53 protein-coding genes, 1 other RNA gene and 1 pseudogene (1 of these 55 only partly in view) are annotated in these 57,297 nt (G+C 58.0%); 35 read left to right on the top strand and 20 right to left on the bottom strand.

All coding sequences use genetic code 11. The features are described 5' to 3' along the window. From WNZ14_RS22800 to ssrS, 3 genes are all read right to left on the bottom strand, one after another. Positions 1-565: the 5' portion of a YmdB family metallophosphoesterase gene (locus WNZ14_RS22800; protein ID WP_342870983.1), read on the bottom strand. The gene continues 260 nt to the left of window position 1, outside the view; 565 of the gene's 825 nt are visible here — the first part of the coding sequence; the start codon lies at positions 563-565; the stop codon falls past the left edge of the window. A 7-nt stretch (positions 566-572) separates the two neighbouring features. After that, positions 573-1,145: a 5-formyltetrahydrofolate cyclo-ligase gene (locus WNZ14_RS22795; protein ID WP_342870982.1), complete on the bottom strand. Its 573-nt coding sequence runs from the start codon at positions 1,143-1,145 to the stop codon at positions 573-575. Positions 1,146-1,714: 569 nt separating this feature from the next. Continuing rightward, a non-coding RNA gene (ssrS, locus tag WNZ14_RS22790) (6S RNA) lies at positions 1,715-1,871 on the bottom strand. A gap of 266 nt (positions 1,872-2,137) precedes the next feature. Between ssrS and WNZ14_RS22785 the strand changes: the two genes are divergently transcribed. The 3 genes from WNZ14_RS22785 (at position 2,138) to WNZ14_RS22775 (ending at position 6,508) form a co-directional block, all read left to right on the top strand. Further along, on the top strand, positions 2,138-3,208 hold the full coding sequence (locus WNZ14_RS22785) for a transferrin-binding protein-like solute binding protein (RefSeq protein ID WP_342870981.1): 1,071 nt from the start codon (positions 2,138-2,140) through the stop codon (positions 3,206-3,208). A gap of 108 nt (positions 3,209-3,316) precedes the next feature. Then, a complete protein-coding gene (locus WNZ14_RS22780) occupies positions 3,317-4,585 on the top strand; it encodes a surface lipoprotein assembly modifier (protein ID WP_342870980.1) in 1,269 nt (422 codons plus the stop codon). Positions 4,586-4,720: 135 nt separating this feature from the next. Next, a complete protein-coding gene (locus tag WNZ14_RS22775; RefSeq protein ID WP_342870979.1) occupies positions 4,721-6,508 on the top strand; it encodes an alpha/beta fold hydrolase in 1,788 nt (595 codons plus the stop codon). A 26-nt stretch (positions 6,509-6,534) separates the two neighbouring features. Here WNZ14_RS22775 and WNZ14_RS22770 read toward each other — a convergent pair whose 3' ends face one another. Together WNZ14_RS22770 and WNZ14_RS22765 are read right to left on the bottom strand one after the other, a co-directional pair. Further along, a complete protein-coding gene (locus WNZ14_RS22770; RefSeq protein ID WP_342870978.1) occupies positions 6,535-6,897 on the bottom strand; it encodes a cell division protein ZapA in 363 nt (120 codons plus the stop codon). 66 nt (positions 6,898-6,963) lie between these two features. Beyond that, positions 6,964-7,236: a DUF4164 domain-containing protein gene (locus WNZ14_RS22765; RefSeq protein ID WP_342870977.1), complete on the bottom strand. Its 273-nt coding sequence runs from the start codon at positions 7,234-7,236 to the stop codon at positions 6,964-6,966. A gap of 234 nt (positions 7,237-7,470) precedes the next feature. On the opposite strand from WNZ14_RS22765, the gene tkt reads away from it, so the two are divergent. From tkt to WNZ14_RS22730, 7 genes are all read left to right on the top strand, one after another. Beyond that, positions 7,471-9,462, top strand: a complete 1,992-nt coding sequence (gene tkt / locus WNZ14_RS22760; protein WP_342870976.1) for a transketolase — start codon at positions 7,471-7,473, stop codon at positions 9,460-9,462. A gap of 46 nt (positions 9,463-9,508) precedes the next feature. Continuing rightward, on the top strand, positions 9,509-10,519 hold the full coding sequence (gene gap, locus WNZ14_RS22755) for a type I glyceraldehyde-3-phosphate dehydrogenase (protein ID WP_342870975.1): 1,011 nt from the start codon (positions 9,509-9,511) through the stop codon (positions 10,517-10,519). A gap of 283 nt (positions 10,520-10,802) precedes the next feature. After that, positions 10,803-12,602, top strand: coding sequence for a potassium/proton antiporter (locus WNZ14_RS22750; RefSeq protein WP_342870974.1), 1,800 nt, complete (start codon positions 10,803-10,805; stop codon positions 12,600-12,602). A 111-nt stretch (positions 12,603-12,713) separates the two neighbouring features. Then, on the top strand, positions 12,714-13,910 hold the full coding sequence (locus WNZ14_RS22745; protein ID WP_342870973.1) for a phosphoglycerate kinase: 1,197 nt from the start codon (positions 12,714-12,716) through the stop codon (positions 13,908-13,910). A gap of 177 nt (positions 13,911-14,087) precedes the next feature. Then, positions 14,088-14,981, top strand: a complete 894-nt coding sequence (locus WNZ14_RS22740) for a fructose bisphosphate aldolase (protein ID WP_342870972.1) — start codon at positions 14,088-14,090, stop codon at positions 14,979-14,981. 121 nt (positions 14,982-15,102) lie between these two features. Further along, positions 15,103-15,852 (top strand): SGNH/GDSL hydrolase family protein, encoded by a 750-nt coding sequence (locus WNZ14_RS22735; protein WP_342870971.1) that lies wholly within the window; start codon positions 15,103-15,105, stop codon positions 15,850-15,852. A 240-nt stretch (positions 15,853-16,092) separates the two neighbouring features. Continuing rightward, on the top strand, positions 16,093-17,331 hold the full coding sequence (locus WNZ14_RS22730) for an MFS transporter (protein ID WP_342870970.1): 1,239 nt from the start codon (positions 16,093-16,095) through the stop codon (positions 17,329-17,331). A gap of 46 nt (positions 17,332-17,377) precedes the next feature. Here the strand turns inward: WNZ14_RS22730 and WNZ14_RS22725 are convergent, their stop codons facing one another. Beyond that, entirely contained in the window at positions 17,378-18,358 is a 981-nt protein-coding gene (locus tag WNZ14_RS22725; protein WP_342870969.1) for an NAD(P)H-quinone oxidoreductase, read from the bottom strand. A gap of 147 nt (positions 18,359-18,505) precedes the next feature. On the opposite strand from WNZ14_RS22725, the gene WNZ14_RS22720 reads away from it, so the two are divergent. Both WNZ14_RS22720 and WNZ14_RS22715 read left to right on the top strand, forming a co-directional pair. Next, positions 18,506-18,703, top strand: coding sequence for a DUF1192 domain-containing protein (locus WNZ14_RS22720; protein WP_342870968.1), 198 nt, complete (start codon positions 18,506-18,508; stop codon positions 18,701-18,703). Between the two features lie 455 nt (positions 18,704-19,158). Further along, the gene (locus tag WNZ14_RS22715; RefSeq protein WP_342870967.1) at positions 19,159-19,677 is read left to right on the top strand and encodes a DUF1465 family protein; all 519 of its coding nucleotides are present in this window, start codon (positions 19,159-19,161) and stop codon (positions 19,675-19,677) included. A gap of 154 nt (positions 19,678-19,831) precedes the next feature. Here the strand turns inward: WNZ14_RS22715 and rpmE are convergent, their stop codons facing one another. After that, on the bottom strand, positions 19,832-20,053 hold the full coding sequence (gene rpmE, locus WNZ14_RS22710; protein WP_152007527.1) for a 50S ribosomal protein L31: 222 nt from the start codon (positions 20,051-20,053) through the stop codon (positions 19,832-19,834). 203 nt (positions 20,054-20,256) lie between these two features. Here rpmE and WNZ14_RS22705 point away from each other — a divergent pair, with 203 nt between their 5' ends. The 3 genes from WNZ14_RS22705 (at position 20,257) to WNZ14_RS22695 (ending at position 23,943) form a co-directional block, all read left to right on the top strand. Then, on the top strand, positions 20,257-22,086 hold the full coding sequence (locus tag WNZ14_RS22705; RefSeq protein WP_342870966.1) for an ABC transporter transmembrane domain-containing protein: 1,830 nt from the start codon (positions 20,257-20,259) through the stop codon (positions 22,084-22,086). Positions 22,087-22,214: 128 nt separating this feature from the next. Then, the gene (locus WNZ14_RS22700; RefSeq protein WP_342870965.1) at positions 22,215-23,126 is read left to right on the top strand and encodes a fatty acid desaturase; all 912 of its coding nucleotides are present in this window, start codon (positions 22,215-22,217) and stop codon (positions 23,124-23,126) included. After that, positions 23,110-23,943 (top strand): PhnD/SsuA/transferrin family substrate-binding protein, encoded by an 834-nt coding sequence (locus WNZ14_RS22695; RefSeq protein ID WP_342870964.1) that lies wholly within the window; start codon positions 23,110-23,112, stop codon positions 23,941-23,943. The genes WNZ14_RS22700 and WNZ14_RS22695 overlap by 17 nt, the downstream gene beginning before the upstream one ends. A 10-nt stretch (positions 23,944-23,953) precedes the next feature. On the opposite strand, the gene WNZ14_RS22690 is transcribed toward WNZ14_RS22695, so the two are convergent. From WNZ14_RS22690 to WNZ14_RS22665, 6 genes are all read right to left on the bottom strand, one after another. Continuing rightward, positions 23,954-24,985 carry a peptidoglycan -binding protein gene (locus WNZ14_RS22690; RefSeq protein WP_342870963.1) on the bottom strand — a complete coding sequence of 344 codons (1,032 nt, stop codon included), beginning with the start codon at positions 24,983-24,985 and terminating at the stop codon, positions 23,954-23,956. A gap of 3 nt (positions 24,986-24,988) precedes the next feature. Next, positions 24,989-26,011, bottom strand: a complete 1,023-nt coding sequence (locus WNZ14_RS22685; RefSeq protein ID WP_342870962.1) for a flagellar motor protein MotA — start codon at positions 26,009-26,011, stop codon at positions 24,989-24,991. 107 nt (positions 26,012-26,118) lie between these two features. Then, on the bottom strand, positions 26,119-26,919 hold the full coding sequence (locus WNZ14_RS22680; protein WP_342870961.1) for an inositol monophosphatase family protein: 801 nt from the start codon (positions 26,917-26,919) through the stop codon (positions 26,119-26,121). A 93-nt stretch (positions 26,920-27,012) separates the two neighbouring features. Then, positions 27,013-27,576 (bottom strand): elongation factor P, encoded by a 564-nt coding sequence (gene efp / locus WNZ14_RS22675; protein ID WP_342870960.1) that lies wholly within the window; start codon positions 27,574-27,576, stop codon positions 27,013-27,015. A gap of 122 nt (positions 27,577-27,698) precedes the next feature. Further along, positions 27,699-28,691: a tetratricopeptide repeat protein gene (locus tag WNZ14_RS22670; RefSeq protein ID WP_342870959.1), complete on the bottom strand. Its 993-nt coding sequence runs from the start codon at positions 28,689-28,691 to the stop codon at positions 27,699-27,701. Between the two features lie 50 nt (positions 28,692-28,741). Beyond that, positions 28,742-29,395, bottom strand: coding sequence for a thiamine phosphate synthase (locus WNZ14_RS22665; RefSeq protein WP_342870958.1), 654 nt, complete (start codon positions 29,393-29,395; stop codon positions 28,742-28,744). Between the two features lie 92 nt (positions 29,396-29,487). Between WNZ14_RS22665 and WNZ14_RS22660 the strand changes: the two genes are divergently transcribed. The 3 genes from WNZ14_RS22660 to WNZ14_RS22650 all read left to right on the top strand — a co-directional run bounded on the left by WNZ14_RS22660 (position 29,488) and on the right by WNZ14_RS22650 (position 32,399). Beyond that, positions 29,488-30,264, top strand: a complete 777-nt coding sequence (locus WNZ14_RS22660) for a sulfite exporter TauE/SafE family protein (protein WP_342870957.1) — start codon at positions 29,488-29,490, stop codon at positions 30,262-30,264. A gap of 48 nt (positions 30,265-30,312) precedes the next feature. Continuing rightward, a complete protein-coding gene (locus WNZ14_RS22655) occupies positions 30,313-31,983 on the top strand; it encodes an acyl-CoA synthetase (protein WP_342870956.1) in 1,671 nt (556 codons plus the stop codon). Between the two features lie 158 nt (positions 31,984-32,141). Beyond that, positions 32,142-32,399 (top strand): metalloregulator ArsR/SmtB family transcription factor, encoded by a 258-nt coding sequence (locus WNZ14_RS22650; protein WP_342870955.1) that lies wholly within the window; start codon positions 32,142-32,144, stop codon positions 32,397-32,399. A gap of 139 nt (positions 32,400-32,538) precedes the next feature. Here WNZ14_RS22650 and WNZ14_RS22645 read toward each other — a convergent pair whose 3' ends face one another. Further along, a complete protein-coding gene (locus tag WNZ14_RS22645; protein ID WP_342870954.1) occupies positions 32,539-32,715 on the bottom strand; it encodes a DUF465 domain-containing protein in 177 nt (58 codons plus the stop codon). Positions 32,716-32,927: 212 nt separating this feature from the next. On the opposite strand from WNZ14_RS22645, the gene WNZ14_RS22640 reads away from it, so the two are divergent. From WNZ14_RS22640 to WNZ14_RS22615, 6 genes are all read left to right on the top strand, one after another. Beyond that, entirely contained in the window at positions 32,928-33,131 is a 204-nt protein-coding gene (locus WNZ14_RS22640; protein WP_342870953.1) for a DUF465 domain-containing protein, read from the top strand. A gap of 14 nt (positions 33,132-33,145) precedes the next feature. Beyond that, on the top strand, positions 33,146-33,646 hold the full coding sequence (gene purE, locus WNZ14_RS22635; protein ID WP_342870952.1) for a 5-(carboxyamino)imidazole ribonucleotide mutase: 501 nt from the start codon (positions 33,146-33,148) through the stop codon (positions 33,644-33,646). Then, positions 33,643-34,740: a 5-(carboxyamino)imidazole ribonucleotide synthase gene (locus WNZ14_RS22630; protein WP_342870951.1), complete on the top strand. Its 1,098-nt coding sequence runs from the start codon at positions 33,643-33,645 to the stop codon at positions 34,738-34,740. The genes purE and WNZ14_RS22630 overlap by 4 nt, the downstream gene beginning before the upstream one ends. Positions 34,741-34,890: 150 nt before the next feature. Next, positions 34,891-35,016, top strand: a complete 126-nt coding sequence (gene ykgO, locus WNZ14_RS22625; protein WP_007607121.1) for a type B 50S ribosomal protein L36 — start codon at positions 34,891-34,893, stop codon at positions 35,014-35,016. A 70-nt stretch (positions 35,017-35,086) separates the two neighbouring features. After that, the gene (locus tag WNZ14_RS22620) at positions 35,087-35,695 is read left to right on the top strand and encodes a hypothetical protein (RefSeq protein WP_342870950.1); all 609 of its coding nucleotides are present in this window, start codon (positions 35,087-35,089) and stop codon (positions 35,693-35,695) included. Positions 35,696-35,771: 76 nt separating this feature from the next. Beyond that, complete coding sequence (locus WNZ14_RS22615; protein WP_342870949.1) at positions 35,772-36,812, top strand: alpha/beta hydrolase; 1,041 nt, start codon at positions 35,772-35,774, stop codon at positions 36,810-36,812. 25 nt (positions 36,813-36,837) lie between these two features. Here WNZ14_RS22615 and pyk read toward each other — a convergent pair whose 3' ends face one another. Next, entirely contained in the window at positions 36,838-38,277 is a 1,440-nt protein-coding gene (pyk, locus tag WNZ14_RS22610; protein ID WP_342870948.1) for a pyruvate kinase, read from the bottom strand. Continuing rightward, entirely contained in the window at positions 38,277-38,669 is a 393-nt protein-coding gene (locus WNZ14_RS22605; protein WP_342871033.1) for a DUF1036 domain-containing protein, read from the bottom strand. Before WNZ14_RS22605 ends, pyk begins: the two co-directional genes overlap by 1 nt. A 304-nt stretch (positions 38,670-38,973) precedes the next feature. Between WNZ14_RS22605 and WNZ14_RS22600 the strand changes: the two genes are divergently transcribed. Then, positions 38,974-39,756 (top strand): N-formylglutamate amidohydrolase, encoded by a 783-nt coding sequence (locus WNZ14_RS22600; protein ID WP_342870947.1) that lies wholly within the window; start codon positions 38,974-38,976, stop codon positions 39,754-39,756. A gap of 159 nt (positions 39,757-39,915) precedes the next feature. Then, complete coding sequence (locus WNZ14_RS22595) at positions 39,916-40,182, top strand: DUF2312 domain-containing protein (RefSeq protein WP_342870946.1); 267 nt, start codon at positions 39,916-39,918, stop codon at positions 40,180-40,182. A 223-nt stretch (positions 40,183-40,405) separates the two neighbouring features. On the opposite strand, the gene WNZ14_RS22590 is transcribed toward WNZ14_RS22595, so the two are convergent. Continuing rightward, positions 40,406-42,241 (bottom strand): DUF882 domain-containing protein, encoded by a 1,836-nt coding sequence (locus tag WNZ14_RS22590; RefSeq protein WP_342870945.1) that lies wholly within the window; start codon positions 42,239-42,241, stop codon positions 40,406-40,408. A 188-nt stretch (positions 42,242-42,429) separates the two neighbouring features. Then, a complete protein-coding gene (locus WNZ14_RS22585; protein ID WP_342870944.1) occupies positions 42,430-44,016 on the bottom strand; it encodes a sigma-54 dependent transcriptional regulator in 1,587 nt (528 codons plus the stop codon). 122 nt (positions 44,017-44,138) lie between these two features. Here WNZ14_RS22585 and WNZ14_RS22580 point away from each other — a divergent pair, with 122 nt between their 5' ends. From WNZ14_RS22580 to WNZ14_RS22545, 8 genes are all read left to right on the top strand, one after another. Further along, a complete protein-coding gene (locus WNZ14_RS22580; protein ID WP_342870943.1) occupies positions 44,139-45,986 on the top strand; it encodes a M3 family oligoendopeptidase in 1,848 nt (615 codons plus the stop codon). Between the two features lie 94 nt (positions 45,987-46,080). After that, positions 46,081-47,532 carry a homospermidine synthase gene (locus WNZ14_RS22575; protein ID WP_342870942.1) on the top strand — a complete coding sequence of 484 codons (1,452 nt, stop codon included), beginning with the start codon at positions 46,081-46,083 and terminating at the stop codon, positions 47,530-47,532. Positions 47,533-47,666: 134 nt separating this feature from the next. Next, a complete protein-coding gene (omp10, locus tag WNZ14_RS22570; RefSeq protein WP_342870941.1) occupies positions 47,667-48,029 on the top strand; it encodes an outer membrane lipoprotein Omp10 in 363 nt (120 codons plus the stop codon). An 18-nt stretch (positions 48,030-48,047) separates the two neighbouring features. Further along, positions 48,048-49,301: an AMP-binding protein gene (locus WNZ14_RS22565; protein WP_342870940.1), complete on the top strand. Its 1,254-nt coding sequence runs from the start codon at positions 48,048-48,050 to the stop codon at positions 49,299-49,301. A gap of 139 nt (positions 49,302-49,440) precedes the next feature. Next, positions 49,441-51,363, top strand: coding sequence for a 5'-nucleotidase C-terminal domain-containing protein (locus tag WNZ14_RS22560; RefSeq protein ID WP_342870939.1), 1,923 nt, complete (start codon positions 49,441-49,443; stop codon positions 51,361-51,363). A gap of 181 nt (positions 51,364-51,544) precedes the next feature. Further along, a complete protein-coding gene (gene hemH, locus WNZ14_RS22555) occupies positions 51,545-52,591 on the top strand; it encodes a ferrochelatase (protein ID WP_342871032.1) in 1,047 nt (348 codons plus the stop codon). A gap of 151 nt (positions 52,592-52,742) precedes the next feature. Further along, complete coding sequence (locus tag WNZ14_RS22550; protein WP_342870938.1) at positions 52,743-53,771, top strand: SPFH domain-containing protein; 1,029 nt, start codon at positions 52,743-52,745, stop codon at positions 53,769-53,771. Next, complete coding sequence (locus WNZ14_RS22545; RefSeq protein ID WP_342870937.1) at positions 53,768-54,223, top strand: NfeD family protein; 456 nt, start codon at positions 53,768-53,770, stop codon at positions 54,221-54,223. Before WNZ14_RS22550 ends, WNZ14_RS22545 begins: the two co-directional genes overlap by 4 nt. 2 nt (positions 54,224-54,225) lie before the next feature. Here the strand turns inward: WNZ14_RS22545 and WNZ14_RS22540 are convergent, their stop codons facing one another. After that, positions 54,226-55,221, bottom strand: coding sequence for a KpsF/GutQ family sugar-phosphate isomerase (locus tag WNZ14_RS22540; RefSeq protein ID WP_342870936.1), 996 nt, complete (start codon positions 55,219-55,221; stop codon positions 54,226-54,228). A 136-nt stretch (positions 55,222-55,357) separates the two neighbouring features. Here WNZ14_RS22540 and WNZ14_RS22535 point away from each other — a divergent pair, with 136 nt between their 5' ends. Then, positions 55,358-56,959 (top strand): outer membrane beta-barrel protein, encoded by a 1,602-nt coding sequence (locus WNZ14_RS22535; RefSeq protein WP_342870935.1) that lies wholly within the window; start codon positions 55,358-55,360, stop codon positions 56,957-56,959. A gap of 50 nt (positions 56,960-57,009) precedes the next feature. Here the strand turns inward: WNZ14_RS22535 and WNZ14_RS22530 are convergent. Further along, positions 57,010-57,297 (bottom strand): annotated as a pseudogene (locus WNZ14_RS22530) (UTP--glucose-1-phosphate uridylyltransferase); the annotation flags it as partial.

Below are 57,297 nucleotides of genomic sequence, written 5' to 3'. Positions count from 1 at the left end.
TCTGTGCGTCAGCGGTCGGCACATGGGTGTGGGTCCCCACGACGAAGCTCGCCCGACCATCTACAAAATGGGCAAAACAAAGCTTCTCGCTTGTGGCTTCTGCATGGAAGTCGAAAACCACCGCATCTGCCACTTCGCCCAGCGGGCAAGCGGCGAGGATAGCTTCACCTGCGGCGAACGGATCGTCGAGGTCGGGGTGCATGAACACCCGGCCCATGATGTTGGCGACCAGCACCCGTGCGCCATTGCGGGCGATGTAGAGGTTGGAACCTCGCCCGGGAGTGCCGGCGGGATAATTGGCGGGCCTCAGGAAACGGTCTTGCCGGTCGGCATAGACAAGCGCTTCGCGCTGATCCCAGACGTGGTTGCCGGTGGTCACCACATCGGCGCCGGCATTGAGCGTTTCGAGAAAAATCTCTTCGGTTATGCCAAAGCCGCCCGCCGCGTTCTCGCCATTGACGATGACGAAATCCAGCTTGAAATCGCGGATCAAGCCGGGAAGGCGGTTCCAGACCGCGGTGCGGCCGGATCGTCCGACCAGATCTCCAAGAAACAAAAGGCGCATCAGCTCTCTATAGAGATTGCGAAAGCGAGCGCAAGCCTTGCTCTGTCAGGATCATGTCGAGCGGCACGTCGTGAGCTTCCGCCGGCAAACTGTCGGTTTCCTGAGCGGAGAAAGCAGTTCCGACCAACAACGGCGACTTGCCCTTGCCGCGCAGCCTTGCAATGGCCCGGTCGTAATGTCCTGCGCCATAGCCCAGGCGGTTGCCAAAGGCATCGAACGACGACAGCGGCATGACCAGAATATCCGGATCAAGCACCTCGGCGTCAGGCCCCGGCCCCGATGTCCCGAACCCGGTCTTGACCAGATCCACACCCCGGACAAAGTCCCGAAAGACGATCGTCTCGCGGTCGAGCACCACCGGCAGGCAAAGTCGGGCGCCGCGCTCGCGCAGACGCGCAAGCAGTGGCCTGAGATCCGGTTCTGATCGAATGGGCAGATATCCGGCGATTACCGCACCCGGATCAAAGGACAAGGCTTCCGATGCCTCTGCCATCGCAAGACTCATTTCGATCCGGTGGTCGGGAGCGAGTGCATCTCGCCGAGCCAACATCGCCGAGCGGATGCTTGCCTTGCTGTCCATCTGTCTCTCCATACTGATTGCCTGGCCGTCCTGATTGCCTGACCGTCCCGGTTTTCTGCACGGGCGTAATGCTGTTAGCGGCCAAACGTCAATGGCTTCCGCTCCCCCACCAAAGCCCGACACTGTTCTATTTCAGCACAGCCGGTCAGAAACTGTAAACGACGTCTACCAATTCGGATTGCTGCTCATTGGCTGCTTCGCTTATCACCGCGATGGCAGCCGCACTTATTGAAGCGGCATGCTGACAAATTTTCAAACAAGCACATAAGCGGATATTCATGACAGACGAAACGGAACGCGATACGCGGCGATTGACGCATTCCGAGAGAGCCTGCCTGCAATCAGTGGCAAGAGGGCTTTTACCAAACGCTGTTGTCGAACCTTCGGGGACGGGCGGGCAAACCAGCAGCGATCACCTTGCATCCGCACGCAGAAAGCTGATGGCGAGAACCACCGTAGAGGCCGTGGCCAGAGCACTGAAACTAGGCCTGATCGAATAAGTCCACTACAAACCGCTCAATCAAAGCCTACAAGCGTTGGGCTGACCAATCAAAAAACTGATCTGAAAAGTGCGATCCACGGCAGCCGATGGATTTATTGATCCTGGGAACCTACAACGTAGGTGGGCGCCATATGTCCGGACCCACGGGTCCGGTCAGGGACAGCTCCCTTTGGATCAATTAAGGCCCCAGGGATTGTGTATCCTGTCGAGAAGCGCAGATCGCACCTCTCATATAGGTCATTATTCGGATTCCGCCAATCGGCAAATCACCGGACAGCGTTTTCACCCGTTCAGGTGATTGAGACTCCCTCCATTCCCCCGATATCTCAACATCAGGAACGGCCCGTCGTTCCTTTAGTCACCGCTTGGAACCGTGCGCCTTATAAAGCTGCGCGCGCATAGCAAGGCTGCCGATACTCCGCCTGCGGAGGCGGACAGGCCGTTTCGTGTGGACCGTCTTTTTGAGCTTAGGTTGATTGAGGAGTATAAAATGACCAGATTTGCTTTCGTTTCCGGCACAGTGGTGCTTGCCGTCCTTCCGGGCATCAGCGGATGCACATCCTCGACAGCTGCTGGAGGCGCCACACCGGTTGCCGTGACCAGCAACACTCTTCCGATCAAGTCATCGGGGAAGGCGTTGGCCTTCCGCACCAATTCAAAAAACACCGCTTCAATCAATTCCTACACCACCCTGCCCTCTTCGACCCACTCGATCACACAAGCCAAAATTCTCAACAAATCAGCGGCCGGCGGCATCACCATCAATGGCTCGGCTGACCAGGACAAGAACCCGACAACCAATCAGGGGACCAATGCGGCACTGATTTCCGCGAACTCTCCGGACGCGCTCCAGGGTGGAGCCTCGCTTAACGGAATGAAGGACGTCAAGGGCAACGTCTACTTCGAGAACGGCAATTTTGGCGACGCCCAGGCCTCCAATGAGAGCTCCAATCTGTCCTCGGTTGGCGTCTACAATGTCTATGATTCCAGCAACAAGTTCGTCGAACAGATCGTCATGAAGCATGGCACCACCATCCGCTATCAGGAAGGGACCGCCGGTGATGGAAGCGCGATCTACGCCGTTGGATATATCGGCAACAACACCACCAACATGCCAACCTCCGGACAGGCGACTTACAAGGGCTTCCACGAGGGTGGCACATCTGTCTATGACGACAATGGCACAATACGTAACCTGAGCCTGAGCGGCGGCACCGTTGAGCTGACCGCAGATTTCGGCGCAGGCACCGTAACAGGCGGCATAAAAGGCGCAGAACTCTCAACCTACAAGAACAGCAACAAGGTTGTTCTCAACCCGAATGCGACCGGCCTCAACATCAGCGCAAACATAACCGGCTCCGAATATGCCGGGACGGCCAAGCTGGTCGACGCCAGCAACAACGCAGTTGGAACCGCACTCTACAATGAGGCGATCGGAGCGTTCTTTGGTGACGCCGCAGCCGAAACCGCCGCAGCCTATGTGATTGAAGGCAACGCACCACTCGATGGCGAGAATCGCGATTTCATTATGTCCGGCGCGTTCGGAGGCGTGAAGAAATAAGTGATGATGTGTACACATCCCGCGTTTTTTCCGGTGAGGGAAATGGGAGAACGTCCCGATCGCAAAGGTCTGGGACGGAAATGCAAAGGGTACCTGCTCATCTCCTGCATGACAGCCCTTCTGCTTCTCAGTCCTTTCAACCGGCATGCTGAGGCGGAAACGACGTTCCGTTCCGCGGAAGCCCTGGTTACCCAAGGCAATTATGGCGAAGCACAAACCCTGCTCGAAACCACACGTTTTCAAGGCACTGAAGCCATCCCCGCCGCCTATCTCCTTGCGGTGGTCTATGCACGTACCGGGCATCCCGAAAAGGCAGAAAAACTGCTCAGGGACATCCTCTCCCGTGAACCCGATATCGATGCTGTCCGGATCGAACTGGTCAAGATACTGGCCACCCAGGGTAAGCGGCAGGGTGCGAGCTATCAGCTGAGCCGGCTGACTGACACTGCGGATCTGGCCCGCGACAAGGATCAGCTCGAGCAACTCGCACGCCAGATCGGGACGAAAGAGGGCTTCTCCCTGTCAGGGTATGTCTCGCTGGCCCCCTCCACCAATGTCAATGACGGCACATCGCAGTCAATCATCATGATCGGTGGCCTGCCTTTCCTCATTGCCAACGGTGCGCGTCAGAAGTCGGGACTAGGTCTGAAAGCGGGAGCGGTGGCCGGCTACTCCCATTCGCTCAGCGAAAACCTCTCTGCCTATGCCGCGCTGTCCGGCGGAATATCGGACTATTCGAATGACCAGTTTGACAAGCAGCAAGCAGAACTGCGGGCAGGTTTGAGGCGCGACGAACTCAGCTATTCGCTGCAGGCGGAGGCGATCGTCGATCGTCAATGGCTGAACAGAAAGGCGAACAGTCTGGGAATCGGTGGCCGCCTGTCCGGAAAATGGAATTTCTCGCAGAGCTGGTGGCTGTCCGGCGAGATCATTCACATGCACCGGCGCTTTGACGCAACCGGTTCAGCAGCCGCACGCACCACGCGGGCAAGCACATCGCTGCGGCACGCGTTCTCAAAACGGTTTGCGATGTCGGTCACTGGAAGCTTTGAAACAGAAACAATTACAGGCAGGCCGTGGAGTTCCTATGCCAGCCCCTCTGTCACCCTCGGCGCGGAAATGCCGCTTGTTCACGGCATCTGGATGAATGCCTCTGTCTCGGTCGGCAAACGCAAGTTCAAGGACCTCTTTCCCGGACTGCGCATTTTACGGCAGGACACATTCTGGGAAGTCAGGGGCTCGTTCCGCAAGGACAATTTCGAGATCGCGGGCCTATCCCCGATCATCGGCGTATTCCGCAAAAGCCAGAACAGCAACGTCGTATTTTATGACTATGCGACCACTGGTATGGACATCACTTTCACCAAAGCCTTCTAGCGTTGACCGCCAACGTGGCCACCCCAATTTGGAAGTATAATCGACGCACTCAATTCCGTCATGCAGACTTGTGAGACGATTGCTCTCGTGTAAGATCAAGTGTCTGCAAGATTTCAAAACAATGAGTTCTGGTCCATGAATTCAGTCGGTGGTCCGACCCCGCTCACCATGGCAATCGAAGCCATTTACTCCTATTTCAAGGGTGACCAGGAATTCACCGAGTTCATGAAGGACCTCGAAGACTTCCTGGCGGTCGGAGAGACAGGGCAACCTGTCTTCTCGGGGGAAATCGGCAAGCATTTTGAAATTGCCGCGGAACTGGCACAGGTCATGTCACCTGCCCCGGAAGCCAAATATCGATCATTGGTTGAAGGCCCTGCGGTCAAGATCGTCATTGATCGTGCACTGCGAATAATCGCTCAATCGCAGGAAGCTCACAAGGTATTCGGCTACCTAGACGGATTTTCGCTCGCGCTGGACCGTAACCACAGAACAGTCATCAACGCAGGCTCGTCTACCCATTCAAGCCCTCAGATACGGCTGTTGCAAACAAGTCTGACAGGCGCTGTCCTGGCCAGTATCGCAGCACTGTTTGGCCAAGAGGAACAAGCAGAGACCGGCAACCGCCGTTTTGTTCGCAGCGAAGGTGAAGGAGCCTTCGTTTCCTTGAGCCGCGACAAAGCGCTCGATGTCGTCATCGTCACTCTGCCCGGCGCAAACTGGAGCCGCAGCGTGCCGGTGGTCCTCAGTGGCAGCCTTGGTTTGTCGTCTTCTGAAATCGAAGTCCTCGAACTCATGGCCAACGGCAAGTCGAATGTCGAAATTGCCAAGGAACGCTTTCGCTCCGTCGAGACAGTCAAAAGCCAGACCCAGGCAATCTTCCGCAAACTTGGTGTGACATCGAGGCTGGAAGCCGTGCAGGTCGTCAACGATCTTGTCAGCCTGGCAGCCCTGTCCGGCGGAGCAGTCCTCGAAGCCGCAACCCCGATTGGCAATTTCCCGTTTGCCTATGACGTGTCGACCTGGAGAAAGGCCGAGCGGAACGGGCGGCAGATCAGCTATGTCCATTACCCGATGACATCCACCCCCGCCAGGCTCCGCGGTCATGTCCTCATGTTTCACGGGCTCTTGCAAAGCCCCGAGCTTACCGCCGATGCGCGCCAGCGGCTGCAACGCGCTGGCTTCGAGCTTCTCGGCTTATCCAAACCTGGATACGGAGGCACGGACGATCAGCCTCAAGGCAAATCACTGATGATGACTTGCCTCGATGATGCCCGGAAGGTCTGCGACGATCACCATGTTGGACGCAGCCTCGTGCTCGGGCATCTCTTTGGCGCCCATGCGGCGATCGAATACTGTCTGCGCCATCCGGAACGGGTCAGTGGACTGGTCTTGTGTTCAGGCTATTTCCCGCTGCAGATGGCCGATCATCTGGTGCCGCTGGGCGTCCTTCAGAAACTGGCAATGTCAAGCGGCATTGCGTCCGCCAAAGCCCACCAGTTCATCGCTCTCACTGCCGTATCCTATCTTCGCTACGGCGGCTCTGACCGCTATCTGTCAGCTCTCGCAGAAAACAGTCCTGGAGACCGCGAGGCGATTTCAGACCCGGAAATCTATGATTTGCTCCGCGCGGGCATTCGTCATGTCACGACACGTGGTGCCTCGGCCTTTCTTGCCGACACCTCATCCAGCAATTCGGACTGGAGCGGCCTGCTTTCGTCATTGAACGTGCCTACCGTGGTTCTTCATGGCGCCACCGACCCGGCGGTCAATCCGCGTCTCGCCCGGATTGCCGCCAGCCGGATAACCAATTGCCGTTACGAGGAATTTGAGCGGATTGGACAGCATATTATCCACGCCATGCCCGAAAAAGTGATCGCAGCCCTCGAAGAGCTCGCGGAGCAACCGGCGATATCAGAGTGACAAGTCCCGGCAAGCCTTGATCGGCTCTAAGCCCGCCCGGAGAGCTTGCCAGCAATCTTCTCGATCTGGTCGGTAACCTCGGACAAGGCTTCCGCCAGATCATGGTCGGTCTTGTCGACCTGGTTCAGCGCATTGTCCCGGGTCTTCTTCAAGGTATCCACCTCGGCTTCCAGCCCCCGCATCCGGCGCTGAAGCTCGTGCAGTTCGTCCATCACCATGATCCCCGCCATCACCGTGATCCGCAGATCGCCGATTTCGCCGAACTGGGTCTTCAGGTGGCCTACATAACGGTCGAAACGCCCGGCGAGGTCTGTCAGATGCTCTTCCTGGCCTTCTTCGCAAGCCATCCGATAGGTCTTGCTGTCAATGGTAACGGTAACCTGCGCCATTCAACACATCCTGTTTTGCACGACCTCGGGTGATCGAAGGCAAATGCGATTGTCCAAATACAATTCTCAGCGGTCCAGAACGGCCCTGATGGTTTCCATCGCCGTTACCAGTCGACGCGAAACCTCGCGGTTGGCCTCTTCCAGCCGGTTGGCCCGGTCTTGCGATTGGTCAAGTTCCAGTGCAATTCCTGAGCGGTCCTCGATCATCCGGTCCAGTTCTGCGGCCGCTTCAGTTGAGTTGCGGCTCGCCTCGACCTGCCTGTCGACCTCATTATCGAGCTGATTCAAGGCTTTTTTCAAAGCCTCAAGTGCGGATTGTACAGTTCTTTCAACCGGCATCATCAGCTTCCCTGGATCTGGTCTACAAGCCGAATCGCTTGAATTCCGGATACTTGTGAGCACGAGTTTACGCATCAGCCGAACGGGGCGTCAACAAAACCACCTTTTGCATCCCCAGACGTTTGGGCCAAGCCATTTGTTGACTCCCGCCAAGCAACTGCTATGTGTGCGCGGCCTTCGATCCGGTCTATATCAAGCCCGGACATGACATGAACGCGACCAGGCGGAACCATCATGATTTCACGCGAAAAACACGACCGGATGGCGAATGCAATCCGGTTTCTGTCCATGGATGCTGTAGAGAAAGCAAAATCCGGGCATCCCGGCCTGCCTATGGGCGCGGCCGATGTCGCCACGGTGCTTTTTTCTCGCTACCTGACCTTTGATCCCAAAAAGCCCAATTGGCCCGACCGCGACCGTTTCGTGCTGTCTGCTGGCCATGGCTCGATGCTGATCTATTCCCTGCTCTATCTGCTCGGATATGACGACATCTCGCTTGATGACATCAAGAATTTCCGCCAGCTGGGCTCTCCCACTGCCGGCCACCCTGAGTATGGTCATGCAGCTGGCATAGAGACCACCACCGGCCCACTTGGTCAGGGCATCGGCAATGCGGTCGGTATGGCCATGGCAGAGCGCAAGCTCGCCACCGAGTTCGGCTCCGATCTTGTCGAGCACTATACCTATGTTCTGGCAGGCGACGGCTGCCTGATGGAAGGGATTAGCCAGGAAGCGATTTCGCTGGCCGGCCACCTCAAGCTCAACAAGCTCATCCTGTTCTGGGACAACAATTCGATTTCGATCGACGGCGCTGTTTCGCTGACTGATTCCACCGACCAGCTTGCACGCTTTGCAGCCTCCGGCTGGAACACGCTCGACATCGACGGGCATGACCCCGACGCCATTGCGCAGGCCATCGAAGCCGCGCAGAAATCGGACCGGCCGACACTGATTGCCGCAAAGACCGTCATTGGTTTTGGTGCGCCCAACAAGGCCGGCACCAGCGGCGCCCATGGCTCACCGCTTGGCGACAAGGAAATAGCCGGCACGCGCAAGGCACTCGGCTGGGACGAAGAACCATTCGTCGTACCATCCGATATCCTCGACGCCTGGCGTCTGGCCGGGCTTCGCTCGGTCAAGGACCGGAAAGCCTGGGAAGCGCGTCTGGCAGACGCCAACAACGACGTCCGCATGGCATTCGACCGCCGCATGAGCGGAGAACTGCCTGGTGAACTTCAGCCAGCCATCACCGCCTACAAGAAGAAGCTGGCCGAAGATCTGCCGAATGTTGCCACTCGCAAGGCGTCTGAAATGGCGCTCGAAGTGATCAACGGCGTTGTCCCCGAAACCATCGGCGGATCGGCCGACCTGACCGGCTCCAACAACACCCGCACCAGCCAGACCAAGGCGATCACCCCCGACGATTTCGCGGGCCGCTACATTCACTATGGTATTCGTGAACATGGCATGGCCGCGATCATGAACGGTATTGCGCTGCATGGCGGGCTGATCCCCTATTCCGGGGGCTTCCTGATTTTCTCGGATTACTGCCGTCCTTCAATCCGCCTCGCAGCGTTGATGGGCATTCGTGTCATCCACGTTCTGACCCATGATTCCATCGGCCTTGGCGAAGACGGACCGACCCACCAGCCGGTTGAACAGATGGCCGCTCTGCGCGCGATCCCCAATCTGTTGATATTCCGCCCGGCCGACGTTGTCGAAACAGCAGAATGCTGGGAAATCGCGCTCGAGCAGGGCAAGCGCCCCAGCGGCATTGCGCTGACCCGCCAGAACCTGCCAACTGTCCGTACCGATTTCACCGAGGAAAATCTCTGCGCCTATGGTGCCTATGATCTGGTTTCGGCGAGCGATGCTGAGGTCACCATTTTCGCCACCGGTTCGGAAATCGAAATTGCGCTGGAAGCGCGCCAGATGCTTGAGGCGAATGGTCACACCACCCGTGTGGTATCCGTGCCCTGCTTTGAGTTATTCGAAGAACAAAGCGTGCAGTATAAAAAGGCTGTAATCGGGGATTCCAAGGTCAAGATCGCAATCGAGGCGGGCATCCGCCAGGGTTGGGACCACTTTATCGGCGCCGACGGTATATTCATCGGCATGACCGGGTTCGGCGCATCCGGACCTTACAAGGAACTCTACGAGCATTTCGGCATCACTGCCCAGGCCGCTGTGGCAGCGGTCGAAGCCCGCTTACATGACGAAGCCTGATCTCTGACAGAAACAGGCGCACTCGGACCCTAGACGGAGAAGTAACATGAAGACCAAGATTGCCATTAACGGATTTGGCCGCATCGGACGCAATGTTGTGCGAGCGATTTATGAATCCGGCCGCACGGACATCGACATCGTGGCGATCAACGATCTCGGTCCGGTTGAAACCAACGCCCATCTGCTGCGCTGGGATTCCGTGCACGGAAAGTTCCCCAAGACAGTTGAAGTTGACGGTGACACCATCCGCATTGAAGGTGGTGATTCATTCAAGGTCTTCGCAGAACGTGACCCGAAGAACCTGCCTTGGGCAGATCTCGGCATCGACATCGTTCTTGAATGCACCGGCATCTTCACTGCCCGCGAAAAGGCAGCCATTCACCTCGAAGCCGGCGCCAAGCGGGTTCTCGTGTCCGCACCGTCCGCCGGCGCTGACAAGACCATCGTCTACGGCGTCAACCACGACGTGCTGACCAAGGACGACCTCGTGGTTTCCAACGCATCGTGCACAACCAACTGCCTGGCACCCGTCGCCTATGTCCTCAACAATGCCATCGGCGTTGAAAAGGGCATGATGACAACCATCCATTCCTACACTGGTGACCAGCCAACGCTCGACACCATGCACAAGGACCTCTACCGCGCACGTGCTGCCGCAATGTCGATGATTCCGACGTCGACCGGCGCCGCCAAGGCTGTTGGCCTCGTCCTGCCCGAACTCAACGGCAAGCTCGATGGCATGTCCATCCGCGTCCCAACCCCGAATGTCTCGGTTGTGGACCTGAAGTTCATTGCCAGCCGCGCGACCTCTGTCGAGGAAATCAACAAGGCCATCCGCGAAGCCGCCAATGGCCCGCTGAAGGGCGTTCTCGGCTTCACCGATGAGCCGAATGTCTCGATCGACTTCAACCACAACCCGCATTCCTCCGTGTTCCATATGGACCAGACCAAGGTTATGGACGGCACTTTCTGCTCGATCCTGACCTGGTATGACAATGAATGGGGTTTCTCCAACCGGATGGGTGACACCGCTGTCGCGATGGCAAAACTGATCTAGCAGTCAGTGACCGGCTTGCTTGACTGCAACCACCGGAAAAACATCTGAACACAAGCACCGCCACCGCTCGAAAGACCGGTGGCGGTGCCGATTCCGGCAACCGGCAAATGCCGACGGCCGGATCTTTCACCCGGGACTGAAATATCAGTCCAAATCTGACCTTGTTTTGAGGTAAGTGTGGTTTTGGGCTTCGGAATCATTGATCCGGATGCAACCTCCACCCATACTTGCTCCTCAAGCAAAACCTGCTGCGCATGGCAACAACCTGGACAAGGGAAGTCGGTTGGACACATTCTACCTCGTGACGCTGGCTTCGATGTCACTCATTCTCATCGCAGCCTTCTCTAGCCTTCTGGCTGAGCGCTTCGGGGCGCCGTTGTTGCTGTTGTTTCTGATGATCGGACTGCTGGCAGGCGTCGATGGCCTGGGCATCGATTTCTCCAACAACGCCGCGGCCTACATGCTGGGATCCATCGCGCTTGCCATCATCCTGTTTGATTCGGGCTACGGCACCTCGCTTCAGTCGTTCAGACAGGCGGCGGTGCCGGCGCTGACGCTCGCCACCATCGGCGTGCTGTTGACGGCAGTTCTGTTTGGTATCGCCGCGCGCTACCTGCTTGGCTTTTCATGGCTCGAGGGCCTGCTCCTGGGTTCGATCGTTGCCTCAACCGATGCCGCGGCCGTGTTCTTTCTGTTGCGCACCGGCGGCATCAACATCCGCGACAGGGTCCGCTCCACGCTGGAAGTCGAATCCGGGACCAACGACCCGATGGCAATCTTCCTGACCACCGCGCTTGTGGGCATCATGGCCAGCGGCGAGGATTTGAACGGCGCCAGCGTCGATCTCCTGGTTTTGTTCGCCAAGCAAATCGGCCTTGGCCTGGTCATGGGTCTTCTGGGCGGCGTTCTGATCGTGCAGATCATTCGCAGGATTCCGGTCGAACGCGGTCTCGCTCCGATTTTCGTGCTGGCACTCGCGCTGCTGGTCTTCGCCTACACATCGGCGATCGGCGGCAGCGGTTTTCTGGCGGTCTATGTCGCCGGTATCTATGCGGGCAACAAGAAGATCCAGCCCAAAGCGTCAATCATGCGCTTTCAGGAAGGCATGACATGGCTGGCGCAGATCATCATGTTTTTGGTCCTCGGCCTCCTCGCTACGCCGTCGCAGTTTCCGCAGATCATCCTGCCTGCGGTCGGCCTCGCCATCTTTCTGGTCTTCATTGCCCGTCCGCTGGCTGTCTGGCTCTGCCTGCTGCCATTCGACTACACGCAGCGCGAAACCGGCTTTGTCGCCTGGGTCGGCTTGCGCGGCGCGGTTTCCATCCTGCTGGCGATTCTGCCCATTCTCGGCAATCTCGAAAACGGCCAGCTCTACTTCAACACAACCTTCATCGTGGTGATGGTTTCACTCGCGATTCAGGGCTGGACGGTCAAGCCGATCGCACGCAGGCTGGGTTTGATCGTACCTCCGCAAATCGGCGCCATTTACAAGCACGAGCTCGACCTTCCCGGTACCGCCAATCATGAACTGCTGACCTACCGGGTTGTCGCTGACAGCCCGGTCCTGCGCGGCGAGAGAATTCCACGCTGGGCGCGGCCCTCACTGGTCATTCGCGACGGCAAATCAATGCGCTACCAATATGCCGGACGGTTGCGCGAAAATGACCAGGTCTATCTGTTCATCGCGCCCGGATTTTCCCGTCTTCTCGACCGGTTGTTCGCCTCCAAGGTTGCCGTGAGCGAAGATGACAACGAGTTTTTCGGCACCTTCACGATCGATCCGTCAAGAAGCGGGGAGGAACTCGACAATGCCTATGGACCGGGTTTGCTCAATGCTGCCGAGAAGGCGCTTACCATTTCCGAACTTATGGAGCAGCGTCTGGGTGGCAAGCCGGACTACGCTGATCGCGTCAAGCTTGGACGTATCGTACTGATCGTGCGCCAGACCGACGAAAATGGCCTCATAAAGATGGTCGGCATTTCGCTTGAACCTGTCGTGCCTGCGACCCGGCTGCCACTTTTCCTGAACTTTCGCGAGATCATTCAGTTGGCGCGGGATTTTGCCCGCAAACGACGTGCATGAGGCGGGAAGCAGCAAACAGAATTTCCCTTCCTCGCCTTGCGTCGCTGCATATGCGATGTAATCTCCGCGCCGGAAGCCCGCAGGACACCAACTTGACGAACGGAACATGCAATGACGACATTCAAAACCATCGATGATTTGGCCGATCTTTCCGGCAAGCGTGTTCTTCTCCGCGTCGATCTCAATGTTCCCGTCAAGGATGGCAAGGTAACCGACACCACCCGCATCGAACGAGTTGCCCCAACCATCATGGAACTGTCCGGGAAAGGCGCGCGGGTGATCCTGCTGGCGCATTTCGGCCGCCCTAAGGGCGAGGCCGTGCCTTCAATGTCGCTCGACCCGATTGCCGGCATCGTCGAAAGCGTTCTCGATCACCGGGTCCATTTTGCAGCCGATTGCATTGGCGAAACCGCCCGGAAGGCCGTTGACGCCATGGTCGACGGTGATGTGCTGCTTTTGGAAAACACACGCTTTCATGCTGGCGAAGAAAAGAACGATCCCGCATTCGCCAAGGCACTGGCTGAGAACGGCGACATCTTCGTCAATGACGCTTTCTCGGCGGCCCATCGCGCTCATGCCTCGACCGAAGGACTGGCTCATCTCCTGCCGTCCTATGCCGGGCGCACCATGCAGGCAGAGCTCATCGCGCTCGAAAAGGGTCTTGGCAACCCTGCGCGACCGGTCGTCGCCATTGTTGGCGGCGCGAAGGTATCAACCAAGATCGACCTGTTGCAGAACCTGGTGAAGAAGGTCGATGCACTGGTCATCGGTGGCGGTATGGCAAACACCTTTCTGGCTGCCCGCGGCATCAATGTCGGCAAGTCCCTGTGCGAGCATGATCTTGCTGACACCGCCAAGGCAATCGAGGCTGAGGCCTCGGCATCAGGATGCGCAATCGTTCTGCCTGTTGATGGCGTTGTCGCCCGCGAATTCAAGGCTGGAGCAGACAATGAAACAGTAGATGTCGCAGCCATTCCCGCCGATGCGATGATGCTCGACGTCGGACCAAAATCCGTCGAAGCCATCAATGCCTGGATCACCAAGGCAGATACGCTGGTGTGGAATGGCCCGCTTGGCGCCTTTGAAATCCCGCCATTTGAAGCGTCCACCGTGTCTGCCGCTCAACATGCTGCTCGCCGCACCCGAGAAGGTCTTCTGGTCTCAGTCGCTGGCGGCGGTGACACAGTCTCAGCACTCAATCACGCAGGTGTGGCGGAAGATTTCACCTATGTGTCCACGGCAGGCGGCGCCTTTCTGGAATGGATGGAAGGTAAGCCCTTGCCCGGAGTTGATGTTCTCAAGGTCTGAAACTGGCGACCGGTCCGCTCTGCGAGCATACGACCGTTAAGGATGACCCCAAAAAGCCATGTATATTCAATCGATTAAAAGACATTCAATCGATTCAAGCCACCTGAAGCCTATTTTCTCCCGGTCGCAGCATCTGTTAAAGCAGCACCCAACAAGCTGATAAACGGGGATTAAGGCATGATGAACGTAACCATGGCGCAACAGATGGCGAAGAAGGACGGCTTCATCGCTGCGCTCGACCAGTCAGGCGGATCCACGCCCAAGGCTCTCAAACTCTATGGCGTGGAAGAAGACGCCTATTCCGGCGATACAGAGATGTTCGCACAGATCCACGCCATGCGCGCCCGCATCATCAAGTCGCCTGCCTTCACCGGCGAAAAGGTGATTGGCGCTATCCTGTTCGAGCGCACCATGGATGGCGAGATTGATGGTATTCCCACAGCCGACTATCTTTGGGACAAGCGCGGCATCGTGCCTTTTCTGAAAGTAGACAAGGGACTGATGGATGAAAAGAACGGCGTGCAGCTGATGAAGCCGATGGGCGATCTCGATGCGCTTTTGGAGCGCGCTGTCGCCAAGAACATCTTTGGCACCAAGATGCGCTCGGTCGTCAATGCCGCCAACAAGGACGGGATCGAAGAGATCGTTGCCCAGCAATTCGAAATCGGCCAGCAGATCCTGGCTCATGGATTGATGCCTATTCTCGAGCCCGAGGTGAATATCAAGATTGCGGACAAAGCCGAAGCCGAAGCACTGCTGCTTGATGCGATCCAGCGGCACCTCGATAGCGCTCCCGCCGCTCAGCAGGTCATGCTGAAACTGTCGCTTCCGACCGTCGCCAATCTCTACAAGCCGCTGGTCGATAATCCACGTGTCATGCGCGTCGTCGCACTCTCGGGCGGCTATTCCCGTGACGAGGCCAACCAGTTGCTCAGCGCCAATGACGGGGTAATTGCCTCGTTCTCGCGCGCTTTGACCGAGGGACTGTCACACGGCCAGACGGATGCCGACTTCGATGCGACGCTGGCTGCCACGATCGACAGCATCTTTCAGGCCTCTCGCGCCGCCTGATCAGGCACTCCCGAAACGGATTTGTTTCAACCCGCCGTGGCAACTCGGCGGGTTGTCTTTTATGCTGGCCAGGCATCCAAGCCATGATGGTCAGTCCTGACAGGGAGATACGATAGCGTCCATGAACAGTTTTCTTGTCGGCCTCCTAAGTTGGCTTCTGATCCCGCTCGCCCTCGTCAAAGGACTGGGCGTCAGGAAGATTGTGCCTCGTCTTCCGCCGCCACGTGGTCGACCAAAGGGCCAGGTTGGCAATGGCACCGCCGAGATCCGTCTTCTGATCATTGGCGATTCGTCTGCCGCGGGCGTTGGCGCCGACCGGATTGAAGACACTCTCGGACCGCAACTCGCATCGGCGCTGAATGAAGCTACCGGCAATCCGGTTGCCTGGCGCAATGCCGGCGCCAATTCCGCCATTGCCGCGCAAGTGCGTGACCATGTGATCCCTCATATCGAAGAGCGCGACTTCACCCATGTGATCGTGACCGTCGGCACCAATGATGCCAAGAATTTTGTCACCCGCTCGACTTTCAAGAAGGGTTTCGGCGGCCTGCTGTATGCAGTCCACGCCCGCTGGCCCGAAGCAAAAGTCTTCTGGTCGCCGGTGGTCGATATGCCCGATGTTCCCGCACTACCGGCTTCACTGGGCTTCATCCTCGGCCTGCGCGCGCAGATCATCAATAAAATGGGTGCTCAGCTCTGCCGCGAACGCAATGCGATTGCCATGGCGCCACTTCCTGTCGAAGGGCCCGAGGGCTTCGCCATCGATGGATTCCATGCCAATGCGCTCGGCTACAGGCACTGGGCTCAGCATATCGCCCGGATCATTCAGGCCGAAGCACCAGCGACATCATCATCGCAAAAATCAGAATAAGCGCGATTTTCCAGACGTCACCCCGCCGTCTCAGTCCTGGAAGACCAAAAGGTTTGATCAAATGCAGTCCCATGGCTACCAGAACCAGGACAAGCAGTATTTTTGTCGACATGCGTCACGCCTTTTTCACTTTAGCCATACACCTGTCATGATCCTGGTCAATCAGCTAGGCTTTACGAAATCTGGGCGATGATTCCCGGTTCGCCAAAATCCTGAAACACTTTTACACACCGGTCCATCATGCGCAGAAATCTCCTTCCCGTATTGTCATTGCTTCTCGGCACGGCTTTCCTGCTGGCTGGCAATGGCCTTCACGGCTTGTTGCTGCCCATGCGTGGCTCCGCGGAAAACTTCTCCCCGACTTCGCTTGGTCTACTTGGTACCAGCTGGGCCACCGGTTTTGTTCTCGGGTGCATATTCTCGCAAAGGCTGGTCCGGCGAATTGGCCACGTTCGCGCCTTCTCGGCATTTTCCGCAACGATTGCCATTATCGCGCTGCTCACCGGCCTGCTGGTCGATCCGATCAGCTGGATCCTGCTTCGCGTGGTCACCGGTTTCTCGCTGGCTGCTGCCTTCATGATCATCGAAAGCTGGCTCAATGAGCGCGCCACCAACGAGACCCGCGGCCTGATTTTCTCGCTCTATATGACCGTCACCTATGTTGCCATTGTCGCCGGTCAGATGAGTGTCGCCTTCGGTGATGTGACACAAACAACGCTGTTTGTAATCGCGGGCATTCTTTATTGCCTGGCTCTTCTGCCCACGGCCGTATCGACCGCATCCAGCCCGGCGCCGTTGAAGGAGATCAAGCTTGATCTCGGGATGATATACCGGAATTCGCCGGTCTCCTTCATATCCATCCTCTTGATCGGCGTCGCGAATGGCGCGTTCGGCACCCTGGCGCCGGTTTTTGGTGCCACTGTCGGCCTGAGCACGATCACCATCGCCACCATGATGTCGATCACCATCTTTTCCGGCGCCGTCATGCAGGTTCCCGCCGGACGCATGTCAGACCGCATGGACCGGCGCTATGTCCTTGCTGGCCTCGCCGTGATCGCAGGCTTGTCGGGGCTGGCCATCGCATTGGTCAAGCCATCAGGCATCGCGGTTCTGTTCGGCTTGGTGTCGCTCTATGGTGCGATGTCCTACACCCTGTATTCCATCACTGTTGCGCATGCGAACGACTTCGCACCGAGTGACAAGTTCGTCACGGTGTCAGGCGGCTTGCTGCTGCTCTACGGTATCGGCACCATCATCGGGCCGCTCGTCGGCGGCATTACCATGGGCTACAGCCCTTACCTGCTGTTCGCGGTCACGGCAGTATCGCACTTCGGGATTGCCGCATACGCAATGGTCCGCACCCGCATACGCGCCGCCATCCCTGCCGAAGAGCGTGAGAACTTCTCTTCCACGCCATCGGCAAGGGCCGCGACACCTGAATCGATCAATCTTGATCCCCGCGCAAGCCAGGAAAACTAGGTCCGGCTGAACAGGGATATTAGGCTGGGCGGGCGTGCAAACCGCTTCAGCTCAGATCAAGCACGATCTTGCCGATGTGCTCGCCATCTTCCATCCGTCGGTGGGCTGCAGAAGCCTGATCAAGCGGAAAGATCGAGTCCATAACCGGAAGCACTGTGCGCGCGTTCAACAACGGCCAGACATGCTTGCGCAGTTCCTGAGCGATCTCCGCCTTGAACGCGATGTCGCGAGCTCTGAGCGTTGAGCCTGTGTGGGTCAATCGCTTCATCATCAGTAAGGCGAAATCTGCTTCGGCCTTGCGCCCTCTCAGAAAGGCTATCTGGACAATCCGGCCCTCAATCGCGGCCGCCTGATAATTGCGGGTGATGTAGTCTCCGCCCACCATGTCCAGAATAAGATCTGCTCCCTTGCCATCGGTCGCTTCCTTTACCGCCTCGACAAAATCCGTCTCACGGTAATTGATAGCCAGATCCGCGCCCAATTCGCGCATGGCTGTACATTTTGCTTCTGATCCCGCTGTTGCCAGCACCCGCGCGCCAAACGCCTTTGCAAGCTGAATGGCGGTCGTCCCGATACCGGAAGTGCCGCCATGAACCAGGAAAGTCTCGCCGGACCTAAGCCCGCCGCGCTGAAACACGTTATGCCAGACGGTGAAGAACGTCTCCGGGATAGCTGCCGCCTCTGTCATGGTCAGCGCCGGGGGAGCGATGAGCGCATTGGTCTCGTCAACGGTGCAGTACTCGGCATAACCGCCGCCTGCCACAAGCGCACAGACCTGGTCGCCCGGCTTGAACCCCTGCACGCCAGCCCCAACCGCTTCAACCTCACCCGCAATCTCCAGACCAGGGATATCCGATGCACCTGCGGGCGGTGGATAGGCCCCCTGCCTCTGCAGGCAGTCCGGACGATTGACCCCAGCCGCAGCAACCTTGATCAGCAGTTCGGTCTCACCCGGGACAGGCCGCTCACGCTTGGTAAGGGTCAGGACCTCGGGGCCGCCGGGTTGACGAATTTCAATGGCACGCATCTAATCATTCTCCTGCTGATACTTTTCCACAACTTAAGCAAGGGGTGGGACGACGGCAATGCCGGTTGGCCCTTGAAGCAGGTCTAAAGACGGGAAAGCCGCACGCACCGTCAAAATGCGGCATTCGAGGGGCAGGAAAGCGAGGGAATGGCCATGTTTGCAGATGATGACCGTCCAAAACCAAAGAGACTCCATGAAATCGGATGTGATCTCACATTCCTGTCTGCTGCAGAACTGGAGGAGCGAATCGCCTTGCTGCATGAAGAGATTGAACGCCTCAAAACAGAAAAATCATCAAAGACATCCAGCCGCAGCGCAGCAGAGGGTTTTTTCAAGTCAAAATAAAGCAAACAGAGCAAGGGCTTATGGGATTAGTATCTCACGTTAAGCTTCGGTTAAGCTTTACAAGTCTTTACTATACACATCCGGGCTTCCTGGATTTGACAGTTTGACCTGCGGTCAAGCTGTTTGACGCCTCCCTGTTAAACTCTTGAGAGCCGCTGATGCGGCTCTTTTTTTGGCTTGATCCTGACCGGAGAAGCCCCCTAAGATAAAACCAACACCAAAAATGTCTGCGCAGGCGGCTTTAGCCCAGCAGAAATGAGACTGGATTGACGTTCGCGATCGACAGATCGCGTCCGCTTTATCGGCTGTTTCAAAGCGGTTTTCACGTTAACCCTTTCTTAAGAATAGACTTGCCGAATACGGGTGCTCGGTTCATTCTGTCTGGGCAAGGCAGAGACACTCAATGCCTGCAAACGCCGCCTACCGAGTATTTTGTAATCAGGAATTTCCGGCCCATGTCTGAGACCAGCCTCAACACAGTAAACCTCGCAGACCGCATGGCCAACTCGGCCCAGTTTAAGGCGCTCTATGCCGAAGGAATGGGGCTGGTAGAGGAGACCGCAAACTATCTCGACGGCCCCGGACGGGCAGCCTCGAAAGGTTTGCCACGCTTGGCCGGCGTTCTCTACGCCGCAGAATCCATGCGCCTGACCACACGTCTTATGCAGATGGCATCCTGGTTGCTCTTGCAGCGTGCCGTGAACAACGGCGAGATGAACCGCGATCAGGTTCTTGCCGAGAAGAACAAGGTTCGTCTCGACAGCTTCAATTGCGACCGCACGGCCCAGGGCTGGAATGACCTGCCGGACGCCTTCCGCGATCTGGTCGAACGCTCGCTGCGGATACAGAACCGGGTGGCACTGCTTGACCGCGAAATCTACCGTCCTGCGGAAGCCGCAGCCCTGAAGCCCGACAACGAAAATTCGGTCCAGGCCCAGCAGAATCTTCTGCAGACTGTTTTCAACAAGCGCTGAAAACCAAAAATCAAAACTGTTTGTTCCAAAGCCCGCGGGTACACCCTGCGGGCTTTTTGCATTGGCAGTTTCGAGATGAATTGACCTGTGATCGAGACAACAAAAAACCCGCCTGAACCGGCGGGTCTTGAGTCTCGGCGATTTGCCGTTTGTCTTAGAGGCTGAGGCCTTCGAACCGCTTCTTGAACTTCGAAAGACGACCGCCGCGGTCCAGCATCTGCTGGTTGCCGCCGGTCCAGGCCGGGTGCGACTTAGGATCGATTTCAAGGTTCATGGTGTCGCCTTCGGCGCCCCAGGTTGACTGGGTCATATATTCAGTGCCGTCAGTCATGACCACCTTGATCATGTGGTAATCGGGATGGATGTTCGCCTTCATCTTCTTTGTCCTGCCGTTGGGAGGCCCCTGCGCAGCGATGCTTGCGGCATTTTGGCCAAACACATAAATGAAGCCGGTGTCCTTTGGAACAACGACTTCCCAATTCGATGGCGAGCCTATACATGAAGGCATTGGCGATAACAAGGGCCGCGTCCGAATTTGCAGGTCTGCCGCTACATTGAATACGCATACCGGGAGCAGACGTGGCTGAACAAACAGATACACCCAAGACGGCCCGCCAGTCGGTTCGCCCGCTTTCCAGACTTTTCCCCTATGTCCGGCGCTATCCACATCTGGTGTTTGGCGCGCTAGGGTTTCTGTTGCTGGCGGCGGTGACGACCCTGACACTGCCCATGGCAGTACGCCGGATGATCGACCATGGCTTCTCGGCCCAGGACGCCGGTTTCATCAACACCTATTTCTCGATGCTGGCGGCTATCGCCATAATCATGGCCCTTGCCTCAGCCTGCCGCTACTATTTCGTCATCACGCTCGGCGAACGAGTCGTTTCCGATATTCGACGCGATGTCTTCGACCATGTCACCACATTGTCCGCCGCCTTTTACGACGCCAACCGGTCTGGCGAGATCGTTTCGCGCCTGACCGCAGACACCACGCAGATCAAATCCACAGTCGGCGCGACCGCTTCACTTGCCCTGCGCAACACAATTTTGTGCATCGGTGCCGGTGCGATGATGTTCATAACCTCGCCCAAGCTTTCCAGCCTTGTTCTGGTTGCCATCCCGATCATCGTTTTTCCAATGGTCGGATTTAGCCGCAAGGTTCGAAAGCGCTCGCGGATTGCTCAGGACAGTCTGGCCGAGGCCATGACCTTTGCCGGCGAGGCCATCGGAGCAACCCGCACGGTGCAGGCTTTCAACACTGAAGCCCGTGCCCAGGGCCGTTTCGGCGATGCCGTCGAAACCGCCTTTACAACCGTACGCCAGTCCATTCTTGCCCGCTCCATCCTGACAGGGTTTGCCATCGCAATGGCTTTCGGATCCGTCGTGGCCGTTCTCTGGTATGGTGCGCAGTCGGTTTTGTCAGGCGAACTGTCCCCCGGCACGTTGGGTCAGTTCCTGCTGTATTCTGTCTTTGCCGCAGGAAGTCTTGGTGCCCTGTCCGAAGTATGGGGTGAACTTTCCCAGGCTGCCGGTGCCGCAGAACGACTGAGCGAACTGCTCGATGAAGTGCCCGATATTCGTGCACCGCAATCCCCCAAGGCTCTGCCTTCCCCGGCAGTCGGGGACATACGCTTTGAAGATGTCCGGTTTGCCTACCCTGCCCGGCCCGAAACATTGGCCCTGTCTGGCACCAGCTTTCACGTGCGGCCTGGAGAAACCGTCGCGGTCGTTGGCGCGTCAGGTGCTGGCAAGTCGACGCTTTTCTCCCTGATCCTGAGGTTCTACGACACGACAAGCGGATCTGTGTTTGTCGATAACGTCGATGTCCGCGACGCCGACCCAGCCGATATTCGCGCCCGCATCGCCTTGGTCCCGCAGGACGTGACAATTTTTGCAGGCAGTGTCGGCTACAATATCGCATTCGGAAGATCAGGAGCCAGTCAGGCCGAGATTGAGGCTGCAGCGAAAGCAGCTCAGGCGCACGACTTCATCATGGCGCTGGACGAGGGCTACAACACTCCGGTCGGCGAACGCGGCATAACCCTCTCTGGCGGTCAACGCCAGCGCGTGGCAATTGCCCGTGCGATCCTGCGTGACGCCCCCATCCTGCTCCTGGACGAGGCCACCTCGGCGCTTGATGCAGAAAACGAAACGCTGGTGCAGAAAGCCCTTGAAGGACTGATGCTGGACCGCACCACGATCGTCATTGCCCACCGGCTTGCAACGGTACTGCGCGCCGGTCGCATTCTGGTCATGGACAAGGGGCAGATCGTCGAAGAAGGCAGTCATGCAGAGCTTGTGGCCCGCGGTGGACTGTACGCCCGTCTTGCAAGGCTGCAGTTCGAGCACGGGGCGGAAGCGCTTTCCGCGGAAGCCGGTCTCGCTCTGGAAAAGACAGCCGGCAAATAAATTGCTGAGCGCAATATTGTGAAACAACACAAATCAGGTTAATTATCTGGCGTTCGTCTGGAAGCCACGCGGGGGGCGGGACCTCTGTCCGCGGGCTATAACAGGAACATTCAGAAGGTGTATCCACAATGCGGAATGACGCGGAGTGGCGGACCCTGCTCCTTGCAGGCGTTTGCTATGCTGTGTGGTTGTTGCTGGCGTTTGGGTGGGCTGACCTGCCGGACACGCTTCGTGTCCTTATGCTGATCCCCACGATCACGCTGCATTCCTCGCTACAACATGAATTTTTGCACGGTCATCCATTCAGGAACCAAAACATAAACGATCTCTTGATAGCCCCGCCAATTGGAGTGCTGGTGCCCTACCTGCGCTTCAAATCCTGCCACCTTACCCATCACATCAACGAAAACATCACCGATCCCTATGACGATCCGGAGAGCTATTATCTCGACCGCGATCTTTGGGCATCCATACCAGGATGGCTCAAGAGCCTGCTGGTAGCCAACAATACCCTTGTTGGCAGGATGACCATCGGACCGGCACTCTCCACCGTCGGCTTCCTCCGCAGCGAGCTCGTTCGCATCAAGGCCGGCGACCGAAACCTTGCTACGATATGGCTGCGTCATTTTCTGGCAGTAGCCTTGCTGTTCTGGCTGATCAGCAACTATGGCAGCCTCCCCGCCTGGGGCTACTTCATCGCAGCGTATTTCGGCATGGGACTTTTGATGGTGCGCTCCTTCATCGAGCATCAGGCGGTTGAAAAAGCCAACCAGCGCTCCGTGATCATAGAAACCAGCGGCCCGCTGAGCCTTTTGTTTCTCAACAACAACTTTCACTCGGTGCATCACGCCTATCCATCCCTTGCCTGGTACCGCATTCCTGAATTCTTTCGGGAGAACCGGGCCCGTTTCCTGCGCATGAATGGCGGCTACCGCTATGAAAGCTATTGGGAGGTGTTCCGCAGGTTCGGCTTCAGACCCAAGGAACCGGTGGCGTGGCCAATCGAAGGCAATCGAAAACAACATGGCGACATCAAGTGATGGCGCATCATGGTCAGACGGTGGCGCCATGATCGGCGCTGCCTCTCTGCCAATGTATGACTGGCCCGAGATCCGTGACGCCACCGATACCGTGTGGGCTTCAATTCGCCTGCAACTGGCCACCAGGGGAATTACGGCGCCTGCGGTACTTGACCGCTCAGCAGACCCCGAACCTCTCTGGAGCGCCCCTGATCTGCTCCTGTCGCAGACCTGCGGCTATCCCTACGCCAACAGGCTTTCCGGCAAGGTGGCGCTGGTCGGCACCCCTACGTATGCGGTGACCGACGCGCAGCCGGGCCATTATTTCAGCGTGCTGGTGGCGCGAAAAAACGAGAGGCCTGAAAGTTTGGGCGACTTGGCGGGCAAGCGCTTTGCCTACAACATGACCCACTCCCAGTCAGGCTTCGCCGCACCGGTCCGTCTGCTTGCCGCAGGCGGTTATGAGAGCCTTCCACAACAGCTCGAAACCGGGGCGCACCGCGCCTCCATCAGGGCCGTTGCTCAGGGCGAGGCAGATTGGGCTGCGATCGATGTCGTCACATGGCAACTGGCCAAGCGCCACGAGCCGGCAGCAGATGATCTCGTTGTCTTTGCCACGACACCGCAGACACCCGCACTGCCGCTCATCACCAGCGCCCTCTATGCAGATAAAACCGATGCAATCGCCGATGCTGTCGAGGCCGCGATCGCCGGTCTTGAGGCAGACGTGCGCGACGCTGTATTCCTAACCGGACTGGCGCGGTTCAAGCCAGCAGTCTACGCCCCGCTCGCAGATTTTCTGCCTGTCCGGCAAGCCTTCCCGCAACTGCCCGGCTGAGAAGCCGCTCTCAGCGCTCCGTAAGTTTCAGCTCGATGCGTCGGTTGGTTGCGTGATCAGCGTCTGTGTCGCCTTCTGCGATCGGCTGGAACTCGCCAAATCCGGCTGCCACCAGACGGTTTGCAGGCACGCCCTCAGAGATCAGGTATTTGACGACCGATGTCGCACGCGCGCTGGAGAGCTCCCAGTTGTCGGCATAACGCCCATTGCCCGACAACGGCACATTGTCTGTATGACCATCGACTCGCAGCACCCAGTTGATTTCATCGGGAATCTCGCGGGCAAGCTCGATGATAGCTGCTGCAAGCTTGGCCATTTGCTCCATGCCTGCAGGGTTGAGCTCGTTGCCACCCGACGGGAACAGAACCTCCGACTGGAACACGAACCTGTCACCGACAACCCGCACGTCCTCGCGGCTCGACAGGATCTCGCGCAGGCGCCCGAAAAAGTCCGACCGGTAGCGATTGAGTTCCTGCACCCGCTGCGCCAGCGCGACATTCAGGCGCCGTCCAAGATCGGCGATCTTTGCCTGGGTCTCCCGGTCCTTGCTTTCGGACACATCAAGCGCATCTTCAAGCGCACCAAGCTGCGTCCTCAGAGCGGCGATCTGCTGGTTCAGCAAATCGACCTGATTGAGCGCGCGCTGGGAGACTTGTTTCTCGGCATCAAGCGTTTCCGACAGGATACCAATCCTGGCTTCTGCTGCGGCACTGGCACCCGAACCGCTTGCCAGCAGTTCCTGCAGCCTGGACCTGTCGGATTCCGATTCTGAAAGCGACGCCTGCAGATTGGCCAGCGTATCCTCGAGATCCTGATTGCCTGATCGCTCAAGCGCCAGAAGCTGTGTCAATTCATTGATCTGGCTGTTGAGGCGGTTGAGCACCTGATCCTTGCCCGATATTTCACGCGACAGGAAGAACTGGGCCAGGACGAACACAGTGAGCAGAAACATGATTGCGAGCAGCAAAGTCGACAACGCGTCGACAAATCCCGGCCAGTAATCGACCGTCCGCTCCCGCCGCCGGTTTCGTGCCAGCGCCATGGCTTATTTGTCCCCGATCTTGTCGGCGAGCTTGTCGAGCGTCTCGCGCAACCGGCGTGATTCAACCTGCTGCGCCTCGATCCAGTCCCTGAGCATCTGCTGCTCGTTGCGCATATTCTTGACCAGACCCTGAATGCCTTCTGCCAGACTCGCCATCGCTGCCGTCGTCCGCGGGGTCATGCCGGAATCCTGTGACATCTTCTGCATCCGTTCGGACAGCATACGGATTTCCTCGGTCGTGCCAGTGGTCTCGGTCGGCATCACCACGCCCGAATCCAGATCCGTCATCGTCGACAGCCAATTTTCAAGCTCGGTGTAAAACCTGTTCTGTGCGCGCCCGGCCTGCAGATCCAGAAACCCGAGAACCAGCGATCCGGCCAGACCAAACAGTGAGGACGAGAATGCCGTTCCCATGCCGTCAAGCGGCGCCGACAGGCCGCTCTTCAGGGTCGACAGGACGTCTTCGGTCCCACCGCTTCCCGGGTCGAGCGACTGGATCACCTGATTGATCGAACCGATGGTGCCGAGCAGGCCCCAGAACGTTCCCAAGAGACCCAGAAACACCAGAAGGCCGATGAGATAGCGCGATGTGTCGCGGGATTCGTCCAGCCGGGTGGCGATCGAATCGAGGATGGAACGCAGCGAGGACGTCGACAGCGCCATTTCCTGGCGGCGTCCGATCAGCGCGCGCATCGGCGCCAGCAGCACCGGATCACGCCCGACCTTCTCGGCATCACCGGTTGCGCGCAGCGAATTGACCCAGCGGACTTCCGGGCGAAGCCTCAGGACATGCGTGAAAACCAGAAGCACACCGACAGCCAAAACCCCGACAATCAGCCCGTTAAGGCCTGGATTGGCAAGAAATGCAGTCTGTACTTGCCGATAAAGGATGGCCGCCACGAAACCGGAGAGGATGAGAAAGATCATCATGCTCCAGAAAAACACCAGCGGACTGGAAAGCTTGTGCGGATCCGCGCCGCTGCCGTCTTCGGAGATACCCCACCCAGACAATGTCAGTTTTGCCATGCGTTGTCCGTCCCGGCCTTTGTCCCAAATCATCAGATAGGTTGAGACTAACCGATATTATGGCGGAAATGAAAGCATGCTTTCAAAACAACGCTATGACGCCACCATCAGGACTTCGGTACGGGCCGCTGTACGAGTTCGAGAAGACCCTTGAGGATGTACTCATTGCCGGCTGCTACGGATTTGGTGCCGAACATGTCCGTGCCACCCTTGGCGTCGGAGACAAAGCCGCCAGCTTCCCGAATAAGAATGATACCAGCGGCCATGTCCCACGGATTGAGTGGTGCTTCCCAGAATCCGTCCAACCTGCCCGCAGCGACATAGGCCAGATCCAGCGCCGCAGCTCCCATACGGCGGATGCCAGCGCACTCGCCCATGACATGACGCAGCTCAACCAGAAATTTGCCGTGATGGCCACGGCCGAGATGCGGCACGCCTGTACCGATCACCGCATCAGACATGGCCTTGCGCCCGGCAACGCGCAGACGGCGGTCATTGAGAAAGGCGCCGCCGCCACGTTCAGCAGTGTAGAGTTCATCCGTGGAAGGATTGTAGATGACACCGGCCACGATCTCGCCATTGCGTTCAAGCGCGATCGACACAGCGAAATGCGGCATGCCGTGCAGAAAATTCGTGGTTCCATCAAGCGGATCAACAATCCAGCGGTGGGCGCCGTCAGTGCCGGTGAGCTCTTCGCTTTCCTCACCCATGAAGCCGTAGGTCGGGCGCGCGCGCAGCAGCTCGGTTTTGATGATGGTTTCTGCCTTGCGATCTGCCTGGCTGACATAATCGCCAGGCCCCTTGAGCGAGACCTGCAAGTTCTGCACTTCGCCAAAATCGCGCGCAAGCGAGCGTCCGGCCTTGAGCGCCGACTGGACCATTACGTTGAGAAGGGCTGAACGCGCCATCTGTCTTATTCCTTGGTGTCGGCGGCGCGATGGACAAACGCGCCATACGCCGGTGTCTCAGGGCTCGGAGCGGAGCATGGTCTTGCGACCGGTTTAATCGGCGCGGCGCAAATAGGTAAGTTCGTTGGTGTCCACGATCACCCGCTCGCCGGCCGAGATGAACGGAGGCACGAGAATACGCACGCCATTCTCCAGCATCGCAGGCTTGTAGGACGACGTCGCCGTCTGCCCCTTGACCACGGGATCGGCTTCTGTGATCTCAAGGGTCACGTGATCCGGCAGGGAAATGCCGATCGGACGCTCGTCATGTAGCTCGACGGTGACCATCATGCCGTCCTGCAGGAAGGCGCGGCGATCGCCAACAAAATCCTTCTGAAGTTCCAGCTGCTCGTAGGTTTCAAGGTCCATGAACACCAGAGATTCGCCCTGTTCGTAAAGGAACTGAAAGTCCTTCTGATCGAGGCGGATACGCTCAACCGTTTCGGAAGCCCGAAACCGCTCATTGAGCTTGGTGCCGTCGATGAGGTTCTTCATCTCGACCTGGTTGAAGGCGCCGCCCTTGCCGGGCTTGACCGCGTTGGTCTTGACCACTGCCCACAAGCCACCATTGTGCTCAAGCACGTTGCCGGGGCGAATTTCATTTCCGTTGATTTTCATGAGAGCATTCCGCGTCGAGCTTTGTCCGGGCCCGGTTTTCGGCCCCGCTTGGCGGCTTCAAGACCACAAATAGCGGAGCTTTTCAAGTCTGCGCCTTGCGCCAACAGTTTCAATGAGCCGAATCAACGCTTGCCGAACTTGTTTGCGGCCTCGATCGCCATTTTTTGCTCTTCTTCGGTAAGGCCCTGGTAGAAGTCATCCAGCTCCCGGTCGTCAAATCCGGCACGACGCGACAGGATATACCATTTGGCAGCTTCCACCGGATCCCCGCTGGTGCCGATCGCGTTGATCTGAAGCACCGCCATCCGGTTCTGGGCAACGACATTGCCCCGCGTGGCGGCAACCTGCATCCAGCGAAACCCGCCCTCATAGTCTTTCGGACCGCCGATTCCGTCAATCAGCCAGATAGCATAGTCAAGTTGCGCGGTGTCAAAACCGGCACGCGCCGCTTTCTCCATGTACTCACGCGCCCGTGCCCGTTTTTCATCCGGAACGCCGTCGGTATTGCGATATATCTGAGCCAGAGCATATTGCGCATCTGCAACGCCTTGCTCCGCTGCTTTCTCGAAATAGGGCAGCGCCTCAAGGATCCCTGCATCACCTGGCTTTCCGGCAACCAGAATCTGCGCGTGGTTGAACTGGGCGAAAGCATTGCCAGCATCAGCTGCTTTCTTCATCAGCTCTTCGGCCTTGGCCCGGTCGGGCTTCACATATCTGCCCTCAAGCAACATCAGGCCATACTTGAACTGCGCGGAAGCATCTCCGCTCTCGGCAGCCTGTTTGTACCAGAACGCAGCGTCATCCATGTTGCGCGCAACACCAAGTCCCGATGCAAACAGCTCCGCGAGCAGGGTCTGCGCCGCCGGATCCCCAAGTTGCGCGCGTGGCAACGCCAGTTCCATTGCGGTCAGATAATAACCACGCTGAAACGCCCCGAACGCCCGCACGGTGGCATCAGCGGGTTTCTTGGCGTCCTTGACATCTGCAGCAGGGGCTGCGTCGCCGCTGTCAGTTTGGGCAGCCTCGCCGCTGGTGCTCTGGGCAGAGGACGGCGCTGCTCCGGCAAGTACCAGCATCAATGCGAACGGCAGCAATCTGTATGATCGGCAAAGCATGGCAACCATCCTGCGAAAGGTCAAAACCTCGAGGTCCGACTTTCCATCCATTATCGGCCTAACCGTGGCGCTTTTTCGTCAAGAACAGCATTGATTTCGGCAACAATCCGCGCAGCGTCAGCGGGATCAGAGAAAACAGCTTTGCCAAAGGCAATAAACTCCGCTCTGGTTTGCGCCATTTCTTCCACAAACGCGATGCTGGTACCGCCCATCAGCAGGCAGGGAATCTCGATCATGTCGGCCCACCATTCAGCAAGCGCAATGTTCTTTGAGTGCGGCTCTGGCTTGATGTCTCCGTCAATGGATCCGAAGATCACATAGTCAGGCTGGGCTTCGCCAATCGACAAGGCCGAATGGCGCTCCCGTGCATTGCCACCACCGACGATCAATGCCGGAGCATGCTGCGCAACGATTTCCGCCATCGCTGTCGGCCCCACCTCAACATGGATCCCGTCCGGTCGCACCCGGCCGGCGACCCTGGAATCGCCCGCGACCAGCGCCGCTGCACCCGCAGCCTGAATGATGGGGACCAGAGCTTCGCATCGCTTCTGGAAGCTTTTATCATCCAGGCCGTGCTGCGGAATGATGACGGAAGCCACGTCGCCTCCGCGAAGCGCATCGCCTGTCACCTGAGCCAGTTGAGCGGCATCTGCAATATCCGGTGTTACGAGTACGAGACGGCAACGATCGTTCGGGACGGTCATGGGAATTCCTGTCAGGGCCAGCGCTGAAAGCCGATATGGCCAATTTGCTCCAAACGGGATAGACCGCCGCGACACAAGGATCAACCACCACAATGATGACTGACCCGTTCTTCTATGCTGCCGCCATTCCGGCGGTCATCATGGTTGGCCTTTCAAAAGGCGGTTTCGGCGGCGCGATGGCGCTTATGGGAGTGCCGTTGATGGCGCTGGCCATATCGCCGGTACAGGCCGCGGCTATCCTGCTGCCAATCCTCATCGTCATGGATATGGTCAGCCTGTGGACCTGGCGCAGCCAAAAGGACACCAGGACGCTGGTTATCATGGTGCCGGGCGCGCTGATCGGTATCGCCATCGGCTGGGCCACGGCAGCATGGGTCACCGTGCCGATGATCCGGCTTATCGTCGGTGCCGTCGCCCTCTGGTTCGTCTGGCGATATGTGATGCAGAAACTGGCTGCCGCCCGCAACGGGGGCACGCATGTTACGCGCGGGCATCGTCCGGTCGAAGGCATGTTTTGGGGCACCCTGTCTGGTTTCACCAGCTTTGTCTCCCACGCCGGCGGCCCGCCCTACCAGATCTATACATTGCCACTGCGCCAGGACCCCAAGACCTACACCGGTACCAGCGTTCGCTTCTTCGCCATCATCAATGCGATCAAGCTTGTGCCCTATTTCGCGCTTGGGCAGTTCGATGCCACCAATCTTTCAACCTCGCTGGTGCTGGCGCCGTTGGCGCCGGTAGCAACGCTGGCCGGCGCATTCATCGTCAGGCGCATGAAGCCGGAGATTTTCTACCCATTCATGTACGGCATGGTCTTCCTCGCCGCCCTGAAACTCATCTGGGACGGTGCCATTCATCTATTGGCTTGATGACAACTGAGCCTTCAGATGGTTTGATGTTTTACTGCCCGAGTTACAATGCACTGGAACAAGACCGTGAGCGCCAATCCCTTCGAAACCGATCTCGACCGCAATTCCGCCAACTATCAGCCTCTGACGCCCCTGGCCCATCTCGAGCGCGCGGCGCTGATCCATCCTGACCACGTGGCCATCATCCATGGTGCGATGCGGGTGAGCTATCGGCACTTTCTGGAGCGCTCAAGGCAGCTTGCCAATGCACTGTCAGCCCTCGGGATCTCCAAGGGCGATACTGTGTCGGCAATGCTGTCGAACACACCAGCCATGCTCGAAGCCCACCATGGCGTGCCAATGATCGGGGCCGTGCTGCATTCCATTAACACGCGGCTTGATGCAAAGGCGATCGCGTTCCAGCTTGATCACGCCGATTGCAAGGTCCTGATCGTTGATCGCGAATTTTCCACCGTCATGGCAGAAGCGCTTGCGCTCGCCGAGGCAGATCCGGTGGTGATCGATTATGACGACAGCGAGTACCCCGATGACGCGCCGTTTCCTAAAGGCGCCCGCATCGGCTCCCACGATTACGATGAATTTGTTGCAGCTGCTTCATCAGATTTCACCCGAACCCTGCCTGACGATGAGTGGGAATCCGTCTCGCTGAACTATACATCCGGCACCACCGGCAATCCCAAGGGTGTGGTTTATCACCACCGCGGCGCGGCCTTGATGGGCTACTCCAATGTTATCGCTTCAGGCATGGGACGCCATCCGGTCTACCTCTGGACCCTGCCGATGTTCCACTGCAACGGCTGGTGCTTTCCCTGGACCCTCAGCGTTGTCGGCGGAACTCACGTCTGCTTGCGCTGGGTCCGCGCCAAAGCGATGTATGAAGCCATCGCCGATCATGGCGTGACCCACCTGTGCGGCGCACCGATTGTCATGTCGACGCTTCTGAACGCGCCCGATCATGAAAAGCGCGAATTCTCCCACACGGTCAGCTTCAACACCGCGGCAGCCCCTCCGCCCGAGGCCGTTCTGGCCGGCATGGCCGACGCCGGTTTCGAGGTGGTGCATCTTTATGGCCTGACCGAGACCTACGGGCCAGCCGTCGTCAACGAATGGAAGTCCGAATGGTCGGCCCTGGAGCGAGGTGCCCGCAGCACCAAGAAAGCGCGTCAGGGTGTACGCTATCCGGCCCTGGAAGACCTGGCCGTGATGAACCCGGAGACCATGGAGAAAGTGCCGGCTGATGGTGAGACCATCGGCGAGGTCATGTTCCGCGGCAATATCGTCATGAAGGGCTATCTGAAAAACCCCGAAGCCAGCGCCGAAGCTTTCCGTGGTGGATGGTTTCATTCAGGCGATCTGGGCGTCATGCATCCCGACGGCTATCTGCAGCTCAAGGACAGGTCCAAGGACATCATCATCTCGGGCGGCGAGAACATCTCCTCCATCGAGGTCGAAGACGCACTCTACAAGCATCCAGGCATCATGGCCGCGGCAGTCGTTGCTCGCCCTGACGACAAGTGGGGGGAAACACCCTGTGCCTTCGTTGAACTCCGGCCCGGCTACAGCCTGAGCGAGGATGAGGTGATCGAACATTGCCGCGGATTGCTGGCCCGTTTCAAATGCCCGCGCACAGTGATCTTTCATGAAGTTCCCAAGACATCGACCGGAAAGATCCAGAAATTCCTGCTGCGCGACGAGGCCAAGACCCTGGGCTCATCCTGATCTGGCGCAGCAGATAAATCACGACGTCTGGCGCACCGGTGCATTGTAAAATTCTAAAATATTCAGACCTAAAAATGGCTGAAATTCAGGAAATACACGCAGGTTGCACCGCACACAAAAGACTTGCCGGGCTGAAATCTTTAAATTAGCTTGCTTTCATGACCATGGATGCTTTCCAAGCCATTGCCGACCCCAACAGACGCTATCTTCTTGAAGAATTGCGTCGCCAGCCTCGCACGGTCAATGAGCTTGCGGAGGGTCTGCCGATCAGCAGGCCGGCGGTCTCGCAACATCTCAAGGCGCTTCTCGACAGCAATCTGGTGACCGTCACCAACCAGGGCACGCGCCGGATCTATACGGTGAGAACCGATGGGTTCATGCATCTCAATCTGTGGGTTGAGCAGTTCTGGTCCTGATCCAATCCCTAATCAATATCCGATGGATTGATCTGGCCAAACACTGATCCGCCAAAATCAGCGCAAAATTTCCTTCACGAACTAAAAAGGCGCGGGAAATGCCCGCGCCTTCTGTCATCCTCGTGTCATGCAAATCTGGTCAATGTTGCGTGTCAGCCCGCAGGCGATTGATTTCATCTTTAAGTCGGAGCTTGCGTCGTTTGATATCCACAATCATCTCGTCGTGAACGGATGGCTGTGATTGCACCGTGCGGAGTTTGTCCTCCAGTTCGCCATGCTTTTTCTCAAGTGTGGCAAGGTGAGCATCAATCGACATAAGCGACTCCTTTGTTGGGCTGCGCCGGCGCCGGAACACCGGTGCAAATCGTTTGTTGACACTGCGGAGTGTGCCACGGCTTTGCCTATTTGTCGAAGATGATTTCTTGAAAAGGGATAACTTCCCGTTACACCTGTTTTTGTGGTACGAGCGCCGCGATGATACCAAGGTCGGACCATGTACCGACCCGATGCGTTCAACGGGGGAGCTGCATGTCCAATCAGGAACAAGCGGAGCTTCGTATGCTGGTAGCGCGTTTGCGCCATGAGCACGAAGACTTCGACGTCGCAATCAATGCAATGATACAGACTGGCTGCGACCAGCTTCGTGTCCAGCGGATGAAGAAGAAGAAGCTCGCGATCAAGGATAAGATCACTGAGCTCGAAGACCAGATCATACCGGATATCATAGCCTGACCGCGGAGCGACCGATGAGCCAAACCGAATCACCCAAGGTCGCCGTGATCATGGGAAGCCAATCTGATTGGCCCACCATGAAACATGCATCCGAAACGCTTGCCGAGTTGGGCATTGCGCATCAGCCGCTTATCGTTTCAGCCCATCGCACACCGGACCGCCTGGTCTCATTTGCCAAGAATGCCCGGGCAGAAGGCTACAAGGTGATTATCGCCGGCGCTGGTGGCGCAGCGCATTTGCCCGGTATGACAGCAGCCTTTACCCCACTGCCGGTTTTCGGGGTCCCCATCGAATCCAAGGCGCTGTCCGGCCAGGACAGCCTGCTGTCGATCGTGCAGATGCCCGCCGGTGTTCCGGTCGGAACCCTGGCCATTGGCAAGGCCGGAGCGATCAACGCAGCCCTTCTTGCTGCAAGCGTTCTGGCGCTCACGGACGATGCTCTCGCCCAGCGGCTCGATGACTGGCGCCAGGCGCGGACAGACGCGGTCGCTGATCATCCGGTGGATCAGCCATGAGCGCAGAGGCCCTCGCGCCCGGCGCCGTCATCGGCATCATCGGCGGCGGCCAGTTGGGCCGTATGTTGGCAATGGCTGCCGCTCGGCTTGGCTTTAAAACCATCATTCTGGAGCCAGACAGCAATGCTCCTGCGGCACAAGTCGCCAACACCCAGATCGTCGCCCCCTATGATGACCCTGCAGCGCTTGAGCAGCTGGCGGATCTTTGTGACGTCGTCACCTATGAATTCGAGAATGTTCCGGTCAAAGCCGTTCAATGGCTCGAATCGCGTGTTGCAGTCAGACCGGGATCCAAGGCTCTCGAAGTTGCCCAGGACAGGCTGCTCGAGAAAGCCATGGCGCGTGATCTCGGTGCAAAAACTGCGCTTTTTGCGGCCGTATCCAACCGCACCGAGCTCGACAATGCCATTGATGCCACCGGCCTGCCTGCAGTCTTGAAAACCACGCGACTCGGCTACGACGGCAAGGGGCAGTCAAAGCTGCTCAGGCCGGAAGATGCAGATGCGGCTTTTGCGGCCATGCAGGGCCAGATGGCAATCCTCGAATCATTCGTCCATTTCGAGTGTGAGGTGTCGGTCGTCGCCGCGCGCGGCCTTTCGGGTGAAGTCCGCGCCTTTGATGTTTCCGAGAACGTCCACCGCAATCACATCCTTCATACTTCCACCGTTCCTTCAGGTCTTGGACCTGATGCACAGTCCGAGGCTCTGGAGATTGCTGCCGCGATTGCCGGGCATCTGGACTATGTCGGGGTGTTCGCTGTCGAGTTCTTCGCTGTCCGCGACCGCGGCAAGCACCGGCTGCTGGTCAACGAAATCGCCCCGCGCGTTCACAATTCCGGCCATTGGACTGAAGCTGCCTGCGCCATATCGCAGTTCGAGCAGCACATTCGCGCCATTACCGGCTTGCCTTTGGGTGACACCCGGCGCCATTCCGATTGCGTGATGGAAAACCTCATCGGCGCCGACATCGACAATGTCGTTGGGTTGGCGGGCGAACCCAATGCAGTGGTGCATCTCTATGGCAAATCCGAAGCCCGGCCCGGACGCAAGATGGGGCACGTCACTCGGATAAGTGGGCGAAAAGAGGCTTCCTGAACAGTTTCGCGGCGGGAAAAAGCTGCCTCGCGGTTGACAGGAAATGCCCGAACGGCTACATGCCGTGCCAACCGATGAGCGCGTCCTTGACTGGCGCGCTTTTGATTGAATAGGCGGCTTGGTCGCCCGGATAACTCGCGGATCAGAACAATGAAGATCAAGAATTCGCTTAAAGCGCTCAAAGCTCGTCACCGTGACAACCGTCTGGTTCGTCGCAAAGGCCGGGTCTACATCATCAACAAGATGAACCCACGTTTCAAGGCTCGCCAGGGCTGAAGCTGACGGCCGTCTGGCCATCACTGAAATTTGCATTTGATATTTGGCGCAGACGGACTAGCTTTCCGTTATGCGCCATTTTTCGTATTCAAAAATCATCCCCGTCGTCATCACCGCCCTTCTGTGCGGCAACACACTGGGGATGTCGGCCCTTGCCGAAAATGCTCCAGCAACCTCGACCACGGCATCGGCTCAACCGGCCAGTATGCTCGACTCACTGTTTGCCGAGCTCAAGCGCGAGCGGGATGAAAAGCAGGCAAAGCGGATCAGTGAACGCATTTGGGCGAAGTGGCGTGACTCGGGCAGCGCTACCGCTGATCTGCTGATGCAATGGGCAGACAAAGCAGTGGCAGACAACAAGAATGGTCTGGCTCTGGACCTGCTGGACCAGGTTGTCGTGCTGATTCCTGATTACCCCGAAGGCTGGAATCGCAGGGCCACGCTAAACTACGCGATGGGGAACCACGGCAAATCCATGTCTGACATCAGCAGGGTACTGGCACTCGAACCGCGACATTTCGGCGCCATTGCCGGTATGGCGGCCATCCTGGCAGCCTCAGGGAATGACGAGCTGGAACTGCGTGCCTGGGAACAGATGCTCGAAGTCTATCCGGCAAACCGTCAGGCCCAGAAACGAATTGGAGAACTGGCCGACAAACTGGCCGGCAGCCGAACCTGAAACTTTCCCCAGTAAATTCCCGTAAGGACCGAAGCAAACAGCGACGTCTCATCCATCCTATTGGCAATGATCCCTCATGCTCACTCGAAGACCGGTCCTAACCATCATGATCTTTCTGATTTCTGTCATTCTGCTGCTGCTGGCGGGGCTGGCAATCTTCACGAGGGTAAAGGCGAGCCAGATAGAGGCTCAATATCCACCCACCGGTGAGATGATTGATGTCGGTGGCTACAGTCTCCACGCCGTGCATATCCCACGCCCTGACAACGCTGACCTGCCGCCACTGGTGTTCATCCACGGCGCAAGCGGCAATCTGCTGGACCAGGAAGTTCCGTTCAGGCCAAAGTTCGACGGGCGCGCCGAGATGATGTTCATAGATCGGCCCGGACATGGCTGGTCCGAGCGCGGCGGCGAAGCCAATGACGCACCCGACGGGCAGGCAGACGCCATTGCGCGGGCCATGCAAGCAAAGGGCATTTCCAGAGCCATCATCATCGGCCACTCGTTTGGTGGCGCAATCGCCGCAAGTTTTGCGCTTGCCCATCCGGAGATGACTGCTGGCCTGGTATTCCTGTCCCCTGCGACCCACCCCTGGCCAGGCGGAATAGCCTGGTATTACGGTCTGACCCGCATGCCCGTGATCGGGCCGCTATTTGCCAATACGTTGTCCCTCCCCGCCGGCCTGGGACAGCTTGAAAGCGGCTCTGCTTGCGTCTTTGCACCCAATCCAAAACCTGCCGACTATGTCAGCGAGACCGGCATCGGACTTGTGCTCAGACCGCAGGCGTTTCGAAGCAATGCGATCGATGTCGCAAACCTCAAGCCCTACTTGGCGCGTGTTGCCCCACGTTACCCCGAGATCAAAAGCCCGACAGTGATCATCACCGGCGACAGTGATTCGGTCGTTCTCGCCCACATCCATTCAGAAGGACTGGCGCGCGACATTGAAGGCTCTGACCTGATCTGGATCAAGAATCTCGGCCACAAGCCCGATCACGTGACAACGGACCTTGCGGTCCGTGCCATCGAGAAAGTAGCGGGAATGGATGTCGACCTGAAAGCAGCTGCGGCGATGGCCGAAGCCTCCCTGGCAGGTGACAACGCTAGCTGCCCATAAGAGCTGCTGGCTCCGGCACCTGAAATCAGATCCCGGTCATCCCGTCGGAACCGATATAGGCGATCCGCAGGATGTTAGTCGAACCAGGCGTACCCAGCGGAAAGCCGGCGGAAATGATAATGCGGTCGCCCGGCTTGCCGAACTCTTCACTGAAAGCAATGCGGCAGGCCCGGTCCACCATGTCGTCGAGATCCGTCGCATCCTGTGTGACCACACAATGCAGCCCCCACACAACGGAAAGCCGCCGCGCGGTCTGGATAACCGGTGAAAGAGCAATCACCGGCACCTGCGGCCGCTCGCGCGCAGCACGCAGGCCGGTATTGCCTGATGAGGTGTAGCATACGATCGCCGACAGGTTGAGCGTTTCGGCGATCTGGCGGGCAGCAAGGGAGATTGCATCAGCACCCGTTGCATCCGGTTGCGGACGCTGGGCGAAGATGATGCCGGGATAGTTGGGATCGCGCTCCACCTTGCGCGCGATCGAAGCCATCATCTCTACGGCTTCAACCGGGTAGTCACCGGCTGCGGATTCCGCTGACAGCATGACCGCGTCTGCACCTTCAAACACCGCGGTGGCAACGTCGGAGACTTCAGCACGGGTCGGGACCGGCGCTGAAATCATCGATTCCAGCATCTGGGTGGCAACCACTACCGGCTTGCCGGCCTTGCGGCAGGCCCGGGTCAGCTGCTTCTGGATACCGGGAACCGACTCGATCGGCATTTCCACGCCCAGATCGCCACGCGCAACCATCAGCGCGTCAGACAACTCGATGATCTCGTCGATGCACTCTAGTGCCTGCGGCTTTTCGATTTTCGACATAAGGCCCACGCGACCGCGAACGATCTTGCGAACTTCGGCAAGGTCCTCGGGTCGCTGAATGAACGACAGCGCCACCCAGTCGACATCGTTAACGGCCAGAACGGCATCCAGATCGCTGCGGTCTTTCTCTGTCAGAGCCCCAACTCCGAGCGTGGTGTCAGGCAAGCTGACGCCCTTGCGATCGGAGATCTTGGTGCCGCTGACAACAGTGCAGACAATTGACGTCTTTGTCGAATCCACGGCCAGCAACTGCAGTCGCCCGTCATCAATCAGCAAGCGGTGGCCCGGCTGTACAGCTTCAAGAATTTCAGGGTGCGGCAGATAAACCCGCGTCGCGTCGCCTGGGATATCCTGATTGTCCAGGGTAAAGGTCTGACCTGCCTTCAGCGCAACCGAACCTTCCGCAAACTTGCCAACGCGCAGTTTCGGCCCCTGCAGGTCGGCGAGAATCCCGATGGGGCGACCACACTTTTTCTCGACTGCCCGGATGCGGCCAACCAGCGTGCGCATCAATTCATGGCTCGAATGGCTCATGTTGATGCGAAACAAATCTGCGCCTGCTTCATGGAGCTTCTGGATCATCGCTCCATCCGACGAGACCGGACCGAGTGTCGCGAGAATTTTCACATTGCGTAGCCGCTTCATTAATTCTGGCTTTCTGGCGCTTCCGGGGCATCCGATAGCTGGACCATCCAGCTGCCTTGTCTCCCGGTATCGTATTCTTTGAACCCCACGCGCTGGAAACCACGGGCGAAACAGTCCTCGACGCCGACGACACGGAATTCATTGTCGGCGACGCACATGTTGATGTCTCCAGCCCAACGGCCACCGCCGCCGGCATCTTCTGCGTAGAGGTAATAATAGCGGGATCCGAGTTGCCCCTCGATGAGCGTGGCACAGGAATTGGCGGGGATCTGCCACCAGCCTTCGGTTACCCAACCTTCTTCCGTGCGATAACCGATCGCACCACCAACAAGCGATTGCGTGCCGTTACACACCCGGAAGTCCGCTTTCGCCTCCTGCGCAGAGGCAAGCATCAGCGCCCCGGCAGTCAGGGGGATGAGTGCAGCAAATCTGACAATGAGAAAACAGGCTTTTGGCAACTTGCGAAACATCAATTTCTGTCAGTCTCCGCTCTCGAATTATGCTTTGCTTTTTGCGCCGGGGGGCCATGAAAGTCAACGAAAGACGCGGGACTAAAGTCAAGCTTCGTTCAGACCATGGACCTAAATACGTTTATCCCGGAGAAACAACCCGGTTCTCGCGGTTGCTCGCAAGCCACGGCTGTGCAATTGATCAACGTATCCTATACATCCTTCAAACTGAGCGCCAGAACCCGACATGCCAGGCTTTCAGCCTTTTGAAATCATTCCCGGTGATCCAAGCCCTTCATTGGTGATTCTCGCCGATCACGCCATGAACAGCCTGCCTGCTGAATACGGCGATCTTGGCCTGCCCGCAGAGGCTTTCAAGCGTCACATAGCTTATGATATCGGCGTCGAGGATGTAACCCGCAAGCTCTCCGCGCGCCTGGGTGTACCGGCTGTTCTCAGCTGTTTTTCTCGCTTGCTGATCGACCCCAACCGCGGCGAAGACGACCCGACGCTGATCATGAAGCTGTCAGATGGAATGGTGATTCCGGCAAATCATCCATTATCCGCCGAGGAACGCGAGCGCCGTCTCAATCTCTTCCACCGACCCTACCATGATGCCGTTGCCGCGGTGATTGCCGAAACCTGGCGTAAATCCGGCAAGGCTCCACTGATCATTTCGCTCCATTCCTTCACACACGCCTGGAAAGGGATTTCGCGCCCCTGGCATGCAGGGGTTTTGTGGGATACCGATCCGCGCGCGGTGTATCCCCTGATCAATGCGCTGAGTACGGATCAAGCACTGATAGTTGGCGACAACGAGCCCTATGATGGCGCGCTCGGAGGCGACACCATGCACAGGCATTGCTCCATGACAGGCCTTGCTCATGCATTGCTCGAGATCCGTCAGGACTTGATCGACGACACGGGCGGCGTCGATTCATGGGTCGATCGCCTTGCCCCAATCCTTGCAGCCTTGACCGAGCTGCCGGAACTGCACGAAGTCGAGTTTCACGGATCCCGCGTGACCTAGAACCTGCAACGACAGGATTGTTCACATGAGCGTCTTGCTAATTTCCATCGATAGGGAATATTCGCCCCAATGGCTCAAATACCCTTGACCCGGAGCCTCGCTTTGGGCACTTGAAGCCTCACACATCTAACCCCCCATTGTCCTTGTAGGAGAGACCTAATGTCTGATTCCGGCGCCGTGGCCCGCGACCAGCTTCGTTCCATTGTCGAACGCATTGAACGGCTGGAAGAAGAAAAGAAAACCATCGCCGACGACATCAAGGATGTCTATGGCGAAGCAAAATCGAACGGCTACGACACCAAGGTGCTTCGCAAGATCATCGCCATCCGCAAGCAGGACCAGAACGATCGTCTCGAGCAGGAAGCCATCCTCGACACCTACCTGCATGCCCTGGGTATGGCGCCCGAACCCGAAGACGCAATCTGAGATCAAGCCCTGACCATCCGCATGGGACCATGCGGATGGTCAGGGCTTTTGTATATACTGATACGACACCGCGGCGCGTTTGTTGAACGCGCGGCGGTGTTTTTTATTGTCAGCCATACTCTGAAGATAGTCGCGGCTTTATCACCCCACGTGAGCGAATGTCGCCAGATCGCAAATTCGTTGAATGCCAGGATACCACCTGTTCAGGCACAGATCTGCAGGATCAGTTGCCGAACCGCGCGACATTGATGAAATTGACCGCAGATCCCGTGAACTGATTGTGCGGAAGATCGCCGCCGCCAGGTGCAAACGCATTTGCATAGACAATCGTCGGCGCTTTCCGAAGCTGGGCCCCAATGAATTTGCGCGGCTTTCCGGGTGGGGAAGCCATAGTCTTCACTCGATCCTGGGCCAGGGCCCACTTCGAGATGATCGTATCGGTCAGCTTTGGCTCGGTTCGGATCGAAGTGCGTTGCGGTTGCTCAGCAGCAGCCATTGCTGTTGGACGGTCGCCCTTGCGGGAAGTAGAAATTGTGTTGGCAAATTCGGCCAGCCGCCCACTCCGCTTTATCGGAGCCAGAGATGCAACTTCGACTTCGCGCGTCGCGGCTGCGGGAACCCGGTCGCTGGCGCGCTCACCCGGCCTGCGTATCGGCAGTGGAATGAAATCCTCTCCGGATGGCAAGCTGGCGACATAGCCAACCGGCACCTGCAAGTCAGCCACAGATGCAGCCTCGGCTGCGCGGTCGACCAGGGCCGCAGCTATCTGCTGGTCCTGAGCTGGCTGTTCCGAAGTGTCTATCTGCATCCGCGCCTCTATCAGGCTCGGGACTGGCAGTGATGCCACTTCCACAGCAGCCACCTCCGCAATTGTTTCCTGTCCGACGGCACGCTCAGCCAGCAATTGCGGGATGGGTGCGCGAATGGTCGCTAGGTCGATACCTGCAGGCTCGCCAGGGACAACATCGGCATTCGCAGCGGCGGCAAATGCATTGATTTCGGTCTGCGCCGGCAACACAGGCTCAGGCGGAGCAAGCGCTGCCACCACTACCGGCTGCTGCGGCTCGATAGTCGGACGCGCAACCGGAATTGGCGGCTGGGCAGGCAAAACCAGCGCAGTCTCAACTGCAGCCGGCGCCACTTCTGCGGGCGCATCGAGAACGCCCGGCAATGCCGCGATCCTTGTCTGCGGTGGCGCGGGCACCGGTTTTGGCGCCGCCGCAATTGCCTCGGGCTCTTCATCCTCGTCACCGCCACCGAACAACGCCGCCAGCAATCCTCCGCCAGACCGCTTTTTGCCACTGCTTGTGTTCGAACCACTGCTGTTCGACACGATCGCTCCGCCACGTTTCTTGTATTCGGCCATCGCGGTATTGTAACCGGGAAGCGGCTTGCCATCTGGCGGCAAATGGAGGGTCTTCCCGTCAGGAAAAAGGCTCACCAGCTCCTGTCGGCTCATGCGCGGCCACGCACGCACGCCAGCCACATCAAGATGCACGAAAGGTGAGCCTGATTTGGGATAATAGCCTACGCCACCGCCCTGCATCTTCATGGCGGTCGCGCGAAGGGTGCTCAGCTTGACGCCGGGAATAAAGAAATCCATCGCCTTGCCAAGCATATGTTGGCTTTTCTTGGCCTGGCCACCGCGTGTTCTGCGCAGCATCTCGTTGGTCGCGGGCGATCTGTAGGCCGAAACGACGTTGATATAGCCTTTTGCTCCGACCTTGTTGTAGACTTCCCAGACCAGATCAAACAGCCGTGGGTCCATATTGGTCGGTTCATTACGCCGCCAATCCCGAAGAAAACGGTTCAGCTTGGTCAGGCCCGCCTGATCATAGCGGCCATTGCGCTTGAAAACGATCTCGGCCTTCTCCTTGGTGTGGAGGTAATGGAGCTTTAGGGAACGCGTTTCTGCTGACGCATCCGATGTTGCGGCGAACCCGGCAGACACGGCAATGATTGCCAGCAACAAGGTCCGAACCACGGCAACATGCGACGTGTGCCAAATGCACACACCGATGAACCAAGTGGCTCGTGCCAGTACTGATACTGTGTTCAATGTCGCCAATGCTGTCCCCGGACGCCGGAAAACCGTTGTAGATCACCATTTGGTGATCAAATGCGGTGACACAATGGCAACCAGTGCCACGCATCGCTGCAGGGACACTTATAGTGAATGATCACTTAACAGGGAATGAAGCAGATCAAACCGGCCACATTATTTTCTCAGCCGTTGGAAATCGAAAATCAGGCTGCTTCACGGTCGGGATCATCAGGATTGATCGAATAGTCCTTCAGTTTACGGTAAAGTGTGGAGCGACCAATACCTAGGCGCCGGGCGACTTCACTCATCTGGCCGCGATAGAACGACAAGGCAAAGCGGATCAGCTCCTCTTCAACCTCTGCTAGCCGGCGGACTTCGCCTTCCGGTGTGACCGCATTGACTGCGGGCATGCCAGTATCAAAGGGATAGCTCTGCGCCTCTGCGGTTACCTCCGCAAGCGGACCCAGGCCTGCAACTTCCTGAGGAGGCGTCAGATCGAGCACTCTTGGCGCCTGGCCTGAACCGGCCTGAGCAACTTCACCAAATTCAGCTGATTCCAGACTGTATCCAGGCATCTGCGCAGCGATCTGCGGGAAAAGATCAATGGTCAGCGTCTGAGCATCACAAAGCACAATGGCCCTGTGTATCGCATTCTCCAGCTCACGGATGTTGCCGGGCCAGTCATGGGCCGTCAGTAACGCCATGGCATCTGGTGAGATGCTGCGAATGCGCTTGCCGCCAATTACGCCTGCAAACCTGTCGGTAAAGTGGCGTACCAGTTGCGGAATATCTTCCTTGCGCTTGCGCAAGGCCGGAACGTGGATCGGGAACACGTTGAGCCGGTAGTAGAGGTCCTCACGGAACCGCCCGGCCTTGACCTCTTCGATCAGATCCTTGTTGGTTGCCGAAATCAGCCGGATATCCACCTTTTTAGGCATACGCGAGCCAACGGTTTCAATCTCGCCCATCTGAACGGCGCGCAACAGCTTGACCTGGATTTCGGGAGGCAATTCGCCGACCTCGTCCAGAAACAGCGTACCGCCATCGGCTTCCGAGAATTTCCCCGCATGTCGTTCAGATGCGCCAGTGAAAGCACCCTTTTCATGGCCAAAGAGAATGCTCTCGACCAGATTTTCTGGAATTGCACCGCAATTGACAGTTACGAAGGGTTTGTTGCGTCGACCGCTTTCTGACTGAATAGCATGGGCAATCATTTCCTTGCCGACACCAGACTCTCCCTCAAGAACCACCGGAATCACCGACGCCGCAGCTCGTTTGCCGAGCGAGATGACGCGTTCCATCGCAGGGCTGGCTGCAACAATACCATTGAAGCCCGTATGCCGGATCGAGGGAGCCGGAGAGGAAGTGATGCGCGAAGCCTTGAGCGCATTGCCAATCGCCAGCGCCAAACGTTCCGGCGACACCGGCTTGACGACGAAGTCAAAGGCTCCGGCCCGCATCGCCCTGACCACAGTCTCGATACCGCCCTGACCGGTCTGGACAATCACGGGGATTGTGCTGCCTGCAGCCGACAGCCGCTCCAGCACTTCGAGCCCGCCCATTTCCGGCATCATCAGATCAAGCACCACTGCACCGAATTCGTGATCTGGTTCGATCAAACGTGCAAGAGCAGACCGCCCTTCGCCAAGCAATTCAGTTTCATACCCGGCCTTTTCGGCCGCCGCCTTGAGAAGGCGGCGTTGAACCGGGTCATCATCAACAATCAAAATTCGTTTGGACACGGATCTTGTTTCCTCATTCCCGGTGGCGTGGTGAAGGGGTTTGGCCATAACGGGAGAGTGACAGGAAAGCCTGAAAATCGGATTTCGAGAAATGATTGCATTTTAAGCGTCCCTGCCAGTAAAACCGGGCAGTCGCTTCGCCGATCCTGTTCTTGAAAGTGAGTGCCTCGATGCCGAAAACAATTCTGGACCATGCGCCCGTTCGTGCTCCCGCCACTTCCAAGGGGACCGATACAGCTCTCGGAAACCTGCCGGGCTGGAATCTTGGCGATCTCTATTCCGGTCCTGAAGCACCCGAGTTCAAGGCTGATCTCGCCGCCGCCAGAAAAGGCGCGCAAGATTTCGAAGCACGCTGGAAGGGCCGCATCGCTGAAGCCGCCGGGAGCAGCGGCGATGAAGGCTTGGGAGCAGCAATCGAAGCCTACGAGAAGCTTGAGGAGTTGATGGGGCGAATCATCTCTTTTGCAGGTCTCGCTTACTTCACCAACACCTCAGACCCAGCGACCGCCAAGTTTTATGGCGACGTGCAGAGCGCTATTACCGACATCAGTGCGCACCTGCTGTTCTTTGCGCTTGAACTTAACCGGATCGATGACGCGCTGATCGAAGACAGCCTTGAACGGGATGAACGCACTGCCCACTACACCCCCTGGATTCATGATCTCAGGCTGGACCGCCCATTTCAGCTCGAGGACCGGATCGAGCAACTTTTCCATGAAAAGTCGATGACCGGCCACACAGCCTGGAACCGGCTTTTCGATGAAACCATGAGCAGTCTCGAATTCACCATTGATGATGAAAAACTGCCGCTCGAAAATACGCTTTCGCTGCTTCAGGATTCCGATGGCGCGACACGGAAGCAAGCCGGCCTGGCGCTTGCCGCAACCTTCAAGGAAAATCTGCGCACCTTCACGCTGATCACCAACACGCTCGCCAAGGACAAGGAAATCTCCGACCGTTGGCGCGGGTTCGAGGATATCGCCGACAGCCGTCACCTGGCCAACCGGGTGGAGCGGCCGGTCGTTGACGCGCTGGCTCAGGCCGTTCGAGAAGCCTGCCCTCGGCTGTCGCATCGCTACTACGCCATGAAGGCCCGCTGGCTCGGCCTGGAAAAGCTGGAGTTCTGGGATCGAAATGCGCCCTTGCCCGAAACCCCTCGCGAAACCATCGCCTGGGATGAGGCCAAGAACACGGTGCTGTCCGCCTATCACGGCTTTGCCCCGGAAATGGCCGATATAGCCCGTCGCTTCTTCGATCGCAGCTGGATCGACGCACCAAGCCGTCCAGGCAAGATCTCGGGCGCCTTCGCCCATCCCACCGTGCCTTCGGTCCACCCCTATGTGCTGGTCAATTATCTGGGCAAGCCACGCGACGTGATGACGCTGGCGCACGAGCTTGGCCACGGCGTGCATCAGGTGCTCGCCGGTGCACAAGGTGCGCTGATGTCGTCAACGCCTTTGACGCTTGCCGAAACAGCCTCGGTGTTCGGCGAGATGCTGACGTTCAGGGCACTGCTCGAACGCACTACCGACCGTCGGGAGCGCAAGGCAATGCTGGCCCAGAAGGTCGAGGACATGATCAACACCGTGGTGCGCCAGATCGCGTTCTACGAATTTGAGCGGCGGGTGCACACAGCGCGCCGCGAAGGCGAATTGACGTCCGACCAGCTGGGAGCGCTCTGGCTTGCTGTGCAACAGGAAAGCCTTGGTCCGGCTGTCAATCTGTCCGAGGGATACGAGACCTTCTGGGCCTATATCCCGCATTTCATTCATTCGCCGTTTTATGTCTACGCTTACGCGTTCGGCGACTGCCTGGTGAATTCACTTTACTCCGTCTATGAAAAGGCGCCTGAAGGCTTCCAGGCGCGCTACTTCGATATGCTCAAGGCCGGTGGCACTAAACATCATTCGGAACTTCTCACGCCGTTCGGACTTGATGCCTCAGATCCCGGTTTCTGGAACCAGGGTCTATCGATGATAGAGGGATTGATTGACGAGCTGGATGCCATGGACGGCTGACTCGTAGAATTTCGCTTTATTGTAACAGTGAAGTATGGTTTAGCCGCCGCAATCGCCGCAGACGGCTGCAGCGCCAGTTTATGGAGCGAAATACATGACCCAACAGAATTATCCGGTTTATGGGGAAATCGCCGGCCCAATCGTGATGATCGGTTTCGGGTCGATCGGTCGCGGCACCCTTCCGCTGATCGAGCGTCACTTCAAGTTCGACAAGAGCCGGATGGTCGTTATTGATCCACGTGAAGATGCCGGCGACATGGAAATCCTTGCCCAGCATGGCATCAGGCACATCAAGGCGCATGTCACCAAGGACAATTACAAGGAGCTGCTGAAGCCGCTTCTGACCGAGGGCGAAGGACAGGGCTTTTGCGTCAACCTCTCGGTTGATACCGGATCGCTCGATCTGATGAAGCTCTGCCGCAAGCTCGACGTGCTTTACATCGATACCGTGGTTGAGCCCTGGCTCGGCTTCTATTTCGACAAGGACATGAAGAACTCCGAGCGCACGAATTATGCGCTGCGGGAGACCCTACGTCACGAGAAGAAGAAGAACCCGGGCGGCACCACTGCTGTCTCGACCTGCGGCGCCAACCCGGGCATGGTGTCCTGGTTCGTCAAGCAGGCGCTGGTCAATCTCGCCAAGGACCTCGACATCAAGTTCGACGAGCCCGATCAGAATGACCGCGAAGGCTGGGCCAAGCTGATGAAGAAGGTCGGCGTCAAGGGCGTCCACATTGCCGAGCGCGACACGCAGCTGACAAAGTTGCCGAAGCCGCTCAACGTCTTCTGGAACACATGGTCTGTGGAAGGCTTCATATCCGAAGGCCTGCAGCCGGCCGAACTCGGCTGGGGCACCCACGAAAACTGGATGCCGAAGAACGCCAAGAAGCACAAGAAGGGCTGCAAGGCAGCGATCTATCTTGAGCAGCCCGGCGCCAATACCAGAGTTCGGACATGGTGCCCGACTCCAGGTCCGCAATACGGCTTTCTTGTCACCCACAACGAGTCGATCTCGATTGCCGACTATTTCACCGTCAAGAACAAGGACGGCGACGTAACCTATCGTCCGACATGCCATTATGCCTACCATCCGGCAAACGACGCTGTGCTGTCGCTGCATGAAATGTTCGGCAATGGCGGCACCGCGCAACCGGTCTTGCACGTGCTCGACGAAAACGAGCTGGTCGAAGGTCTCGATGAACTGGGCGTACTGCTCTACGGCCACGACAAGAACGCCTACTGGTATGGCTCGCGCCTTTCGCTCGAGGAAACTCGTCGCATTGCGCCGTATCAGAATGCGACAGGACTGCAGGTTACATCAGCCGTTCTGGCAGGAATGGTCTGGGCGCTGGAGAACCCCAAGGCAGGTATCGTTGAGGCCGACGAGGTTGATTACAAGCGCTGCCTCGAAGTGCAGTCGCCCTATCTCGGCCCGGTCGAAGGTCACTACACCGACTGGACCCCGCTCGACGGCCGTCCGGGTCTGTTTCCGGAAGACATCGACACGGATGATCCGTGGCAGTTCCGCAATGTGCTCGTACACTAGACTGACATCAACACTCGCATCCGGTCCGGCCACACGGCCGGCCGGAATGCTGCCGCCTTGCTTTCAACACGCCGTCGCTGCATTCTTTCAGACAAGGAATCATACTGATGACGGCTCGAGGGGAACACCGGACCATGAACCTACAACGCATCATCGCCGCTGGCGCTCTTGCCGGATTGCTGGCAGCCTGCCAGTCCGCCACTTACTCTCCGCGTCCCGTGATGGTGCAACCGCAGGGTATCGACGGTCAGTGGACTGATCCGAACGGCATCATATCAAGCTTTTCAAACGGTCGTTTCGAGACCCGCACCACCGACACCAATTCGCTGTTGGCCGAGGGCTCATACCGTTACGTGTCGGATCAGGTCGTCGAAATCGAACTGACCTCGCTGCTGCGCCAGACAACATCGCGGGTCAATTGCGCTCTTGCCTCTCAGTCCCAGCTCAACTGCACCTCATCCACAGGTGCCCAGTTCACGCTGGTGCGCAGGATCTAAGCAAGAACAGGCCTTATCATGACCAGCCATTTCGATGATCACGAAACGCGTGCACCAGACGCCCGCGAGCAGGAAACATTCGAGGGTCTGAGGGCATTGTTGAGCCGCAGCCTTAAACGGCTTCCGGCGCTTGATGCCTGGCTCGGTCACCCCGATCCGGAAAGTCTTGTCGATCGCAAGGCCTTGGCAGCACTTCCGGTGCTGCGCAAGCCGGACCTGATGCAGATGCAGGAGGCCAACCCGCCATTTGGCGGCCTTGCCGATGCGGATGCGCTGAAGGGCAACCGCGTGTTCATGTCTCCCGGCCCGGTATGGGAACCGCAAGGTCTTGGCGTTGACCCATGGGCATCGGCCCGTGCGCTGTTCGCTGCAGGGTTTCGCGCCGGTGACCTGGTCCACAATAGCCTCTCCTATCACATGACACCGGGCGGCTTTATTCTTGACGAGGGTGCAAGGGCGCTGGGATGCCTGGTGTTTCCTGCCGGTGTCGGCAACACCGAAGCACAGGTGGACGCTGCATTGAGGCTCAAGCCTTCCGGCTTCACCGGCACGCCGGATTATCTCAAGACACTTCTTGAGAAAGCCGACGAACTTGGAAGCGACCTGTCTTCAATAAAACGAGCGCTGGTTTCGGGCGGAGCTCTGTTTCCCTCGTTGCGTCAATATTACACCGAGCGCGGCGTTTCCGTGCTGCAGAGCTATGCCACTGCCGACCTGGGCGTGATTGCCCACGAGAGCGCTGATGCCAACGGCGCGCCGCATCCGGGCATGATCGTCAACGAGAACATCATTGTCGAAATTGTGCGCCCGGGCACCAATGATCCCGTGGCCGATGGCGAAGTCGGCGAACTCGTCGTAACCACGCTTAATCCCGGATACCCGCTGGTTCGCTTCGGAACCGGAGATCTATCGGCGATGCTTCCGGGCCTCTCGCCCTGTGGCCGTACTGGCCCACGCATTCAGGGCTGGATGGGCCGCGCTGACCAGCGCACCAAGATCAAGGGCATGTTTGTCGACCCCAAGCAGGTGGCAGAAATTCTCAAGGCGCATCCGGAAATTGCCCGGGCACGTCTGGTCGTCAGCCGCTCAAATGATGCCGATGTGATGACACTGATGGTTGAACCTGCCAATGGTGCCTCCCCGTTCGTCAAGGACATCGAGGCAACATTGACAGCTATCGCCAAATTGCGCGGCACAGTGGAAATTGCAGCCCCAGCAAGCCTGCCCAATGACGGCAAGGTCATTGCCGACGAGCGTGACTATACGGCCTGAACCCAGTCAAAAATCAGCCCGACAGTATCCGGCACTTGAAGTTCCACTCCGTTAATGAAACCATCGCACGAAGCCTGCCGTGGGCGTCCGCAGAGACTTGTTCCGGCACGCTGTGAGCAGCGAAACAGGGAGCTAATCCATGCACACTTTCATAAAGCGCGCGTTGTTGTCGGTATCGGTCCTAGGGCTGAGTTCCGGCGCAGCCTTTGCCGACTACACCTTGACGATCCTGCACATCAATGACTGGCACAGCCGCATTGAATCCAACAACAAGTACGAATCCACATGCTCGGCTGACGACGAGACCGAAGGCAAGTGTTTCGGCGGTGCTGCGCGTCTGGTGACCGCCATCGCCGATCGTCGTAAGGCGCTGGAAGGTGGCAATGTGTTGCTCCTCAACGGTGGAGACAACTTCCAGGGCTCGCTGTTCTACACCACCTACAAGGGCACAGTTGAAGCCGAGTTTCTCAACCAGATGAAATTCGACGCAATGACCGTGGGTAACCACGAATTTGACGACGGCGAAGATGCGCTGGCCCCTTTCCTCGATGTGGTCAACTTCCCGGTTCTGTCCGCCAACGTCGCAGCCAGCGTCTCCTCCAAGATCGGTGATCGTATCAAGCCCTCGATCGTCATCGAAGTCGGCGGAGAGAAGATCGGCATCGTCGGCGCGGTCACAAATGACACCCCAGAAATTGCCTCCCCCGGCCCCAATATCCTGATTGCCGATGACATCCGCTCAATCACGGCGGAAGTTGAAAAACTCCAGGCCGAGGGCATCAACAAGATCATCGCATTGACCCATGTCGGCTACCCGCGCGACAAGGAAATGATCGCCAAGATCCCAGGCGTCGATATCGTGGTTGGTGGTCACTCCCATTCCCTGTTGTCCAACACCGACGAAAAGGCCGAAGGCCCCTATCCGACGATGATCGACAACCCCGAGGGCTACAAGGTACCGGTAACCCAAGCGGCGTCCTACTCGAAATACCTGGGCGAATTCTCAGTCACCTTCGATGACAATGGTGTGGTCAAGGAAGCCAAGGGCGATCCTATCCTGCTCGACAATTCGATCACTCCCGATGAGGGCGTTCTGGCCCGTATCAAGGAACTCGGCGCCCCTATCGAGGAGCTCAAGACAAAACTCGTTTCCGCCTCAACCAAAGCTATCGACGGCAGTCGCGAAACCTGTCGCGTGGGCGAATGCGAAATGGGCAACCTCGTTGCCGACGCCATGATCGACCGGGTTAGCGATCAGGGCGTGACCATCGCCATCCAGAACGGCGGCGGTCTGCGCGCCTCGATCGACTCAGGCGAGATCACCATGGGCGAAGTGCTTAACGTGCTGCCTTTCCAGAACACGCTGGCAACATTTGAACTCAAGGGCTCTGATGTTGTCGCAGCCCTCGAAAACGGCGCCAGCCAGATCGAGGAAGGCGCAGGCCGCTTTGCACAGGTCGCAGGCCTTCGCTACACCTTCGACAAGACAGCCGAGGCGGGTTCACGCATCGTTTCGGTCGAAGTCAAGAAGGGTGATGGCTTCGAACCGATCGATCCGGATGCCGTCTACATGGTGGCAACCAACAATTACATGCGCAGCGGTGGTGATGGCTATTCGGTCTTCAAGTCCGGTGGCATGAACGCCTATGACTACGGTCCGGGCCTTGAACAGGTTGTTGCTGACTATCTCGCCAAGAACAATCCCTACACTCCTTACACCGACGGTCGGGTGATGGCTGCAGCAGAGAAGCCAATGACCGAAATGGCTCCGGCAGCAGAAGAAGCAGCCCCGGCTGAAGCAGCCGTCCAGGTTCCAGAGCCGCTGCCCGGCTCCAAGGACCTCACCACGTCGGCCCCGATGATTTCGACCGAAGCGCCAAAGGCAGATGAAACGGCAATGGCTGGTCAGATGCACGTCGTTGCTTCCGGCGACACGCTCTGGGATCTCGCAAAGACCTATTACGGCGACGCAACCATGTGGACCATGATTGCAGAAGCCAACCCATCTGCAGCAGCCAAGGATCTGGTCATTGGCGAAACTCTGTCTATCCCGGCCAAGTAGGTCCCATTTAACATCACCATTTGGAAGGGCCCGGGAAACCGGGCCCTTTTGTTTATGGAAAAAAGGATGTCTGGTCTGCCCATGATTGATTTGTCGGCTTGCATCGCTATGTTCCGTCTCAACAATTGTGCAGTGCCGAGAAACCAACGAATTGGACGCGACCTTGAACACCCATACGATTCTGTCGGACGAGACCAGCCGGGCCGTAGGTGAACTGCCACCTGAACACCCGCCGGTGAAAATCCAGAAAGTCGGCGTCCTGATCGTAAATCTTGGCACGCCCGACGGCACCGATTACAAATCCATGCGGCGCTATCTCAAGGAGTTTCTCACCGACAGGCGGGTGATCGAGTGGTCACGTTTCCTCTGGTATCCGATCCTGTTCGGCATTGTTCTCAACACCCGTCCCGGACGGGTCGGAAAAGCCTACGAGGAAATCTGGAACAAGGACCTCGATGAAAGCTATCTGAGAACGTACACCCGCAACCAGTCAGACAAGCTCGGTGCGATGCTGGCGGCGCATCCCTCGGTCATAGTGGACTGGGCAATGCGTTATGGTCAGCCATCGATTCCCGACAAGCTGAAGGCGCTCAAGGATGCCGGTTGCGACCGGATTGTCCTGTTTCCGCTCTACCCGCAATATGCAGCCGCAACCACAGCGACTGTCAATGACAAGGCCTTCCAGGCGCTGATGGACATGCGCTGGCAACCGGCTTTGCGCACAGTGCCGCCGTATCATGATGATCCAGCCTATATCGAAGCCATTGCGCAGTCGATCGAGACTCATATCGCTGGTCTGGACTGGGAGCCCGAAATCGTGCTGACCTCGTTCCACGGTATTCCGCAGTCCTATTTTCTCAAGGGTGATCCATATCACTGCCAATGCCTTAAGACGGCGCGACTCGTGCGCGAACGGCTGGGTTGGTCAAAGGAAAAGCTGATGCCGACGTTCCAGTCTCGGTTCGGACCCGAGGAGTGGCTTCAGCCCTACACTGACAAGACCGTGGAGAAACTTGCCAAGGAAGGTGTGAAGCGCATTGCCGTTATCAATCCGGGCTTTGTCTCCGATTGTCTGGAAACGCTTGAAGAAATTGCTGGCGAAGCAGGCGAGATCTTCCACGAAAACGGCGGCGAGAAGTTCACCCACATCCCCTGCCTCAACGATGATGACGGTGGCATGATGGTTCTCGAGACCATTGTACGCCGCGAACTTCAGGGCTGGATCTGAAGAGAAATCAGCGACGCGAAGAACCCTGGTCTGTATTCCGGCCGGCAACATAATGACTCGACAAGATTGCAAGCACTGGCTGGACCCACTACCTGTCTAAGGAAGCGGTGCAAGCCCGCAATCCGCATCCGTGCAGAGGAGGTCTTCGGGCATGTTGGGACTGGATATCACGGTCATCGTCGTTGTAGTCATCGCAATCCTGGTTCTGTTTTCCGGGATCAAGACGGTGCCGCAGGGCTTTGCCTTCACAGTTGAACGGTTCGGCCGCTACACACGGACGCTGACACCGGGCTTGAACATCATCGTGCCGTTTGTCGACCGGATCGGCCGCAAGATAAACATCATGGAGCAGGTGCTCGACATCCCGACCCAGGAAGTCATTACCCGCGACAACGCCTCGGTTTCCGCCGATGCCGTCTCGTTCTACCAGGTACTCAACGCGGCCGAAGCCGCCTATCAGGTCTCGAATCTGGAACAGGCGCTTCTCAACCTGACCATGACCAACATCCGCTCGGTGATGGGCTCCATGGATCTTGATGAACTGCTTTCCAACCGTGATGCGATCAACGACCGCTTGCTGCGCGTGGTTGACCAGGCAGCAGCCCCTTGGGGCATCAAGATTACACGCGTCGAGATCAAGGATATTGCCCCTCCCGTCGATCTGGTTGAAGCCATGGGCCGTCAGATGAAAGCCGAGCGCGAAAAACGCGCCGACGTTCTCGAAGCGGAAGGTTCGCGCAACGCGCAGATCTTACGCGCCGAGGGCGCGAAGCAATCCGCGATCCTGGAGGCTGAAGGCCGCAGGGATGCCGCCTTCAGGGACGCTGAAGCCCGCGAACGTCTTGCCGAGGCAGAGGCCAAGGCCACGACAATGATGTCGGTAGCCATAGCCGAGGGCGACGTCACCGCGATCAACTATTTTGTTGCGCAGAAATACACCGAAGCGTTGGGTCAAATTGCCTCTGCTCCAAACCAGAAGGTAATCCTGATGCCGCTGGAAGCCTCCTCGCTGATCGGCTCGCTGGGCGGTATTGGCGCCATCGCGCAGGAAGTATTCGGCAAGGATGGCGGCAATGCTCCGGCCTCTGGCCCGAGGCGCGAACCCGGTCAGCCGCCGCGCCAGTCCCGTGCAACGACACCGGCGTTTCCCACCGCCCCGCAGGGCGAGCAGGACACATGATCGCCGGCATCATCACGGAACTCGGCCCTTGGAGCTGGTGGATACTCGGTCTGGTTTTTCTTGGCCTTGAAATCCTCATCCCAGGCGTTTTTCTGCTCTGGATTGGCCTCGCCGCGATTGCTGTGGGCGCGCTGTCGTTTCCCCTGTGGGGAATGGCAGTATGGGGATGGCAGTTGCAGCTTCTCATCTTTGCCGTACTCGCCATCGCCTTCGCTTTGGTTGGCCGTCGCATATCCGGATCGAATCTGGAAAGCGATCAACCCATGCTCAACCGGCGCATCGAAGGACTTGTAGGCCGGACAGCCACGCTGGAGGAGCCTATCTCCGAGGGCAAAGGCCGCATCAGGCTAGACGATACCACATGGATTGTGCAGGGCCCTGACATGCCGGCAGGGTCGCGGGTTCGCATCACCACAGCACAGACCGGCAGCTTGACTGTCGAGCGGGCCTGAATTCAGGCTACGCCGATCCTCAAGAGATCATGGAAATGCACGATGCCGATCGGTGAAAGATTCTGATCGGTCACCATCAAGGCGCCGATCGCGTTCTTGTTCAGAATTGCCATCGCGGTGCTGGCGAGCGCAGTAGGTGCAATCGTCTTGGGTTGACTGGTCATGATCGCATCAATTGGCTGATCGACCAGATTCCGTCCCAGATTGCGCGCCACGTCACCATCCGTGACAATGCCGATCAGACGACCATCGGCCCCGGTCACGCCGACACAGCCGAATTTTCGGAGTGACAACGTCATGATTGCTTCCGGTGCAGGCGTGCCCGAGAGAACCAGTGGAACTGCATCGCCGGTGTGCATCACGTCTGCCACATGCGCCAGATTTGCGCCAAGCTGCCCGCCCGGGTGAAATGTGTGGAAATCGCCGGCAGTAAATCCCTTGGCTTCCAACAGGGCAACGGCAAGCGCATCACCCAGTGCCAGCTGCATAAGTGTCGAGGTCGTTGGCGCCAGCCCGTGCGGGCATGCTTCCTGCTCGCGCGGCAGCAATAGCACGATGTCAGCCTCACGCCCGAGAGCGGACGTGGCGCCGGCCGTGAAGGCCACCAGAGGGATGCCGAAACGGCGGGAATAGGCAAGAATGCCCTTGAGTTCCGCGCTCTCCCCCGACCATGACAAAACCACGATTGCGTCATCCTTGGCGATCATTCCCAGATCGCCATGATTTGCTTCCGCTGGGTGAACAAAATGCGACGGTGTCCCGGTGGAGGCCAAAGTGGCGGCAATCTTCGCGCCAATATGCCCGCTCTTGCCAACGCCAGTCACGATAACCCGTCCGGAAATTGAACCAAGAGCTTCAACCGCACGCGTAAACGGCTCGGCCAGTCCATTTTCAAGGGCTGCCGCAAGCGCATCAAGCCCGGCCTTCTCGGTCTGGATGGTACGCCCGGCTGAACGCACGATCTCGATGCTTGGATAGTCTGGAAGGATCTTCTTCATAAGGCCGAATACCCCTTAGCCACGCCTGTGTCCATCGGCCACTTTGACGTTGAGCAATGGTGCGGATCGAAACCTTGCGTTAACCACAAGTGTTTACGGTTTGACAAGATTTGGATGAGTCCGGAACCGACGACGCATGCATAACCACATCAACACGGAACAGATAGGAATGGCGGTGCGTCGCAACAGCCTTCGTCTCACCGTGTCCACACTCTGCCTGCTGATCGTGGTTCCCGCAGCCGATGCCCAAACCGTATCGGGTTCGAACGCCACCAGCGCCCCGTATCAGCTCCGCGGCACGTCTGAAGAAACGTCATCCACCCAATCCAGTTCGGCGTCTACGCTTTATGGCGCCCTGCCCACTCCGCGTCCGGGCGGAGCTGTTACCGCACCGGCCGAAGAGCCCGACGCTTTCGGTGCAACAAGCTCAACGGTGCAACTGGACGCGATGGGAAACCCGATCCAGCCAGCACCAGAGGACCTTACCGGATCGATCGGTTCTCCCTCCAACCTCAGTCAGGCTGATCAGGATTATGCTGCAAGCCTTGCGCGTCAGAACGCCCGCGTTGGAACTGTTGACGAGTTGCCACTCGCTCCCTTGGATGAGCAGTCCACGGTTCCGGGATTTTCATTCGGCTCCCTGACGCTGCGCCCGACCCTTGGGGAGAAAGTCATTCATGAGAGCGTCCGCTACGGCACCACCAAAACCAAGCGGACCTATAGCGAGACCACACTGTCTGGAACCCTGGAATCCGACTGGTCACGGCATTCGCTCAACGTGGACGGTACAGGCACCTGGCAAAAGAACCTTTCTGGCACAGGGACGGAAACACCGAGCGCCAACGTCAATGCACGGCTCAATCTGGATCTGGTCAATGACTTCACCGGATTGCTGGGCGCAGGCTACAGCTATTCCCGGGAAAGCCGCACGGATCCGAATGCGATCTCTGGCGCGACCACGCAGGCAGGTGTTCACGAGCTACGCGCCAGCATCGGCCTTGAAAGGAATCTGGGGATCTTGCGCGGAGCGACAACGCTCGAAATCACCCGAAGGACCTATGGAAACGCCACGCTCGCCAATGGAACCAGTGTTCTCTTGAATGACCGCGACACGCTGGGCGCGGAGTTCACCGGTCGAATTGGCTATGAGTTGTCGCCAGCGCTGGTGCCATTTCTCGAAGCATCCGTCGGCCGAGAGAAATACGATCAGCGTATCGACAGCACCGGATCGGAACGGTCGTCGAATACAAGGAGCGCGCGCGCCGGCGCCGAAGTCAACTTCGGAGAAAAAATGTCTGGTGAGTTTGCTGCCGGATACGTCCTGCGGTCGTTCGATGACAGCACCCTCGCAAACGTTTCGGGTCTGACCCTCGACGGTGAACTCAACTGGTCGCCCGCGCGAGGAACCAATGTCAAACTCGGATTGACAACCACGCTCGAAGCCGCAACCACGGCCGGCCAATCGGGCGCAGTGGTCTATGAATTTGATTCCACCCTGTCCCAGCAGATCCGCAACAATCTGGTAGCAAGGCTCGGCGCCACTGCGGGCTTGCGGGATTACGATTCCGGTAGCGGGCGCGCCAATCAGCGCAGCTACGGTGCCTCCGCTGGTCTGACCTGGAGCGTCAACCGCTATCTCGATCTGGAAGCAGATGCGAGCTACGAGAAGACCAGGGAAGCTGGCGGCACCGACGAAGAAACAGCCCGTCTCGGACTGGGCCTCAAGTTGCGCAGATGAGGGCCGGCCTTTTCAGGTCGGCGCCTCATCTTGCTGTCGGTTGATGGTGATCAGGCTTTCGCAATCAGGCTTTTCAGCTCTTCCGCCACCAGCGGTTTGATGTCCTCGCGTTCAAGCGCGAAGGCGACATTGGCCAGGATAAATCCGGCCTTGGATCCGCAGTCATAGGTGTCACCAGCGAAGGCATAGGCCGAGAACGGTTGATCGTCCGCCAGCTTCAGCATTGCGTCGGTCACCTGGATCTCGTTGCCCGCACCGCGCTCCTGCTTCGACAGGATATCGAAGATCTCCGGCTGCAGGATGTAGCGGCCGTTGATATAGAAGTTTGATGGCGCGGT

This window comes from Hoeflea sp. AS60 (assembly GCF_038900115.1).
In the GTDB taxonomy this organism is placed as follows: Bacteria; Pseudomonadota; Alphaproteobacteria; order Rhizobiales; family Rhizobiaceae; genus Hoeflea.
The sequence above is the reverse complement of the archived record's forward strand: the minus strand, read 5'-3'. Positions and strand labels throughout refer to the sequence as shown.

Coding starts and splice junctions, on each gene's coding strand:
- WNZ14_RS22795 (WP_342870982.1), bottom strand. CDS start 1,145: ATGGACAGCAAGGCAAGCATCCGCTCGGCGATGTTGGCTCGGCGAGAT.
- WNZ14_RS22785 (WP_342870981.1), top strand. CDS start 2,138: ATGACCAGATTTGCTTTCGTTTCCGGCACAGTGGTGCTTGCCGTCCTT.
- WNZ14_RS22780 (WP_342870980.1), top strand. CDS start 3,317: ATGACAGCCCTTCTGCTTCTCAGTCCTTTCAACCGGCATGCTGAGGCG.
- WNZ14_RS22775 (WP_342870979.1), top strand. CDS start 4,721: ATGAATTCAGTCGGTGGTCCGACCCCGCTCACCATGGCAATCGAAGCC.
- WNZ14_RS22770 (WP_342870978.1), bottom strand. CDS start 6,897: ATGGCGCAGGTTACCGTTACCATTGACAGCAAGACCTATCGGATGGCT.
- WNZ14_RS22765 (WP_342870977.1), bottom strand. CDS start 7,236: ATGCCGGTTGAAAGAACTGTACAATCCGCACTTGAGGCTTTGAAAAAA.
- tkt (WP_342870976.1), top strand. CDS start 7,471: ATGATTTCACGCGAAAAACACGACCGGATGGCGAATGCAATCCGGTTT.
- gap (WP_342870975.1), top strand. CDS start 9,509: ATGAAGACCAAGATTGCCATTAACGGATTTGGCCGCATCGGACGCAAT.
- WNZ14_RS22745 (WP_342870973.1), top strand. CDS start 12,714: ATGACGACATTCAAAACCATCGATGATTTGGCCGATCTTTCCGGCAAG.
- WNZ14_RS22740 (WP_342870972.1), top strand. CDS start 14,088: ATGATGAACGTAACCATGGCGCAACAGATGGCGAAGAAGGACGGCTTC.
- WNZ14_RS22735 (WP_342870971.1), top strand. CDS start 15,103: ATGAACAGTTTTCTTGTCGGCCTCCTAAGTTGGCTTCTGATCCCGCTC.
- WNZ14_RS22730 (WP_342870970.1), top strand. CDS start 16,093: ATGCGCAGAAATCTCCTTCCCGTATTGTCATTGCTTCTCGGCACGGCT.
- WNZ14_RS22725 (WP_342870969.1), bottom strand. CDS start 18,358: ATGCGTGCCATTGAAATTCGTCAACCCGGCGGCCCCGAGGTCCTGACC.
- WNZ14_RS22720 (WP_342870968.1), top strand. CDS start 18,506: ATGGCCATGTTTGCAGATGATGACCGTCCAAAACCAAAGAGACTCCAT.
- WNZ14_RS22715 (WP_342870967.1), top strand. CDS start 19,159: ATGTCTGAGACCAGCCTCAACACAGTAAACCTCGCAGACCGCATGGCC.
- rpmE (WP_152007527.1), bottom strand. CDS start 20,053: ATGAAGGCGAACATCCATCCCGATTACCACATGATCAAGGTGGTCATG.
- WNZ14_RS22700 (WP_342870965.1), top strand. CDS start 22,215: ATGCGGAATGACGCGGAGTGGCGGACCCTGCTCCTTGCAGGCGTTTGC.
- WNZ14_RS22695 (WP_342870964.1), top strand. CDS start 23,110: ATGGCGACATCAAGTGATGGCGCATCATGGTCAGACGGTGGCGCCATG.
- WNZ14_RS22690 (WP_342870963.1), bottom strand. CDS start 24,985: ATGGCGCTGGCACGAAACCGGCGGCGGGAGCGGACGGTCGATTACTGG.
- WNZ14_RS22685 (WP_342870962.1), bottom strand. CDS start 26,011: ATGGCAAAACTGACATTGTCTGGGTGGGGTATCTCCGAAGACGGCAGC.
- WNZ14_RS22680 (WP_342870961.1), bottom strand. CDS start 26,919: ATGGCGCGTTCAGCCCTTCTCAACGTAATGGTCCAGTCGGCGCTCAAG.
- efp (WP_342870960.1), bottom strand. CDS start 27,576: ATGAAAATCAACGGAAATGAAATTCGCCCCGGCAACGTGCTTGAGCAC.
- WNZ14_RS22670 (WP_342870959.1), bottom strand. CDS start 28,691: ATGCTTTGCCGATCATACAGATTGCTGCCGTTCGCATTGATGCTGGTA.
- WNZ14_RS22665 (WP_342870958.1), bottom strand. CDS start 29,395: ATGACCGTCCCGAACGATCGTTGCCGTCTCGTACTCGTAACACCGGAT.
- WNZ14_RS22660 (WP_342870957.1), top strand. CDS start 29,488: ATGATGACTGACCCGTTCTTCTATGCTGCCGCCATTCCGGCGGTCATC.
- WNZ14_RS22655 (WP_342870956.1), top strand. CDS start 30,313: ATGCACTGGAACAAGACCGTGAGCGCCAATCCCTTCGAAACCGATCTC.
- WNZ14_RS22650 (WP_342870955.1), top strand. CDS start 32,142: ATGACCATGGATGCTTTCCAAGCCATTGCCGACCCCAACAGACGCTAT.
- WNZ14_RS22645 (WP_342870954.1), bottom strand. CDS start 32,715: ATGTCGATTGATGCTCACCTTGCCACACTTGAGAAAAAGCATGGCGAA.
- WNZ14_RS22640 (WP_342870953.1), top strand. CDS start 32,928: ATGTCCAATCAGGAACAAGCGGAGCTTCGTATGCTGGTAGCGCGTTTG.
- purE (WP_342870952.1), top strand. CDS start 33,146: ATGAGCCAAACCGAATCACCCAAGGTCGCCGTGATCATGGGAAGCCAA.
- WNZ14_RS22630 (WP_342870951.1), top strand. CDS start 33,643: ATGAGCGCAGAGGCCCTCGCGCCCGGCGCCGTCATCGGCATCATCGGC.
- ykgO (WP_007607121.1), top strand. CDS start 34,891: ATGAAGATCAAGAATTCGCTTAAAGCGCTCAAAGCTCGTCACCGTGAC.
- WNZ14_RS22620 (WP_342870950.1), top strand. CDS start 35,087: ATGCGCCATTTTTCGTATTCAAAAATCATCCCCGTCGTCATCACCGCC.
- WNZ14_RS22615 (WP_342870949.1), top strand. CDS start 35,772: ATGCTCACTCGAAGACCGGTCCTAACCATCATGATCTTTCTGATTTCT.
- pyk (WP_342870948.1), bottom strand. CDS start 38,277: ATGAAGCGGCTACGCAATGTGAAAATTCTCGCGACACTCGGTCCGGTC.
- WNZ14_RS22605 (WP_342871033.1), bottom strand. CDS start 38,669: ATGCTTGCCTCTGCGCAGGAGGCGAAAGCGGACTTCCGGGTGTGTAAC.
- WNZ14_RS22600 (WP_342870947.1), top strand. CDS start 38,974: ATGCCAGGCTTTCAGCCTTTTGAAATCATTCCCGGTGATCCAAGCCCT.
- WNZ14_RS22595 (WP_342870946.1), top strand. CDS start 39,916: ATGTCTGATTCCGGCGCCGTGGCCCGCGACCAGCTTCGTTCCATTGTC.
- WNZ14_RS22585 (WP_342870944.1), bottom strand. CDS start 44,016: ATGGCCAAACCCCTTCACCACGCCACCGGGAATGAGGAAACAAGATCC.
- WNZ14_RS22580 (WP_342870943.1), top strand. CDS start 44,139: ATGCCGAAAACAATTCTGGACCATGCGCCCGTTCGTGCTCCCGCCACT.
- WNZ14_RS22575 (WP_342870942.1), top strand. CDS start 46,081: ATGACCCAACAGAATTATCCGGTTTATGGGGAAATCGCCGGCCCAATC.
- omp10 (WP_342870941.1), top strand. CDS start 47,667: ATGAACCTACAACGCATCATCGCCGCTGGCGCTCTTGCCGGATTGCTG.
- WNZ14_RS22565 (WP_342870940.1), top strand. CDS start 48,048: ATGACCAGCCATTTCGATGATCACGAAACGCGTGCACCAGACGCCCGC.
- WNZ14_RS22560 (WP_342870939.1), top strand. CDS start 49,441: ATGCACACTTTCATAAAGCGCGCGTTGTTGTCGGTATCGGTCCTAGGG.
- WNZ14_RS22550 (WP_342870938.1), top strand. CDS start 52,743: ATGTTGGGACTGGATATCACGGTCATCGTCGTTGTAGTCATCGCAATC.
- WNZ14_RS22545 (WP_342870937.1), top strand. CDS start 53,768: ATGATCGCCGGCATCATCACGGAACTCGGCCCTTGGAGCTGGTGGATA.
- WNZ14_RS22540 (WP_342870936.1), bottom strand. CDS start 55,221: ATGAAGAAGATCCTTCCAGACTATCCAAGCATCGAGATCGTGCGTTCA.
- WNZ14_RS22535 (WP_342870935.1), top strand. CDS start 55,358: ATGCATAACCACATCAACACGGAACAGATAGGAATGGCGGTGCGTCGC.